Origin of the sequence: Streptomyces sp. NPDC053750 (assembly GCF_044544295.1) — a bacterium.
Lineage (GTDB): Bacteria > Actinomycetota > Actinomycetes > Streptomycetales > Streptomycetaceae > Streptomyces.
The window spans coordinates 170459-228129 of record NZ_JBITXB010000010.1; the positions used below are offsets into that span (position 1 = coordinate 170459).

Annotated in this window: 48 protein-coding genes and 1 tRNA gene (2 of these 49 running past the window's edge); 11 read left to right on the forward strand and 38 right to left on the reverse strand. The window is 72.3% G+C overall.

What is annotated here, in order from left to right:
- The 14 genes from ACIGO6_RS26725 to sucC form a co-directional block, all read right to left on the reverse strand.
- Window positions 1–52, reverse strand: the start of a protein-coding gene (locus ACIGO6_RS26725; protein ID WP_399880851.1) for an ABC transporter ATP-binding protein. It extends 1535 nt beyond the left edge of the window; only the first 52 of its 1587 coding nucleotides appear in the window; the start codon lies at window positions 50–52; the stop codon falls past the left edge of the window.
- 89 nt (window positions 53–141) lie between these two features.
- Complete coding sequence (locus ACIGO6_RS26730) at window positions 142–972, reverse strand: ABC transporter permease (protein ID WP_399880454.1); 831 nt, start codon at window positions 970–972, stop codon at window positions 142–144.
- On the reverse strand, window positions 969–1922 hold the full coding sequence (locus ACIGO6_RS26735; protein WP_399880457.1) for an ABC transporter permease: 954 nt from the start codon (window positions 1920–1922) through the stop codon (window positions 969–971). Before ACIGO6_RS26735 ends, ACIGO6_RS26730 begins: the two co-directional genes overlap by 4 nt.
- Window positions 1919–3493, reverse strand: coding sequence for an ABC transporter substrate-binding protein (locus tag ACIGO6_RS26740; protein ID WP_399880460.1), 1575 nt, complete (start codon window positions 3491–3493; stop codon window positions 1919–1921). The genes ACIGO6_RS26735 and ACIGO6_RS26740 overlap by 4 nt, the downstream gene beginning before the upstream one ends.
- Window positions 3494–3521: 28 nt before the next feature.
- On the reverse strand, window positions 3522–4370 hold the full coding sequence (locus ACIGO6_RS26745) for a class I SAM-dependent DNA methyltransferase (RefSeq protein WP_399880463.1): 849 nt from the start codon (window positions 4368–4370) through the stop codon (window positions 3522–3524).
- The gene (locus tag ACIGO6_RS26750; protein ID WP_399880854.1) at window positions 4367–5605 is read right to left on the reverse strand and encodes an MFS transporter; all 1239 of its coding nucleotides are present in this window, start codon (window positions 5603–5605) and stop codon (window positions 4367–4369) included. Before ACIGO6_RS26750 ends, ACIGO6_RS26745 begins: the two co-directional genes overlap by 4 nt.
- A gap of 47 nt (window positions 5606–5652) precedes the next feature.
- The gene (locus ACIGO6_RS26755) at window positions 5653–6690 is read right to left on the reverse strand and encodes a mandelate racemase/muconate lactonizing enzyme family protein (RefSeq protein ID WP_399880465.1); all 1038 of its coding nucleotides are present in this window, start codon (window positions 6688–6690) and stop codon (window positions 5653–5655) included.
- Entirely contained in the window at window positions 6687–7784 is a 1098-nt protein-coding gene (locus ACIGO6_RS26760) for a PLP-dependent cysteine synthase family protein (protein WP_399880468.1), read from the reverse strand. Before ACIGO6_RS26760 ends, ACIGO6_RS26755 begins: the two co-directional genes overlap by 4 nt.
- Complete coding sequence (locus tag ACIGO6_RS26765) at window positions 7781–8704, reverse strand: Rossmann-like domain-containing protein (protein ID WP_399880471.1); 924 nt, start codon at window positions 8702–8704, stop codon at window positions 7781–7783. The genes ACIGO6_RS26760 and ACIGO6_RS26765 overlap by 4 nt, the downstream gene beginning before the upstream one ends.
- Complete coding sequence (locus ACIGO6_RS26770) at window positions 8701–9966, reverse strand: ATP-grasp domain-containing protein (protein WP_399880473.1); 1266 nt, start codon at window positions 9964–9966, stop codon at window positions 8701–8703. The genes ACIGO6_RS26765 and ACIGO6_RS26770 overlap by 4 nt, the downstream gene beginning before the upstream one ends.
- A gap of 281 nt (window positions 9967–10247) precedes the next feature.
- Window positions 10248–10332, reverse strand: a tRNA-Leu gene (locus tag ACIGO6_RS26775).
- A gap of 197 nt (window positions 10333–10529) precedes the next feature.
- Window positions 10530–12071, reverse strand: a complete 1542-nt coding sequence (locus tag ACIGO6_RS26780) for an aldehyde dehydrogenase family protein (RefSeq protein ID WP_399880475.1) — start codon at window positions 12069–12071, stop codon at window positions 10530–10532.
- A complete protein-coding gene (gene sucD / locus ACIGO6_RS26785) occupies window positions 12068–12970 on the reverse strand; it encodes a succinate--CoA ligase subunit alpha (RefSeq protein ID WP_399880478.1) in 903 nt (300 codons plus the stop codon). Before sucD ends, ACIGO6_RS26780 begins: the two co-directional genes overlap by 4 nt.
- A gap of 14 nt (window positions 12971–12984) precedes the next feature.
- Entirely contained in the window at window positions 12985–14127 is a 1143-nt protein-coding gene (gene sucC / locus ACIGO6_RS26790) for an ADP-forming succinate--CoA ligase subunit beta (protein WP_399880480.1), read from the reverse strand.
- A 143-nt stretch (window positions 14128–14270) separates the two neighbouring features.
- On the opposite strand from sucC, the gene ACIGO6_RS26795 reads away from it, so the two are divergent.
- The 4 genes from ACIGO6_RS26795 (at window position 14271) to ACIGO6_RS26810 (ending at window position 20874) form a co-directional block, all read left to right on the forward strand.
- Window positions 14271–15953, forward strand: a complete 1683-nt coding sequence (locus ACIGO6_RS26795; protein WP_399880483.1) for a thiamine pyrophosphate-binding protein — start codon at window positions 14271–14273, stop codon at window positions 15951–15953.
- A gap of 29 nt (window positions 15954–15982) precedes the next feature.
- Window positions 15983–17215, forward strand: coding sequence for a formyl-CoA transferase (frc, locus tag ACIGO6_RS26800; protein ID WP_399880857.1), 1233 nt, complete (start codon window positions 15983–15985; stop codon window positions 17213–17215).
- Window position 17216: 1 nt separating this feature from the next.
- The gene (locus ACIGO6_RS26805; RefSeq protein WP_399880486.1) at window positions 17217–19373 is read left to right on the forward strand and encodes an acetate--CoA ligase family protein; all 2157 of its coding nucleotides are present in this window, start codon (window positions 17217–17219) and stop codon (window positions 19371–19373) included.
- 121 nt (window positions 19374–19494) lie between these two features.
- Window positions 19495–20874 (forward strand): OFA family MFS transporter, encoded by a 1380-nt coding sequence (locus ACIGO6_RS26810; protein WP_399880489.1) that lies wholly within the window; start codon window positions 19495–19497, stop codon window positions 20872–20874.
- A 79-nt stretch (window positions 20875–20953) separates the two neighbouring features.
- Here the strand turns inward: ACIGO6_RS26810 and ACIGO6_RS26815 are convergent, their stop codons facing one another.
- The 19 genes from ACIGO6_RS26815 to ACIGO6_RS26905 form a co-directional block, all read right to left on the reverse strand.
- Window positions 20954–22159, reverse strand: a complete 1206-nt coding sequence (locus ACIGO6_RS26815) for a sugar phosphate isomerase/epimerase family protein (protein WP_399880492.1) — start codon at window positions 22157–22159, stop codon at window positions 20954–20956.
- A gap of 126 nt (window positions 22160–22285) precedes the next feature.
- The gene (locus ACIGO6_RS26820; RefSeq protein WP_399880495.1) at window positions 22286–23701 is read right to left on the reverse strand and encodes a nucleotide pyrophosphatase/phosphodiesterase family protein; all 1416 of its coding nucleotides are present in this window, start codon (window positions 23699–23701) and stop codon (window positions 22286–22288) included.
- The gene (gene eboE, locus ACIGO6_RS26825; protein WP_399880498.1) at window positions 23698–24870 is read right to left on the reverse strand and encodes a metabolite traffic protein EboE; all 1173 of its coding nucleotides are present in this window, start codon (window positions 24868–24870) and stop codon (window positions 23698–23700) included. Before eboE ends, ACIGO6_RS26820 begins: the two co-directional genes overlap by 4 nt.
- A 3-nt stretch (window positions 24871–24873) precedes the next feature.
- On the reverse strand, window positions 24874–25722 hold the full coding sequence (locus ACIGO6_RS26830) for a TatD family hydrolase (RefSeq protein ID WP_399880500.1): 849 nt from the start codon (window positions 25720–25722) through the stop codon (window positions 24874–24876).
- A complete protein-coding gene (locus ACIGO6_RS26835) occupies window positions 25722–26450 on the reverse strand; it encodes an EboA domain-containing protein (RefSeq protein WP_399880503.1) in 729 nt (242 codons plus the stop codon). The genes ACIGO6_RS26830 and ACIGO6_RS26835 overlap by 1 nt, the downstream gene beginning before the upstream one ends.
- 14 nt (window positions 26451–26464) lie before the next feature.
- A complete protein-coding gene (locus ACIGO6_RS26840) occupies window positions 26465–27379 on the reverse strand; it encodes a sugar phosphate isomerase/epimerase family protein (RefSeq protein WP_399880505.1) in 915 nt (304 codons plus the stop codon).
- Window positions 27376–28533: an SCO3242 family prenyltransferase gene (locus ACIGO6_RS26845; RefSeq protein ID WP_399880859.1), complete on the reverse strand. Its 1158-nt coding sequence runs from the start codon at window positions 28531–28533 to the stop codon at window positions 27376–27378. The genes ACIGO6_RS26840 and ACIGO6_RS26845 overlap by 4 nt, the downstream gene beginning before the upstream one ends.
- Window positions 28534–28661: 128 nt before the next feature.
- A complete protein-coding gene (locus tag ACIGO6_RS26850) occupies window positions 28662–29960 on the reverse strand; it encodes an inositol-3-phosphate synthase (protein ID WP_399880508.1) in 1299 nt (432 codons plus the stop codon).
- A gap of 112 nt (window positions 29961–30072) precedes the next feature.
- A complete protein-coding gene (locus ACIGO6_RS26855; RefSeq protein ID WP_399880510.1) occupies window positions 30073–33786 on the reverse strand; it encodes a ThuA domain-containing protein in 3714 nt (1237 codons plus the stop codon).
- 299 nt (window positions 33787–34085) lie between these two features.
- Window positions 34086–35084 (reverse strand): sugar phosphate isomerase/epimerase family protein, encoded by a 999-nt coding sequence (locus ACIGO6_RS26860; RefSeq protein ID WP_399880513.1) that lies wholly within the window; start codon window positions 35082–35084, stop codon window positions 34086–34088.
- A gap of 16 nt (window positions 35085–35100) precedes the next feature.
- Window positions 35101–36390 (reverse strand): Gfo/Idh/MocA family protein, encoded by a 1290-nt coding sequence (locus ACIGO6_RS26865; protein ID WP_399880516.1) that lies wholly within the window; start codon window positions 36388–36390, stop codon window positions 35101–35103.
- A gap of 86 nt (window positions 36391–36476) precedes the next feature.
- Window positions 36477–37523: a substrate-binding domain-containing protein gene (locus ACIGO6_RS26870; RefSeq protein WP_399880519.1), complete on the reverse strand. Its 1047-nt coding sequence runs from the start codon at window positions 37521–37523 to the stop codon at window positions 36477–36479.
- Between the two features lie 17 nt (window positions 37524–37540).
- Window positions 37541–38560 carry an ABC transporter permease gene (locus ACIGO6_RS26875; RefSeq protein ID WP_399880522.1) on the reverse strand — a complete coding sequence of 340 codons (1020 nt, stop codon included), beginning with the start codon at window positions 38558–38560 and terminating at the stop codon, window positions 37541–37543.
- Window positions 38557–40074 carry a sugar ABC transporter ATP-binding protein gene (locus ACIGO6_RS26880; protein ID WP_399880525.1) on the reverse strand — a complete coding sequence of 506 codons (1518 nt, stop codon included), beginning with the start codon at window positions 40072–40074 and terminating at the stop codon, window positions 38557–38559. Before ACIGO6_RS26880 ends, ACIGO6_RS26875 begins: the two co-directional genes overlap by 4 nt.
- A gap of 185 nt (window positions 40075–40259) precedes the next feature.
- The gene (locus tag ACIGO6_RS26885) at window positions 40260–41441 is read right to left on the reverse strand and encodes an ROK family protein (protein WP_399880527.1); all 1182 of its coding nucleotides are present in this window, start codon (window positions 41439–41441) and stop codon (window positions 40260–40262) included.
- A gap of 227 nt (window positions 41442–41668) precedes the next feature.
- Complete coding sequence (locus ACIGO6_RS26890; RefSeq protein WP_399880530.1) at window positions 41669–42346, reverse strand: GntR family transcriptional regulator; 678 nt, start codon at window positions 42344–42346, stop codon at window positions 41669–41671.
- A gap of 109 nt (window positions 42347–42455) precedes the next feature.
- Window positions 42456–43403 carry a beta-ketoacyl-ACP synthase III gene (locus ACIGO6_RS26895; protein WP_399880532.1) on the reverse strand — a complete coding sequence of 316 codons (948 nt, stop codon included), beginning with the start codon at window positions 43401–43403 and terminating at the stop codon, window positions 42456–42458.
- 138 nt (window positions 43404–43541) lie between these two features.
- The gene (locus ACIGO6_RS26900; protein ID WP_167355245.1) at window positions 43542–43685 is read right to left on the reverse strand and encodes a hypothetical protein; all 144 of its coding nucleotides are present in this window, start codon (window positions 43683–43685) and stop codon (window positions 43542–43544) included.
- Window positions 43654–44994: an OFA family MFS transporter gene (locus ACIGO6_RS26905; RefSeq protein WP_399880535.1), complete on the reverse strand. Its 1341-nt coding sequence runs from the start codon at window positions 44992–44994 to the stop codon at window positions 43654–43656. The genes ACIGO6_RS26900 and ACIGO6_RS26905 overlap by 32 nt, the downstream gene beginning before the upstream one ends.
- Window positions 44995–45180: 186 nt before the next feature.
- Between ACIGO6_RS26905 and ACIGO6_RS26910 the strand changes: the two genes are divergently transcribed.
- The 7 genes from ACIGO6_RS26910 (at window position 45181) to ACIGO6_RS26940 (ending at window position 52415) form a co-directional block, all read left to right on the forward strand.
- Window positions 45181–46152 carry a 2-dehydropantoate 2-reductase gene (locus ACIGO6_RS26910; RefSeq protein ID WP_399880537.1) on the forward strand — a complete coding sequence of 324 codons (972 nt, stop codon included), beginning with the start codon at window positions 45181–45183 and terminating at the stop codon, window positions 46150–46152.
- Window positions 46149–48089 (forward strand): molybdopterin oxidoreductase family protein, encoded by a 1941-nt coding sequence (locus tag ACIGO6_RS26915; RefSeq protein WP_399880540.1) that lies wholly within the window; start codon window positions 46149–46151, stop codon window positions 48087–48089. The genes ACIGO6_RS26910 and ACIGO6_RS26915 overlap by 4 nt, the downstream gene beginning before the upstream one ends.
- Before the next feature lie 6 nt (window positions 48090–48095).
- Complete coding sequence (locus ACIGO6_RS26920; RefSeq protein ID WP_399880542.1) at window positions 48096–50024, forward strand: NAD(P)H-dependent oxidoreductase subunit E; 1929 nt, start codon at window positions 48096–48098, stop codon at window positions 50022–50024.
- Entirely contained in the window at window positions 50021–50881 is an 861-nt protein-coding gene (locus ACIGO6_RS26925; RefSeq protein WP_399880544.1) for a 2Fe-2S iron-sulfur cluster-binding protein, read from the forward strand. The genes ACIGO6_RS26920 and ACIGO6_RS26925 overlap by 4 nt, the downstream gene beginning before the upstream one ends.
- 6 nt (window positions 50882–50887) lie before the next feature.
- Window positions 50888–51736, forward strand: coding sequence for a formate dehydrogenase accessory sulfurtransferase FdhD (gene fdhD, locus ACIGO6_RS26930; protein WP_399880546.1), 849 nt, complete (start codon window positions 50888–50890; stop codon window positions 51734–51736).
- Between the two features lie 207 nt (window positions 51737–51943).
- Window positions 51944–52198 (forward strand): DUF6400 family protein, encoded by a 255-nt coding sequence (locus ACIGO6_RS26935; RefSeq protein WP_399880549.1) that lies wholly within the window; start codon window positions 51944–51946, stop codon window positions 52196–52198.
- A complete protein-coding gene (locus ACIGO6_RS26940; RefSeq protein ID WP_399880552.1) occupies window positions 52182–52415 on the forward strand; it encodes a hypothetical protein in 234 nt (77 codons plus the stop codon). Before ACIGO6_RS26935 ends, ACIGO6_RS26940 begins: the two co-directional genes overlap by 17 nt.
- Before the next feature lie 36 nt (window positions 52416–52451).
- Here ACIGO6_RS26940 and hypE read toward each other — a convergent pair whose 3' ends face one another.
- The 5 genes in view from hypE to hypB are tightly spaced (at most 39 nt apart) and all read right to left on the reverse strand, a layout consistent with a single transcriptional unit that may run on beyond the window.
- Window positions 52452–53519 (reverse strand): hydrogenase expression/formation protein HypE, encoded by a 1068-nt coding sequence (gene hypE, locus ACIGO6_RS26945; RefSeq protein WP_399880555.1) that lies wholly within the window; start codon window positions 53517–53519, stop codon window positions 52452–52454.
- Window positions 53512–54666: a hydrogenase formation protein HypD gene (gene hypD / locus ACIGO6_RS26950; protein ID WP_399880557.1), complete on the reverse strand. Its 1155-nt coding sequence runs from the start codon at window positions 54664–54666 to the stop codon at window positions 53512–53514. The genes hypE and hypD overlap by 8 nt, the downstream gene beginning before the upstream one ends.
- Window positions 54663–54995, reverse strand: a complete 333-nt coding sequence (locus ACIGO6_RS26955) for a HypC/HybG/HupF family hydrogenase formation chaperone (RefSeq protein ID WP_399880560.1) — start codon at window positions 54993–54995, stop codon at window positions 54663–54665. Before ACIGO6_RS26955 ends, hypD begins: the two co-directional genes overlap by 4 nt.
- 39 nt (window positions 54996–55034) lie before the next feature.
- Window positions 55035–57455, reverse strand: a complete 2421-nt coding sequence (gene hypF, locus ACIGO6_RS26960) for a carbamoyltransferase HypF (protein ID WP_399880563.1) — start codon at window positions 57453–57455, stop codon at window positions 55035–55037.
- On the reverse strand, window positions 57452–57671 hold the 3' end of the coding sequence (gene hypB, locus ACIGO6_RS26965; RefSeq protein WP_399880566.1) for a hydrogenase nickel incorporation protein HypB. It continues 476 nt past the right edge of the window; the window shows 220 of its 696 coding nt (coding positions 477–696); its start codon lies off the right edge, out of view; its stop codon occupies window positions 57452–57454. The genes hypF and hypB overlap by 4 nt, the downstream gene beginning before the upstream one ends.

Below are 57671 nucleotides of genomic sequence, written 5' to 3' on the forward strand. Positions count from 1 at the left end.
TGACTCCGTCGACGATCGCCCGGCCGTCGACCTCCACGCGCAGGTCGCGGATCTCGGCGACCGGTCCGACCGCCTCGTTCCGTACGACCGCCTCGTTCGCTTCGACCGCCTCGTTCCGTACGACGGCATCCTTGCGGGGGTTCACGGCCGTCCTCCCTTCCGTGGCTTCACCAGTGCGGCGTCGAAGAGCAGGTTGCCGCCGGTCGTCAGGGCCACGATCAGCAGCGCCGGGACCACCACGGCCCAGGGCTGTACGAACAGTCCGGTGCGGTTGCGGTCGACCATGACCGCCCAGTCGGCGGCGTCCGGTGTGACGCCGACCCCGAGGAAGGCGGCCGTCGAGACCAGGTACAGCACGCCGGTGAGGCGGACGCCCGCGTCGGCGGCCAGGGTGCGCAGGGCTGAGCGTCCGACGTAGCCGACGGCGATCCGCCACCACGTCTCGCCCTGCATGCGCAGCGCCTCGACCGCGGGCCGGGCCGCCGCCTCGGCCCCGGCGGCGCGTACGATCCGGGCCGCGTCGGGCACGTTGACCAGCGCCACCAGCAGCGCCAGCCCGACGGCGCCGGGCGAGAACACGGACGCCACCAGCAGGATCAGCAGCAGTGACGGCACGGCGAGCAGCACGTCCAGGGGGCGCATCAGCGCCTCCTCCAGCCACCGCGCGTGGGTCAGCGCGCCGGCGAGTCCCAGCGGCAGGGCGACCAGGTAGGCCAGGGCGGTGGCGGCGAGGGCGGTGACGACGACCGTACGGCCGCCGTGCAGCACCTGGTGCCACACGTCCCGGCCCACGAAGTCGGTGCCGAGCCAGTGTCCGTCGCCCAGGGTGAAGGAGGTCGCGCGTGGTCCGGGCTCGCCCGCGAACAGCGGTCCCAGGAGGGCGAGGAGGAGCGGTACGGCGACGACCGTCGCGCCGAGCGCGTAGCGGCGGATGCCCGGGCGGCGCCGCGCCGCCGGCTGCGTGGACGTCACGCGGCCACCCCCGCCCGGGGTGCGAAGCGGTGGGCGACGAGGTCGGCGCCGAGGTTGAGGACGACGGTCAGGGCGCCGAACACCACGGCGAGGCCCTGCACCACCGGTACGTCGCGTTCGGCGACGGCGTTCAGGAGGACGGTGCCGAGTCCGGGGATCACGAAGAGGGCCTCCACGACGATGACGCCGCACAGCAGCCAGTCGACGGTGCGGGCGAGTTGCTGTGCGGCCGGGGCCAGGGCGTTGGGCAGGGCGTGGGCGTAGCGGATGCGGGCGCCGGGGACGCCGTAGCGGCGGGCGTGGGCGGCGTACGGGGAGGCGAGGGCGTCGACCATGCCGGCCCGGACCAGGCGGGCCAGGGAGCAGACGGGCCGGGAGAGCAGGACCAGGACGGGCAGGACCAGGACCGCCGGATGGGCGAGGAGGTCGGTGCCGTGGCCGACGGCGGTCGGCGGCAGCCAGGCCAGTTGCAGGGCGAAGACGGTGACCAGCAGTACCCCGAGGGCGAATTCGGGGACCGCGTACACCGCGAGGGTGAGTGAGCTGACCACCCGGTCGACGAGCCGTCCCTCGTGGCGGGCGGCGAGCACGCCGAGGCCGAAGCCGACCGGGACGAGCAGGGCGAGGGTGAGCGCGGCGAGCAGCAGGGTCGGGCCGAGCGCGTCGGTGATGTACTGCGCGACGGGCCGGCCCGAGGCCAGCGAGGTGCCGAAGTCGCCGTGCGCCAGTCCTGCCGCCCAGTCGGCGAGCCGTTCGTGGGCGGGCCGGTCCAGCTCCATCGCCTCGCGGATGGCGGCGATGCGGGCCGGGTCGGGCTGGTCGCCGGCGAGGGCGACGGCGGCGTCGCCCGGCAGTGCCTCGGTGAGCGCGAAGACCAGCAGCACGACGGCCACGGTCTGCGCGGCGCCGAGGAGCAGCCGCCGGGCGACGAAGGAGCGTACTGCGCTCACGCGAGCCACACCCGGTCGAAGCGGGCCCAGTCGAGGGTGTTGGCGGGCGCCTCGCGCTCGACGCCCCGGACGCCCGGGGCGGTTCCGATGATCCAGTCGGCGAATCCCCACACCAGGAAGCCGCCCTCGGCGTACAGGCGGCGCTGCATGCGCTCGAAGAGGGCGGCGCGGCCTGCCTGGTCGCGGGTGGACTGGGCCTGCTGGTAGAGGGCGTCGAAGTCCTTGTGCTGCCACTTGGTGGCGTTGGTGGTGGAGTCGGTGAGCAGCCGCTGGGAGAGGTGCGCCTCGATCGGCATGGCGCCGGAGCGGTAGCAGCACAGGGTGCCGCCGTCGAGGATGTCGCTCCAGTACGAGTCCTTGCTGCCGACCTTGACGTCCACGGTGACGCCCGCCTTCGCGGCCTGGTCGCGGAAGATGCTCGCGGCCTCGGTGAACCCGGCGGCGACCGGTGAGGTGTCGAGGGTGACCTTCAGCTTCTCGGCGCCGGCCTGCTTGAGCAGGGCGCGGGCCCGGTCGAGGTCCTGGGCGCGCTGCGGGAGCCCGTCGGCGTAGTACTCGTAGCCCTTGCCGAACAGGTCGTTGCCGATCTGGCCGGCGCCGGAGAGGGCGCCGTCGATGAGTTCCTGCCGGTCGGCGATGAGGAAGAAGGCCTCGCGGACCCGCTTGTCGTCGAAGGGGGCACGGTCGGTCTTCATGGCGAAGGCCTGCATGGCGCTGCCCTTGAGCCGGACGATCTCGATCTGTCCCTTGCCCTCGTGGGCGCGGGCGGTGGTCGGGTTGAGTTCGTGGGCGTACTCGACCTGCGCGCCGAGGAGGGCGTTGACCCGTGCGGACTCCTCGTTGGCGACGACGAACTCGATCTCGTCGAGGTGCGGGGCGCCCTCCCAGTGGTCGTCGTAGCGGCGGAAGACGGCGGAGCGGCCGGGGGCGAAGGAGACGAAGCGGAAGGGTCCGGAGCCGATCGGCCGGTCGTCGAACCCGGTGGCCTTGTCGGGGACGATGTACGCGCCGAACGCGGCCAGGATGTTGGGGAATTCGGCGGTGGGCCGCTTGAGGACGAACTCGACGGTGCGTTCGCCGGTGGCGCGGCTGGCGTCGAGATCGATGGGTTCGAGGGAGGCCTTGGCACGGAACGCCTGCTTCGGGTCGGCGATGCGGCGGTAGCTGTAGAGGACGTCGGCGGCTGTGACCGGTTTTCCGTCGTGGAAGGTGGCCTCGCGCAGGGTGACCTGCCAGCGGTCGAGGGTCTTGTTGGGCTCCCACTGGGTGGCGAGGCGGGGCTGGGCGGACAGGTCGGCGCCGTAGTCGGCGAGTTTGTCGAAGAGTGCCTTCGCGCGGGCCACGTCGGCGAAGAGGTTGGCCAGATGCGGGTCGAGGGTCTCGCTCGCGCCGCCGCCGGCGAACGCGGCGCGCAGCCGGCCGCCGCGCTTGGGGGTGGCGCCCTTGTCGTCGGTTCCGGTTCCGGTGGGGTCGTCGGAGCCGCCGCAGCCCACGAGGGTGAGCGCGGCGACACCGGTGGTGGCGGCGAGGAAGCCGCGTCGGCGCAGGCCGGGGAAGGGGTCCTGGTGCATGGGGTGGCGTCTCTTCTTCTGGGAGTGGTCAGTCAGTGGTGTTCCGGCGCGCGACTACGTGCAGCCGGTCGGCGTCGGCATTCGCTCCGGGCAACAGGCCCTGCCGCCAGGGCGGTTCGGTGCGGGGCCCCGGCCCGTCGTGGAGTTCGAGGACCTCGAAGCCGTGTGCGGTGAGCAGGTGGCGCAGCTCCTGGGGGAACAGCAGCCGCCACGCGGAGTGCTGCTCGACGGGCGGGGACGCGACGTCGTCGGTGGTCCAGACCCGGGTACGGCGCAGGAGTTGGGCGGTACGGTCCACGGTGAGCGTGGTGACGGAGCGGTGGACGGTGCCCCGCCAGGTGAACGCGTCGGCCCTGGGCGTGTCGAGCAGGTCCGTACGGCCCAGGAAGTAGGCGCCGTTGCGCATCTCCGCGACCAGCAGGCCGCCCGGGGCGAGGGCGTGGCGGCAGGAGGTCAGGAATCCGTCGAGCGCGGCGCCGGTGTGGCAGTACAGCAGGGCGCTGTCGAGGCAGACCACCGCGTCGAAGACGCTCTGGCCCAGGTCGAATCCGCGCAGGTCGGCGTGGACGTAGTCCGGCCCCGGGTGGTGGGTGCGGGCGTGCGTGAGCATCGCCTCGGAGAGGTCGGCGCCGGTGACCCGTCGCCCGCCGGCGTGCAGGTGGGCGGCGTCGCGGCCGGTGCCGCAGCCCAGGTCCAGGACGCGGGGGCCCCCTTCGTGGCGGCGCAGGCAGTCCTCGGTCCAGCGGGCGGCGAGACGGTCCGGGTCGGGGAAGCGGGCCTCGTACAGCTCGGGGTGGTCGGTGAGCAGGTTCCCGGGTATCGGGCGGGCGCCGCCCTCCCCGGTCCCAGGGGTGGTCGTGCGGGTCACGCGGGTCATGCGGTGCTCCTCTCCCCCACGGGTGCGGTGGGGGCCGGGTGCTCGGGCAGGGCGCCGCGCCGGGACAGCCAGGCGGTTGCGCCCGCCGAGGCCAGACCGGCCAGGGCGCAGCACACCCAGGGCAGCCAGGCGGCCCCGCCGCGTTCGCCGGCGTCCATGGCCCAGCCGACGGCGGTGTTGCCGGCGGCTGCGGCGACGCCGGAGACGACGTAGAAGATCCCGAAGTAGGTGCCGGTCAGTTCGGGGCGGCCGAAGCGGGGGATCAGTTCCATCACGAAGGGCGAGGCGACCATCAGGCCGAGGTAGAGCAGCAGGGCGCCGAGCAGCGCCGGCACGGCGGCGAGCGGGCCGGTGGAGGTGCCGCCCGCGACCAGGGCCGGTGGCAGGAACGCCAGGGCCATCAGGGCGAGCCCGACGGCGATCCAGCCGGCTCTGCCGCCCCGGGTCTTGAGGGTGCGGGTGATACGGAGCTGGAGGGTCAGGTTGGCGAGGGTGCCGACGACGAAGACGAGGCCGGCGGCGCCGTCCCAGCCGGTGGCCTGCCGGGCTCCTTCGGGCAGCAGCAGGTAGAGCTGGCTCTCCAGGGTGAACATGCCGGTCATGGCGCAGGCGAACGCCAGGAAGGCGCGGTTGCCGACGACCTCGCGCCAGTCGCCGAGGACCGTGCCGCCGCTCGGGGTCGCCTTCCGGGCCGGCAGGACCAGTGCCTGCGCGACGGTGAGCACCGCGAAGATCCCGGCGGCGGTGAGCGCGGAGGTGCGGAAGTCGACCAGGAGCAGGACGCTGCCGAGCAGCGGACCGATCAGGGCGCCGGTGGTGGCGAAGACGTTGAACAGCGCGAACGCCTCGGCCTTGCGCTCCCCCGCCTCCTGCGTGAGGTAGGCCCGCACGGCCGGGTTGAACAGCGCCCCGGCGACGCCGCTGAGCACGGAGGCGGCGAGCAGCACGCCCAGGTTGTCACCGAGCGCGAACAGGGCGAACCCGGCGGTGCGCAGGGCGCATCCGGCGATGATGACGCCGCGTGCGCCGAGGCGGTCGGCGGCGGAACCCCCGATGAGGAACAGGCCCTGCTGGCTGAGGTTGCGCACGCCGAGGACGACGCCCACGACGGCCGCCGACAGGCCGAGGTTCTCGCCGAGGTGGGTGGCGAGGTAGGGGATGAGGAGGTAGAAGCCGGTGTTGACACCCAGTTGGTTGACGAGCAGGAGACGGACGGCCAGGGGGAAGCGGCGCATCTCGTGCCACATGTGCCACTTCTCGTGCCGGGTGGTGTGCGGCGTGCTCACGGCGCCACCTCGTCGACGCCGAGTCCGGGCCGCTCGCTCGCCCGGACGAACCCGTCCGCGCCGCCGATGCCGGTCCACGGGTCGTGGGCGAGCAGCAGGTGACCGTCGAGGTCGGTCCAGCGGGCGCGGTCGGCGAGGTGGACGGCGGGGGCGAGGCCGAGGGAGCTGGCGGTGAGGCAGCCGAGCATCAGCGCGGTGCCGCTGTCCTCGAGGGCCTCGGCGATGCGCAGGGCCGCGTGGACGCCGCCGCACTTGGCGAGTTTGACGTTGACGCCGTGCACGCGGCCGGCCAGGCGCCGGGCGTCCTCCAGGGTCACGGCGTCCTCGTCGGCGATCACGGGCAGCGGTGAGCGTGCGGCGAGGCGGGCCAGCGCCTCGATGTCGCCGGGGACCAGGGGCTGTTCGACGGCCTCGACGCCGAGTTCCGCGAACCGGGGCAGCAGGGCCTCGGCACGGGCGGTGGTCCAGGCGCCGTTGGGGTCGAGGAGCAGCCGGGCGTGCGGGGCGGCGTCGCGCACGACCCGTACGCGTTCCACGTCCTCCTCGGGGTCGTCGGCGCCCGCCTTGATCTTGAGCATCTGGAATCCGGCGGCGGTCAGGCGGCGGGCCTCGGCGGCGGCGTGTCGCGGGGCGGTGATGCCGATGGTGCGGGCGGTGGCGGCCACGGGGGCGGACGGGGCGCCGAGGAGGCGGTGGACGGGGGCTCCGGTGAGCCGGCCGGTGAGGTCGAGGAGCGCGGACTCGACGGCGGCGGTGACGGCGGGCGGGGTGTCCGCTCCGGCGAGCCTGCCGTCCCTCAGTGCCTCCAGGGCGTCGTCCGGGGTGGTGAAGGGGTCGAGGTCGACGGCGGTGAGGTGGCGGAGCAGCGCCGCCGTGTCCAGCCCGTGGTAGACGCTGGTGACGGCCTCGCCGTGGCCCTCCAGCCCGTCGTGGGTGACGGTCAGCCACACGGCGTCGCGTGCGGTCATGGTGGAGCGGGATATGCGCAGCGGCTCGGCGAGCGTGAGCCGTACGGTGCGCGTGGTGGCTTTCACGGGTTCTCTTTCACGGCAGGGGCGGGGGCGGGGACACGGAGGGGGTCGGTGACTCTCGTGCACCGGGTCCAGCCGGTGGCCTCGGCCGCGTACGGGTGCGGGATCTCGACCGGCCGGGTGGCGGCCGTGGCCGGGTCGAGGCCGTGGGCGGTGGTGAAGTCGTCGTCGTAGACCGTGGAGAGGTAGCGGTGCGGGCCGTCCGGGAAGACGGTGGCGACGACCGCGCCGGGGTGGACGCGGGCCGCCCAGGCGGCGACGCGGGCGACGGCGCCGGTGCTCCAGCCGCCGCTGACGAAGCTGCCCCGGGCCAGGCGCCGGCAGCCGTCGACGGCTTCCGCGGGGCCGATCCAGTGGACCTCGTCGAAGGCGTCGTAGGCCACGTTGCGCGGGTGGATGCTGCTGCCGAGGCCGCGCATCAGGCGGGGCCGGGCGGGCTGGCCGAAGATCGTGGAGCCGGTGGCGTCCACGCCGATCAGCCGCAGTGCGGGCCAGTGCCGGCGCAGCGGGCCGATGACGCCCGCGCTGTGTCCGCCGGTGCCGACGCTGCACACCAGGACGTCCAGGTGATCGAGCTGGACGGCGAGTTCGGCGGCCAGGGAAGCGTAGCCCGCGGTGTTGTCCGGGTTGTTGTACTGGTCGGGCCAGTAGGCGCCGGGCAGTTCGGTGAGCAGCTCGCGCAGTCGGGCGAGCCGGGCGCCCTGCCAGCCGCCCTCGGGGGCGGGTCGGTCGACGAGTTCCAGGCGCGCGCCGTGGGCGTGCAGCAACTGGCGCATGGAGGGTTCCAGTTCGCGGTCGCCGACGAGGACGACGGGGTGCCCCAGTGCCTGTCCCGCGAACGCCAGCCCGATGCCGAGAGTGCCGGAGGTGGACTCCACCACCGGGTCGCCGGGCAGCAGTTCGCCGCGCTCGCGGGCGCCGAGCAGCATCGACACGGCGGCCCGTGCCTTCATGCCGCCGGCGGCGAGCCCTTCGAGCTTGGCCCAGAAACCGGGGTGGGGTCCGGGCAGTGGGGCGGTGATGCGTACGGTCGGGGTGCGGCCGAGCAGGGTGAGCAGCTCGCGGCGGGCGGCGGGACGTACGGCGGTCGTGGTCATCGGGAGCCCCCGCCGGGGCCGGTGGGGCGGTGGCGGTACTGGTGGAGGGTGGTGGGCCCGCCGTCGAGCCAGAAGAAGGGGTACGGTTCCGCGCTCACGGCGCTGACCCCGTGGCCGAGGAGGCGGGGCAGTACGGCGCTGCCGGTCTGCGCGAACATCACCAGTTGCTTGTCATGGCGCAGCGCGTGCCGCCGCAGGGGCTCGAAGGTGCCGTTGCCGAGCGTCATGCCGGACACGAGCAGCGCGTCGCAGTGGTCGGCGGCGGTGAGCGCGTCGGCGCGGACGGGCTCGCCCCACTCGGTCGTGCCGCCCTTGAGGTCGCAGGGCACGTAGTCGAGTCCGCGTGCACGCAGCGCTTCGAGGAGGGAGTTGACGACGCCGACCACGAGTACGACCGACCCGGGCGGCAGGTCGAGCAGGTCGGCCACGGCCGCCGCCCGGGCCCGGGACTTCTCCAGGGACGACCCGGCGGGCAGGGGGTGGGGCAGCGCGCCGTGTTCGGGGGTGTGCGGGGTGACGTGCATCAGGTAGGCGTCGAGGGCGGCGAGGCGTACGGCGGCCAGCGGGTGGTCGAGCAGCCGGGCGACATCGGCGCCGACGCATGCGTGGAGCGCCTCGTCGGGGAGTGCGCCGGGTTCGACGGCGCAGCTGCCGAGGGCCGCGCCCAGGCGCAGGCTGAGCACCTCGTTGCGGTAACCGGTGCCGCGACCGGTGTGCCGGACAGCCTGCCGGGTGGTGAAGGCGACGGCGATCCGCTGCGTGGCCGGGTCGGGGCCGAGGGCGCCGGCGCGGACCTGGGCGACCAGGTCGTCGTACGGCGTGACGGCGACCGGACCGTCGTACGTCGGGACGTCGGGGACGGACGACGGGGCGGGGACCGCCGAGGAAGCGGCCGACGAGGTGGGGACGGTGGCGGTCATCGGATCACCAGACCCGCGCGCAGCCCCGCCAGCAGGGTCTCGGCACGCTCGCGGGCACCGAGGCCGTCCGGGTCGCCGGTCATGACGTGGCCGAGGTACTCGTTGTTGCTGCCGGCCGCCCTGACCGTCCGGCCGGGCTCGGGCAGCTGGACCTCCAGTACGTGCGGGGTGTCCGGCAGGTGCGGCGGCCGGTCGGCGTCGAGCGTCTGGAGGGTGCCCGTGGTCTCGGGCACCAGGAAGCCGATGGCGGCGCTGCGCAGTCCGGTGTCGGTGCGGCGCAGGTCGGGGGCGCGGCCCAGGGAGACGTCCACGAAGGCGGCGGCGAGGTCGATGCCGGTGACGTGGCGGACCAGCTCGGTGATGCGGTTTCCGGCGGGCCGGGGGTTGACCTCGACGACGCGGGGACCGGCGGAGGTCAGTTTGATCTCGGTGTGCGCCACGACGCCGTCGGTGAGGCCGAGCGCCTTCAGGGCGTGCAGGGCGGTCTGCTCGGCGGCCTCGGTGTCGGCGGGGGTCAGGGCGGCGGGGAACATGTGGCCGGTCTCGACGAAGGCCGGGGCGCCGCCGACGCTCTTGTCGGTGACGCCGACGACCTGGACCGCACCCGCGTGGGAGACGGTCTCGACGCTGACCTCGGGCCCGTCGAGCAGCTCTTCCAGCAGCACCGCGGGCGCCCTGCGCTGTCCGCGCGCGTTGACGGGGAAGTCGGCCAGGGCGCGTACGGCGGCGGCGAGTTCCGCCTCGTCGTCCACGCGTCGTACGAACATGCCCGCGCAGAGGTCGACCGGCTTGGCGACCAGCGGGTATCCGATCTCGGCGGCGGCCCTGGTGAGGTCGGCCCACTCCTCGTGGACGGCGAAGCGCGGGCCGGGCACCGCGGCGGCGGCGAGGACGCGGCGCGTGGCGTCCTTGCGGCAGGCGTGCTCCACGGCCTCCGCTCCCGGGCCGGGCAGGCCCAGGTGGGCGGCGATCCGTGCCACCGCCGGCAGGTAGTAGTCGCAGGAGGTCAGCACGCCGTCGAAGGCCAGCAGACCGTGCAACCGCTCGACGTACGGCAGCAGCGTCTCGATGTCGTTCGTGTCGGCGGTGAGCACGTTGCGGGCGCCGAGCAGTGGGTGCGCGGTCCCCTCCGGGGCGGACCGCAGGTAGTGGTGCAGGTCGCGGGTGAGGAAGGTGAACTCGTGCCCCGCCTCCCGCAGCGCTCGTGGCAGCAGCCGGCTCATCGACCCGACCCAGCTCTCAACGACCAGCAGATGAGCCACAACTCCCCTTTTCCCGTGGTGTGGTCAGACGTCGGGGCAGCCCGACACACCCTCGTGAAGGAGGGGCGGGCCACCGCCTGGACACGCTATCGATAATCATTTTCATTGTCACGTGTTCGCGGTCACGCCGGGAAGGACGGAGCAGGAAAGGACAGAGCCGGAAGGGGCGGAGGAGGAGAGGGCAGAGGTTGAGGGGGCGGAGGAGGACGGACACGCCCGCCGGACAACGCGAAATGCCGGCCGGGATTTCTCCCGACCGGCATTTCCACTGCCTGATCTTGTGTCCGAGGGGGGACTTGAACCCCCACGCCCGATAAAGGGCACTAGCACCTCAAGCTAGCGCGTCTGCCATTCCGCCACCCGGACCAGGTGTCTGCCGCCTTGCCGGGGTGTTCCCCGCGGCGACATGGACAACCATACCAAGGTTTCGCAGTGCCTTTCACCTGCGTTTCCTTCCCCTGAGTGGCGGTCCCGGGACCGCGGCGACGCACCGCACAGGCTCGCACCATGAGTGACCGGCCGGTCACCCACGGCTCGCCGCCGCGCTCGCGGGTCCTGGGCCCCTACGGCATGAGGTGCCGGCCCGGGAAGTTGCCGGGCAGCCGCTCCCCCGCCGGTCCCTGCGTGACGGCGCGCACCAGCAGCTCGCCGCCGACGAAGGCCCCGCGCCAGGACGCCCCGTGTCCGCCGAACAGCTCGTCGCGGTCGCCGCGCGAGCGGGGGACGCCGTGCCCGACCTTGAACGCGCGGATCTGCGGCGCCAGCCTGTCGTACGTCGTCCGGTCGTCCGTGGACAGCGTGGCGACCAGCGCGCCGTTCGAGGCGTTCATGGCGGCGAGCAGCTCGGCCTCGGTGTCGACCAGGACGACGGTGTCGACCGGGCCGAACGGCTCCGCGTGGTGCAGCGGTGAGGACCGGGGCGGGTTCAGGAGAGTCACCGGCTGCACGTAGGCGGAGGTGTCCTGGCCGGGCAGGAACCGCGCGTCGGCCGCGCTGCCGCGGTGCAGCGGTACGGCACCGCGGTCGACGGCCTCGGCGACCTGGTCCCGCAGCTCCTTCGCCTTGGCCGCGTTGATCACCGGCCCGAAGTCCAGAACCGGGTAGGGGTCGTCCGGTGTCTCGACGGCGAGCGGGTGGCCGACGCGCAGCGTGCGGACCGCCGGGAGATACGCCGCGAGGAACGCGTCGAACAGCTGCCGCTGGACGACGAAGCGCGGGTAGGCGGTGCAGCGCTGCTTGCCGTAGTCGAAGAGCCTCGGGATCACCGCCGTGAGCGCGTCCCAGTCCGTGAAGTTCCAGATGCCCCAGGTGTTGAGTCCCTCCTGTTCGAGGATGTGCCGCTTGCCGAGGTCGGCGACGGCCGTGGCGACGGCGGCGCCGGTGTCGCGCCCGCCGACGAAGGAGACGCAGCCGATCTCGGGCGCCCGCACCAGCGCCCGGGACAGCTCGCCCCCGCTGCCGCTGACGAGGGTGACGGGAAGTCCCTCGCGGGCGGCGAGTGCGCAGGCCAGGGTCAGACAGGCGACGCCGCCGTCGGTCGGGGTCTTGGCGATGACCGCGTTGCCCGCCAGTACCTGTACCAGCAATGCGTGAACGAGCACGCTCATCGGGTAGTTCCAGCTCGCGATGTTGGACACCGGACCGTCCAGCGGGGCCCGGCCCTCGGTCATCTCCTCGATGCCGTCGACGTACCAGCGCACGCCGTCCACGGCCCGGTCGACGTCGGCCTGCGCCAGTCGCCAGGGTTTGCCGATCTCCCACACGAGCAGCAGCGCCAGCAGTTCGCGGTGCTGGGCGAGGGCGTCGAGGGTCGCCGCGACGCGGGCGTGGCGTTCGGGCAGGGGGACGTGGCGCCAGGCGCGGTGCTGGTCGAGCGAGGCACGTACGGCTCGCTGGGCCGTAGTGCCGTCCAGCCGGGGCGGGCCGGTGATCGGGGTGCCGTCGACGGGGCTGGTGGCGGGCAGCACACGGCCGTCCGCCTGCCAGCCGGCGTTCCAGAGGTTGAGGACGCGGTCGTCCCGGAAGGCCTCGGGGGCGACGGCGAGGCAGCGCTGCCAGGCGTCGGACCAGGAGGTGCCGGGCTTGAGGGTGAGGGTGGGTGTCATGCGGGGGCTCCGTCCCGTGCTTCGCCCGCGCGTACGGCGACGACGAGCCGCGCGGTCTCGGTGGGGGTGCTTCCGACCCGCACGCCGACCGCCTCCAGCGCCTCCTGCTTCGCCCGTGCCGTGCCCGACGAGCCGGACACGATCGCGCCGGCGTGGCCCATGGTCCGGCCCTCGGGCGCGGTGAAACCGGCGATGTAGCCGACGACGGGCTTGGTGACGTGGTCGCGGATGTAGGCCGCCGCGCGTTCCTCCGCGTCGCCGCCGATCTCGCCGATGAGGACGATCAGTTCGGTGTCGGGGTCGTCCTCGAAGGCGGCGAGGCAGTCGATGTGGCTGGTGCCGACGACGGGGTCGCCGCCGATGCCGACGCAGGTCGAGAAGCCGGTGTCGCGCAGCTCGTACATGAGCTGGTAGGTGAGCGTGCCCGACTTGGAGACCAGGCCGACGGGGCCCGGTTTGGTGATGTCGGGCGGGATGATGCCCGCGTTGGACTGGCCGGGTGTGATCAGGCCGGGGCAGTTGGGGCCGACGATCCGGGTGCCCCTGGTCCTGGCGTACGCGGTGAAGGCGACGGAGTCGTGGACGGGGATGCCCTCGGTGATGACGACGGCGAGGCCGATGCCGGCGTCGGCGGCCTCGACGACCGCGGCCTTGGCGAAGGCGGGCGGTACGAAGACGACGGTGACGTCGGCGCCGGTGCGCTCGACGCCCTCGCGCACCGACCCGAAGACCGGCACGGCACACCCGTCGAAGTCGACGGTGCGGCCCGCCTTGCGCGGGTTGACGCCGCCGACCACGTCGGTGCCTGCGGCCAGCATGCGGCGGGTGTGCTTCATGCCCTCGGCGCCGGTCATGCCCTGGACGAGGACCCTGCTCTCCTTGGTGAGGTAGATCGCCATGTCGTCCTGTCTCCTTATCCGGCGGTGGACGCCGCGGTGGCGAGTCGGGCGGCACGGCGGGCGGCGCCGTCCATGGTGGTTGCCTGTTCGACGAGCGGGTGCGCGCGTGCGTCGAGCAGGGCCCGGCCCCGGGCGGCGTTGTTGCCGTCGAGGCGTACGACGAGGGGCTTGGTCGGCCGGACCTCGTCCAGGGCCCGGACGATGCCGTCGGCGACCGCGTCGCAGGCGGTGATGCCGCCGAAGACGTTGACGAGGACCGATTTCACGGCGGGGTCGGAGAGGACGACCGACAGGCCGTCGGCCATGACCCGGGCGGAGGCGCCGCCGCCGATGTCGAGGAAGTTGGCGGGGCGGGCGCCGCAGCCGGCGACCACGTCGAGGGTCGACATGACCAGTCCGGCGCCGTTGCCGATGACGCCGACCTCGCCGTCGAGCTTGACGTAGTTGAGGCCCCTGGCCGCGGCCCGCGCCTCCAGCGGGTCGGCGGACGTCGACTGCTCGCCTGCCCAACGGGACTGGCGGAAGAGGGCGTTGTCGTCGAGGGTGACCTTGCCGTCGAGGGCCACGATCCTGCCGTCGACCGTCCTGACCAGCGGGTTGACCTCCACAAGGAGGGCGTCCTCGTGGACGAGTACCTTCCAGAGCCGCACGAGCGTGTCGACGGTCTGCGGGGGCAGGCCGGCGGCGTCCGCGATGCGTACCGCCGTGGCCGTGTGCACGCCCACGGCCGGGTCGACGGGGATGCGGGCCACGGCCTCGGGCCGCTCGGCCGCGACCTCCTCGATCTCCATGCCCCCTTCCGCCGAGGCGATCGCGAGGAAGCGGCCGGCCGTGCGGTCGAGGACGTAGGAGACGTAGAACTCCCGGTCGATGTCGACCGGTTCGGCGAGCATCACCGTGCCGACCGTGTGGCCCTTGATGTCCATGCCGAGGATGTGGCGCGCCGCTTCTTCGGCGGCGGCCGGGTCGGCCGCGAGCCGCACTCCGCCCGCCTTGCCGCGCCCGCCGGTCTTCACCTGCGCCTTGACGACGACGCGCCCGCCGAGCCGGCGGGCGATCTCGCGGGCCCGCTCGGGCGAGTCGGTGACCTCGGCCCTCGGTACCACGATGCCGTGTTCTGCGAAGAGTTCCCTTGCCTGGTGTTCGTACAGGTCCATTTCGGCTCCTGACTGAAAGTGCCGCACGCCCCCTGGACACCACCCACCGGATGCGGGATAACAAGCTTCATACAGTATTCGTCGACTGTATGCAATGTACCGCGAGAGCGCCCCAACCCCTCGTGAAGGGACAGGACTTCGCCATGCCCGACGACACCCAGGACGTCATTTCCGGCGGTCACCTCGTCGCCAAGGCCCTCAAGGCCGAGGGGGTCGACCGCATCTACACCCTGTGCGGCGGCCACATCATCGACATCTACGACGGTTGCGTCGACGAGGGCATCGAGGTCGTCGACGTACGCCACGAGCAGGTGGCGGCGCACGCCGCCGACGGTTACGCCCGCATCACCGGAAAGCCCGGCTGTGCGGTGGTCACCGCCGGGCCGGGTACGACCGACGCCGTCACCGGTGTCGCCAACGCCTTCCGCGCCGAGTCCCCGATGCTGCTGATCGGCGGACAGGGCGCGCACACGCAGCACAAGATGGGGTCCCTCCAGGACCTGCCGCACGTCGACATGATGACGCCGATCACCAAGTTCGCGGCGACCGTGCCGGACACCGCGCGGGCCGCGGACATGGTGTCGATGGCGTTCCGCGAGTGCTACCACGGGGCGCCCGGACCCTCCTTCCTGGAGATCCCGCGCGACGTGCTGGACGCCAAGGTGCCGAGCGAGAAGGCACGCGTCCCCCAGGCCGGGGCCTATCGTGCCTCGACCCGTTCACCCGGCGATCCGGAGGCCGTCGAGAAGCTCGCCGACCTGCTGGTCCACGCGGAGAAGCCGGCCATTCTGCTCGGCAGCCAGGTGTGGACGACGCGGGCGACCGAGGCGGCCGTCGAACTGGTCCGCACGCTGAACGTCCCGGCGTACATGAACGGCGCCGGACGCGGCACCCTGCCCCCCGGCGACCCGCACCACTTCCAGCTCTCGCGCCGGTACGCCTTCTCCAACGCCGACGTGATCGTCATCGTCGGCACGCCCTTCGACTTCCGCATGGGCTACGGCAAGCGGCTCTCCCCGGACGCGACCGTCGTCCAGATCGACCTCGACTACCGCACCGTCGGCAAGAACCGCGACATCGACCTCGGGATCGTCGGCGACGCGGGGCTCGTCCTGAAGTCGGTGACCGAGGCGGCGACCGGGCGGGTCAACGGGGGTGCGTCCAGGCGCAAGGAGTGGCTCGACGAGCTGCGCGCGGCCGAGCAGACCGCGTTGGACAAGCGGCTGCCGCAGCTCCGCTCGGACGCCTCCCCCATCCACCCCTACCGCCTGGTCAGCGAGATCAACGACTTCCTCACCGAGGACTCCGTCTACATCGGCGACGGCGGCGACATCGTCACCTTCTCCGGTCAGGTCGTGCAGCCCAAGTCACCGGGCCACTGGATGGACCCGGGACCGCTGGGCACGCTCGGCGTCGGTGTCCCCTTCGTGCTGGCCGCCAAGCAGGCCCGGCCGGACAAGGAGGTCGTCGCCCTCTTCGGCGACGGCGCCTTCTCCCTCACCGGCTGGGACTTCGAGACCCTCGTCCGCTACGACCTCCCCTTCGTCGGCATCGTCGGCAACAACTCCTCCATGAACCAGATCCGCTACGGCCAGGCCGCCAAGTACGGCAAGGAACGCGAGCGGGTCGGCAACACCCTCGGCGACGTCCCCTACGACCAGTTCGCCCGGATGCTGGGCGGTCACGGCGAGGAGGTCCGCGACCCGGCCGACATCGGCCCGGCTCTCAGGCGCGCCCGGGAGTCCGGCAAGCCGTCCCTGATCAACGTCTGGGTGGACCCGGACGCGTACGCCCCCGGAACCATGAACCAGACGATGTACAAGTGAGGTGAACCCCCATGACCAGCACTACTGGACTGCCGGCCAAGGCACTTGACGGCATCCGCGTCCTGGACATGACGCATGTGCAGTCCGGGCCCTCGGCGACCCAGCTGCTCGCCTGGCTCGGCGCGGACGTCGTGAAGCTGGAGGCGCCGAGCGGTGACATCACACGCAAGCAGCTGCGCGACCTGCCGGACGTCGACTCCCTCTACTTCACGATGCTCAACTGCAACAAGCGGAGTATCACCCTCAACACCAAGACCGAGCGCGGCAAGGAACTCCTCACCGAGCTGATCCGGCGCTCGGACGTCATGGTCGAGAACTTCGGACCGGGCGCGGTCGACCGGATGGGGTTCACCTGGGACCGCATCAGGGAGATCAATCCACGGATCGTCTATGCCTCCGTCAAGGGGTTCGGCGAGGGCCCGTACACCGCCTTCAAGGCGTACGAGGTCGTCGCGCAGGCCATGGGCGGATCGATGTCCACCACCGGTTTCGAGGACGGGCCACCGCTGGCTACGGGGGCCCAGATCGGGGACTCGGGCACGGGCGTCCACGTCGTGGCGGGCATCCTCGCAGCGCTGTACCAGCGGGAGCGCACCGGACGTGGTCAGCGGGTGAACGTGGCCATGCAGCACGCGGTGCTCAACCTCTGCCGGGTGAAGCTGCGCGACCAGCAGCGCCTGACCCATGGTCCACTCGCCGAATATCCCAACGAGGACTTCGGCGACGAGGTTCCCAGGTCCGGGAACGCGTCCGGCGGCGGGCAGCCCGGCTGGGCGGTCAAGTGCGCGCCGGGCGGCCCGAACGACTACGTGTACGTCATCGTCCAGCCGGTCGGCTGGCAACCGCTGAGCGAGCTGATCGGCCGGCCCGAGCTGGCCGAGGACCCCGAGTGGGCGACGCCGCAGGCCCGGCTGCCGAAGCTGAACAAGATGTTCCAGCTGATCGAGGAGTGGTCGTCCACCCTGCCCAAGTGGGAGGTGCTGGAGCGGCTGAACGCGCACAACATCCCGTGCGGGCCCATCCTGTCCACCAAGGAGATCATCGAGGACGCCTCGCTGGCCGCCAACGGGATGGTCGTCACCGTTCCCCATCCCGAGCGCGGCGAGTTCGTGACCGTCGGCAGCCCGCTCAAGCTCTCCGACTCCCCCGTGGAGGTGAGCAGTTCACCGCTGCTCGGCGAGCACAACGAAGAGGTCTACGTCGGCGAGCTCGGCCTCGGCGACGAGGAGCTGCGCCTGCTCAAGTCGAACGGGGTGATCTGACGTGACGGCCGAGGACCGGGTGGCCCGGGTGGCGCAGGTGCGCCGGCTCCTGGACTCCGTACGCGCCCAGGGGCGCACGGCGCTGACCGCTCCCGAGGGCAAGGTGCTCGCCGACGCCTACGGGATCGCCGTACCGGGTGAGGAGCTGGCACGGGACGTCGACGAGGCGGTGGCGTGCGCGGCGCGCTTCGGCGGGCCGGTCGTGATGAAGATCGTGTCGCCGGACATCCTGCACAAGACCGACGCCGGCGGTGTGGTCGTCGGGGTGGAGGGCGCGGCGGACGTCCGGGCCGCGTTCTGCCGGATCGTGGCCAACGCGCGCGCGTACGACGTGTCGGCGCGCATCGAGGGTGTGCAGGTCCAGGAGATGCTGCCGCCGGGCCAGGAGGTCATCGTCGGGGCGGTGACCGATCCGACGTTCGGGAAGGTGGTGGCGTTCGGGCTCGGCGGGGTGCTCGTCGAGGTGCTCAAGGACGTCACCTTCCGGCTCGCACCCGTGTCCGCCGACGAGGCACTGTCCATGCTGGACTCGATCCGGGCGGCTCAGGTGTTGCGCGGGGTGCGCGGGCAGGCCGGCGTGGACCGGTGGGCGGTGGCCGAACAGATCCGCCGGGTCTCCGAACTCGTCGCGGACTTCCCGGAGATCGCCGAAGTGGACCTCAACCCGGTGATCGCCACGCCCGAAGGCGCGGTCGCCGCCGACATCCGGGTGATCCTCGCGACCGACACGCCCAAGGAACGACGCCGGTACACGCGCGAGGAGATGCTCACCTCGATGCGCCGCCTGATGCAGCCCTCGTCGGTCGCGGTGATCGGCGCGTCGGGCGAGCCGGGCAAGATCGGCAACTCGGTGATGCGCAACCTCGTCGACGGGGGCTTCGCGGGCGAGATACACCCGGTGAACCCCAAGGCCGATGACATCTTGGGCCGCAAGGCGTACAAGAGTGTCACCGACGTACCCGGTGAGGTGGATGTGGCGGTCTTCGCGATCCCCGCGAGGTTCGTTGCCGCGGCGCTGGAGGAGGTGGGACGCAAGGGCATCCCCAACGCCGTACTGATCCCCTCCGGATTCGCCGAGACCGGCGAGCACGCCCTCCAGGACGAGATCGTGGCGGTCGCCGAGCGGCACGGCATCCGGCTGCTCGGACCGAACATCTACGGCTACTACTCGACCTGGCAGGACCTGTGCGCCACCTTCTGCACACCGTACGACGTCAAGGGCGGCGTCGCGCTGACCTCGCAGTCGGGCGGCATCGGGATGGCGATACTGGGGTTCGCGCGGACCACGAAGACGGGCGTGTCGGCGATCGTCGGCCTGGGGAACAAGTCGGACCTGGACGAGGACGACCTGCTGACCTGGTTCGGGGAGGACCCGCACACCGAGTGCATCGCGATGCATTTGGAGGACCTCAAGGACGGGCGTGCCTTCGTGGAGGCCGCGCGGGCGACCGTACCGAAGAAGCCGGTCGTGGTGCTCAAGGCGGGGCGGACGGCGGCGGGCGCGAAGGCCGCCGGATCGCACACCGGGGCGCTCGCCGGGGACGACGCCGTGTACGACGACATCCTCCGGCAGGCCGGGGTCATCCGTGCCCCGGGCCTCAACGAGATGCTGGAGTACGCGCGCGCGTTGCCGGTGCTTCCCGCCCCCGCGGGAGACAACGTGGTGATCATCACCGGGGCCGGCGGCAGCGGGGTGCTGCTCTCGGACGCGGTGACGGACAACGGACTGTCGCTGATGGAGATACCGCCGGACCTGGACGCCGCGTTCCGCGCGTTCATCCCGCCGTTCGGGGCGGCGGGCAACCCGGTGGACATCACCGGGGGCGAGCCTCCGTCGACGTACGAGGCGACGATCCGGCTGGGTCTCGAGGACCCGCGCATCCACGCGCTGGTCCTCGGCTACTGGCACACCATCGTCACGCCTCCCATGGTGTTCGCCGAGCTCACCGCGCGCGTGGTGGCCGAGTTCCGCGAGCGGGGCGTCGAGAAGCCGGTGGTGGCCTCTCTCGCCGGCGACGTGGAGGTGGAGGAGGCGTGCCAGTACCTCTTCGAGCGCGGGGTCGTGGCGTACCCGTACACGACCGAGAAGCCGGTCGCGGTGCTGGGCGCCAAGTACCGCTGGGCGCGGGCCGCGGGGTTGCTGGGGGGCGGTTCATGAGCTGAGGCAGCGAGGGGCCGGCCGACGGGTGCGCGTCGGCCGGCCCGGGACCCGCGCGCGCACGAAAGGCATTGGACAGGGGGCGCTGGCCAGAGCTTTCGACGCAAGGGGTGCAAACGACATGACAACCACCGACGTCACACGGGTCGCCGAATACCAGGAGGTGACCGACAGGAACGGACGCGTCTATCGCGTGGGCGAGTCCGACATCGACATCATGGGGCGCAAACGCAAGTGGATGGTGATCCTGCCCTGGATCGGCATGATGGGCATCTCCTCCGCCGAGTACGCGTTCGCGTCCGCCGAGGACACGCTCCACGAAGCCCACCACTGGTCCAGCAACAGCATCTACTGGATGATGACCGCCTGGGTGTTCTGCCAGGCCGCGGTCGCCTTTCCGGCGGGGCGGCTGCGTGAGAGCGGCAAGCTGCCGGCGCGTTGGGCGATGATGATCGGGTCGGCCGGCACGCTGCTCGGCTATCTGTCGCTGGCGTTCGCGCCGCACGTCGCGCTCGCCTTCATCGGGTTCGGTGTGTTCAGCGGCATGGGTGCCGGCATGGTGTACGCGACCTGCGTCAACATGGTCGGCAAGTGGTACCCGGAGCGCAGGGGCGGGAAGACCGGCTTCGTCAACGGCGGTTTCGCCTACGGTTCGGTGCCGTTCGTCTTCATCTTCCACGGCTACATGGACGGCTCCAACTTCCGCTGGGTGCTGGTCTCGGCCGGTGTCTTCCTCGCCGCGACGGTGGCGATCGCCGGCTTCTACTTCCGGGACCCGCCGAAGAACTGGTGGCCGGCCGCCGTCGACCCGCTGAACCCGCCGGACGACCCGCGGGCCCGGCGTTCGCTGGAGAAGAACCCCCCGGCCGTCAAGCAGTACTCCCCCATGGAGGCCTGGCGGACCGGCCGGGTGGCGCTGATGTGGTTCTGTCTCGCCTGCACCTCCGGCGTGAACATCTTCGGCATCGCCTTCCAGGTCGACATCGGCGAGGACGCGGGCTTCGCGGCCGGGATCGTGGCCACCGCGATGTCGCTGAAGGCGATCGTCAACGGCACCGGGCGCGGCGTCATCGGCTGGCTCTCCGACCTCTACGGCCGCAAGCAGTGCCTGCTCTACGTGTGCGCGATCCTGGGCCTCGCCCAGTTCGGCATCATCTGGTCGGCCGAGATCAAGAACCTGCCGCTGTTCCTGATCTTCTCCGCCGTCTCCGGTTTCGGCGGCGGTGCCATCTTCCCGATGTTCGCGGCACTGACGGCGGACTACTTCGGCGAGAACAACAACGCCACCAACTACGGGATGGTCTACAGCTCCAAGCTCGTCTCCGGTCTGGGAGCGGGCATGGGTGCCGTGGTCGTCGGCGCCTGGGGCTACAACGGCGCCTTCACCCTGGCGGGCTGCATCTCGATCTTCGCCGGATTCGTGGCGTTGTTCCTGCAACCACCGGGACGCTCGAAGGGCAAGCGCGTCACGCCCAACCCCCGGCCACTCGGCGAGGGATGACCTGACGGAGTCTTCCTCGCACGGACCGGGCGGCCCCTCCCCCAGCACGCGGGAGGGGCCGCCCGGTCCGTGTTCCGGGTCAGTGGCGGCGCTTGCGCAGGGCCGCCATGTTGTCGTAGCTGATCTTGGCCTCGCGCAGCGACTGCGCGGGGTCGGTGGCGCTCGGGGAGTTGTCGTCCTCGACCATCGGGTTGTGGTAGTTCCGCTGTCCAACGCGGGAGAAGAACGTCGTGTAGTCGATGACGCCGGTTCCGAAGGGCACCATGTCGTAGCCCATGCCGTTGGTCGTGCTGACCACGCCGTCCTTGGCGTGGAACAGCGGGTAGCGCTTGTTGTTGCGGGCGACCAGACCGGCCGGGTCGAAGACGTTCTTCCGGGTGGAGCCGTCGTGGGCGGTGTAGGTGTGGAACTTGTACTGGGCGACGTGGGCCCAGAAGATGTCCATCTCCAGCCAGACGAGCCTCGGGTCGGTGACCTTGAGGAAGTACTCCAGCTTCCGGATGCCCGAGCTGCGGGTCGGCCGGCCCTGGTCGTCCAGCGGGCCGCCGTCGAGCAGGAAGCCGTAGGCGCTGTCGTGGTTGTGGGTGTAGAGCTTGATGCCCTCGCGGCGGGCTGTCTCGCCCAGGGCGTTCCACTTGTCGGCGGCCACGTCCCAGTCGGCGCGGTAGGAGCTGCCGGTGGGGTCGCCGCCGGTGCCCATGTGGTCCATGCCGAGGATGTTGGCGATCTCCAGGTTCTGCTTGAAGGTGTCCTTGTCCGCCGTGGTCAGCGGCCAGGACGGCGGGATGAAGCCGTGGTTGCCCTGGGCGCGCAGGCCGTAGTCGTCGAGCCAGCCGCGCAGCAGCTTGGCGCCCGCGACGGTCCCCAGGTCGGCGCCGCCGGGTGCGTTGGCGTGCTGGCGGTAGCCCGCGAACTCCACCTGGCGGTAGCCGTGCCGGGCGAGCTGCTTGAACACCTCGCGGAAGCCGGAGGGCAGGTCGGAGGCGAGGGGGTCGCGGCCGGTGGCGTCACGGACGGTGTAGAGGATGATGCCCCGCTTGTGCGCCGGGACGAGGACCTGCCCGCCGCGTCCGTGGTCGTGGTCGTGGTCTCTGTCCCGGTCCTGGGCCAGGGCGGGGGCGGCGCCGAAGACGGGGGCCGCGACGGCTCCGGCGGCCACGGCGGTGCACGTGCTGAGGAAGCGGCGCCGGTCCACGCCGAGGGTGCGGCGCAGGCTTTCGCCCGGGCCGTCGACGGCCGAGTCCGTGGCGGCGTCGGTGCGGGAGGGGTCGGAGAACAGGGTCACGTGTGCCTGCCTTCTGGGTCGTGGCCTGCCCTGATGCGGCTCGGGCGGGCCGTTGTCAGTGCCGTTGTCAGTGCCGTGTGTTTCACTCTCAGTAGCTGGATCTCGGGGGCTTGGCCTGGTGGCGCGTCAGCCGAGTCCGGCGAGCTGGAGCAGGAGTTGTTTCACATCGGTGGCCGCGACGCGGTCTCCGACAGCGCGGGGGGTGGAGCAGATGAGGAGCGGACCGTCGTCGTCGCTCGCGGGGAGGCGGCCGTGGCTGCCTCGAATAGGTGAGGGGTCCAGGGGCACGACCGCCATGCGGTAGCGCATGCCGAGCTTCTTGCGGGCCAGGGCGGTGGCCGCCTTGACCTTGACGTAGGGGTCGAGCGGATCCATGAACAGCTCGACCGGGTCGTAGCCGGGTTTGCGGTGGATCTCGACGAGCTGCGCGAAGTCGGGCGCGTGGTCGTCGTCGAGCCAGTAGTAGTACGTGAACCAGGCGTCCGGCTCCGCGACGGCGACGAGTTCGCCGGCGCGCGGGTGGTCGAGGTGGTGCTGCTTCTTGCCCTCGTCGTCGAGGAGTTGCTCGATACCGGGCAGTCCGTCCAGGGCGGCGCGGGTGGCGTCGAGGTCTTCGGGGCGGCGGACGTAGACGTGGGCGATCTGGTGGTCGGCCACAGCGAAGGCGCGGGAGGCCATCGGGTCGAGGTATTCCATGCCGTCCTGGGTGTGGACCTCGAGGAGTCCTGCGCGGCGCAGGGCGCGGTTGATGTCGACGGGCCGGCTGACGGGGGTGATGCCGTACTCGGACAGCGCGACGACGGTGCGTCCCTCGGCGCGGGCGTCGTCGAGGAGCGGGGCCAGCGCCGCGTCCAGGTCGGTGGCGGCCTTCAGGGAGCGCGGGTCGTCGGGGCCGAAGCGCTGCAGGTCGTAGTCGAGATGAGGGAGGTAGCAGAGCGTCAGGTCGGGGTGGCGGGTGCGGATGACGTGCCGGGTGGCGTCGATGATCCACTGGCTGGAGACCAGGTCGGCGCCGGGTCCCCAGAAGTGGAAGAGGGGGAAGGTGCCGAGTGTGGCGGTCAGTTCGTCGTGCAGGGCCGGGGGGCGGGTGTAGCAATCGGGTTCCTTGCGGCCGTCGGCGTAGTAGACGGGGCGTGGGGTGACGGTGATGTCGGTGTCGGCGCCCATGGCGTACCACCAGCAGATGTTGGCGACGGTGTAGCCGGGGTGGGCGCGGCGGGCGGCGTCCCAGAGCTTGTCGCCGGCGACCAGACCGTTGTGCTGGCGCCACAGCAGGACGTCGCCGAGCTCGCGGAAGTACCAGCCGTTGCCGACGATGCCGTGCTCCGACGGGTGAGTGCCGGTGAGGAAGGTGGACTGGGCGGCGCAGGTGACGGCGGGCAGGACGGTGCCGAGCGGCGCGCGGGAGCCGGACTGGCCGAGCTGCTTGAGGTGGGGCATGTGGTCGAGGAGACGGGGGGTGAGGCCGACGACGTCCAGGACGAGGAGGGGCGTCGGTTGCGCGGAGGGGGCTGGTGCGTCGGACGGGCTGCGTCGGGTCATGGCAGTTCCTTCAGGCCGAGGTCGGTCAGCAGGTCGCGGGCGAGGGTGAGCTCGGCGGCGATGCCGTCGGCGAGCTGGGCACGGGTTGCCGGACGCAGCTCGGGCGGGAGGGCCTGCCAGGTGTAGGTCTCGACCTCCAGGTGGTGGGTGAGGGGGTGCGGGTCGCCGACGAGGCGGGTCAGCGCGGCCTTGAGCACGGGGAGTGTGGAGGTGAGGGGCGCGGCGGGGGCCGCGTGCAGGGGCACGTGGAAGTGGGCGCGCCAGGGCGCGGTGTCGGGCAGCACGTCGCCGGCGAGGGCCTCGTCGAGGTCGTCGGTGGCGTGCAGGCCGCCGGCCTCGGTGGTGGTGCGGGTCTGGTGCAGGAAGCGGGGCTCGGCGAAGGCGGCGAGCGCCTCGCGGACGGCGGGTTCACAGGGGCGTTCGGCGTGCAGGGCCGCGGAGAGCTGGGACTTGACGACGGGGACGCGGGCGGCGGTGAGGGCGTCCAGGGCGGTGTGCGGGTCTTCGAAGGAGGTGGCGAGGTGACAGGTGTCGACGCAGATGCCGATGCGGTCGTGACCGATCGCGGTGAGGGGGGCGATGGCGTCGTGTGTCGTTTCGACGACGCAGCCGGGTTCGGGTTCCAGGCCGACGCGGATGGAGCGGCCGGTGAGCTCTTCCAGGGCGTCGAGGCGTTCGGCGAGGGTGACCAGGGCGGAGCGGGCCTTGTCGGCACGGGCGTCGTCGTACGCGGTGCGCCAGGCCAGCGGCAGCGTGGAGATGCTGCCCTGGCTCACGTCGTCGGGCAGCAGTCCGGCCAGGAGCCGGGCCAGCGAAGTGGTGTGCTCCAGGCGCTCTGGGTCGGCCCAGTCGGGCTTGTAGACCCGGTACTTGACCTCCTCGGCGCCGAAGCCCTCGTACGGGAAGCCGTTGAGGGTGACGACTTCCAGGCCGCGCCGGTCGAGCTCACCGCGCAGCCCTCGCAGCGCCGCCGGGTCGGTGACGAGGGCGTGGGCGGCGTCCCGGGCCAGCCACAGCCCGATGCCGAGACGGTCGCGCCCCAGGCGCCGGCGCACCGGCTCGCAGTGGTCGCGCAGTTGAGCGAGGACACCGTCGAGGGTCTCGGCGGGGTGGACGTTGGTGCAGTAGGCGAGGTGGACGGTGGAGCCGTCGGGGTGCCGGAAGCGCATGGCTCACTCCCCGCCGCGCAGGATGGAGTTGCCCTCGTGCGTGGCGTCGGACGAGGGCACGTCGAGGGCCAGCCGCCCGCTGAGCCCGTAGAAGGCGACGGGGTTGCGCCACAGCACCAGGTCCACGTCGTCCTCGGTGAAGCCCTCGGCGAGCATCAGGTCGCCGACCTTGCGGGTCTTCAACGGGTCGCTCTTGCCCCAGTCGGCGGCGGAGTTCACCAGGACCTGTTCCGGGCCGTACTCGCGCAGCAGGGCGACCATGCGGGCCTCGTCCATCTTGGTGTCCGGATAGACGGAGAAGCCGAGCCAGGCGCCGCTGTCCTTGGCCTCCTTGACGGTGGTCTCGTTGAGGTGGTCGACCAGGACGCGCTCGGTCGGCAGCGCGGACTCGCGGACCACGTCCAGGGTGCGGCGCAGCCCGGCCAGCTTGTCGCGGTGCGGGGTGTGCACGAGGGCGGGCAGGGCGTGGTCGGCGGCGAGCTGGAGCTGGGTGGCGAGGGCGGTGTCCTCGGCGGGTGTCATCGAGTCGTAGCCGATCTCACCGACGGCCACGACCCGGTCCTTGACGAGATAGCGGGGCAGTTCGTCGAGGACGGGGAGGCACCGGGGGTCGTTCGCCTCCTTGGGGTTGAGGGCGATCGTGCAGTGGTGGGCGATGCCGTACTGGGCGGCGCGGAAGGGCTCCCAGCCGAGCAGGGCGTCGAAGTAGTCGCGGAAGGAGGCGGGAGAGGTGCGGGGCTGACCGAGCCAGAAGGAGGGTTCGACGAGGGCACGGACACCGGCGGCGTACATGGCCTCGTAGTCGTCGGTGGTCCGGGAGGTCATGTGGATGTGGGGGTCGAAGATGCGCATCAGGACTCCTTGCCGTGGGGGTCGGCCGTGCCGGGCGCGGCAGGCCCGGACTCGGTCAGGGCCAGGACGCGGTGCAGGTCTTCGGGGACGGTGCGGCCCGCGGCGGTGCGTTCGGCGGCGTAGTCGGCGAGCATCCGGGCGAGTTCGGCGTCCGCGCGGGCCCGCCGGTCCAGGTCCGCCACGTGGTCGAGGGGGACGCCGGTGAACAGGCACTTGAGTACGGCGTGCCGCCATTGGTGGGCGTCGAGGTGCCGGGCGGCGTACGGGCCGAGGGCGGCGCCGACCAGCCGGGTGTCGTTGGTGCGCAGGGCGTCCTCGACGAGCGGGAGGGCGTCGGGGCCGGGCACGAGGTGGGGCAGCGCGTGCAGGACGGCGCGGCGTTCGTCGGCGGTGCCCTGGGAGTAGACCCGGTTCAGGGCTTCCGTGTCGGCGCGGGCCGCGTGCAGGACGAGGACGCGGGCCGCGTCGACGTGGGCGGGACCGCAGCGGCGGCCGGCCTCGGCGAGGCGCAGCTCCCACACCGAGATGGGGCCGTGGGTGCCGGGGTGGGCGGCGGCCTCGTCCAGGGCCTGGTCCAGCCAGGCGCGGGCCGCTCCGCCGAGCTCGGCGGTGAGGGCGGCGCGCAGGTCTGCGGGCGGGAGGTGGGCGGGGGTGGTGCCCTGGGGGTCCTGCCCGGCGGGGGTGCCATCCGCGCCCTGGGTGACGGGGGTGGCGTGTGGCTGCTTCATGGGGGTGGCTCCCTTCAGTGGGTGGCGGAGGGCTCGCCCGAGCGGTTCGAGAGGGGGGACGCCGCGGCGGCCCGGCGGAGGAAGGGGAGGGAGCGTTCGGCGAAGTGGGGGCCCGCGTGGGAGTGGCGGGGCAGTTCGACCACGGTCAGGCCCTGGTAGCCGGTGGCGGCGAGGGCCTCGAGGACGGGCGGGAAGTCGATCTCGCCGTCACCGAAGGGGAGGTGTTCGTGGACGCCGCGGCACATGTCCTCGATCTGCACGTGGCGCAGCCAGGGGGCGGCGGCGCGTACGCAGTCGGCGGGAGGGAGGGGTTCGAGGCACTGGCAGTGGCCGATGTCCAGGGTGAGGCCGAGGTGCTCGGGGTCGCCGAGGGCGCGGCGCAGGGTGTGGAAGTCGGCGAGGGTGGCGAGGAGGTGGCCCGGTTCGGGTTCGACGGCCAGGGGGACGCCGGCGGTGGCGGCGGCGTCCAGAACCGGGGCGAGGGACTCGGTGAGCCGTTTCCACGCCGTGTCCTCGTCCGTGCCCGCCGGGGTGATGCCGCTGAAGCAGTGCACGGCGTGGGCGCCCAGGTCGGCGGCGACCCGTACGGCTCGCAGGAGGAGGTCGGTGCGGCGGGCGCGGTCGTCCGGGTCGGGGTCGAGGAGGGAGGGGCCGTGCTTGCGGCGCGGGTCGAGCACATAGCGGGCGCCCGTCTCCACCGTGACGCCCAGGCCGAGCGCGTCCAGCCGGTGCGCGATCCGGCGGGTGCGGGCGGCCAGGTCGTCGGCGAGCGGGTCGACGTGCATGTGGTCGAGGGTCAGGCCGACGCCGTCGTAGCCGAGATCGGCGAGGAGGGCGAGGGCGTCGTCGAGGCGGAGGTCGGCGAGGCCGTTGGTGCCGTAGCCGAAGCGGAGGGGGGTGCGGGCAGAGGCGGAGGACTCCGGCGTCACGTGATGCTCACCTTCCTCGCGAACCTGCGGCCCAGCGGAGCGAGGGCCGCTATCAGCAGGGCGGTGGCCGGACCGCCGGCGCGGGCGGTGAGCGCGGCCTGGAGGGGAATCGTGGCGCGGATGCCGCCGCCGACGGCGCGTTGGGTGAGCGGAGGTGAGGGGTTGAGGGCGGCGTGGAAGTAGGGGCGGGCCGCGGTGGCCGCGTAGACGGCGGCGAGGGAGGTGGTGAGCGCCGCGGTGACCTGGGCGGCGGACAGGCCGGACACGTCGCGGTGACCCGGACGTCCGGCGGTCGGGCCGGGCAGGCCGCGCCGGTCTGCACCCCCGGCCGTCGGACCGGACAGGCCGCGCCGGTCTGCACCCCCGGCCGTCGGACCGGACAGGCCGCGCCGGTCTGCACCCCCGGCCGTCGGACCGGACAGGCCGCCTCGGTCTGCACCTCCGCCCGCCGGGCCGGACAGGCCGCCTCGGTCTGGACGTCCGGTGGTCGGACCCGGCAGGTCGGGGGCGGCTGCTGCCCGTCGGCCTGCCGGGAGTCGGATGGGGCGGCCGGCCACCAGCCGGGCCAGGAGGCCGGTGGTGGCGAGGGCCGCCAAGGGAGCCAGGGAGGAGCCGCCCCGGGTTTCCCCGCGGGAGACCGCCGTGACCGCGAGGGTGTGCGTGCCGAGCAGGGCGGCGGACGGCACCGCCGGGCGGAGGTCGCCGCCGGTCGCCGCCGCGCCCAACAGCAGGTCGAGGCCACGGGCGGTGGCCATGGCCAGGGGCCCGGCGGGGGTGTGCTTCAGGGCGAGGTCGTACGCCCAGACGGTCGCCGCGAGCGGCACCGCGACGGCCACGGCGGGTCGGCCGGCGCGGGCGGCGAGGGCCAGGCCGGTCGCGGTCAGCCCGCAGGCCGCCGTGAGCGCGGCGGCCGGGCGGATCCTGCCGGACGGCAGGGGCCGGTGGGGGCGTTCGGCGGCGTCCTCCTCGTGGTCCGCCCAGTCGTTGAGGGCCATGCCGGCCTCGTACAGGCAGAGGGAGGAACCGATGGCGAGCAGGGTGCGGGTGTCGGACCGGGCACCGGTGGCCGCGGCGCCGGCGAGTACGTCACCGGGGACGGTGAACAGGGCCGGAAGGCGGAGGAGTTCGGTCCAGGCCTCGACGCGGCTGCGGATGGAGGCCGGGCGGCGGCCCGCCGCGCCCTCGCCGTGCCGGGCCGTGTCGTCGGCGCCGGGCGGCAGGGCCGCAGGCGCCGTCACCGACGGCGACTGCGGCGCCGGACGAGCCGCCTCCGCCGTGCCGCTCACCGCTGCTCCCCGAGCCCGGAGGCGCCGGCACCGGCATCGGCGTCCCCGTCCGTATCCCCAGCCGCACGGGCAGCGGCACCAACACCAGCACCAGCACCAGCACCAGCACCAGCACCAGCACCACGATGTCCGTGCCCCGGCTCCCCCTCCGCCCGGCCCCCCGGGTCGGCATCCCGCAGCTCCGCCGCGAACCGGGTCAGCTCGGCGTACTGTTCCGCGAGGCCCGCCGGGCCCTCGCCCACCGGGTCCTTGAAGTAGAAGCCCAGCTCGGCGAGCGGACCGGACCGGCCCGACTCGTGGGCGCGGGCGGTCAGGCGGGCCAGGTCGAGGACGAGGGGCGCCGCGAGGGCGGAGTCGCAGCCCTGCCAGGTGGTCTGCAGGACCATGCGCGCGCCGAGGAAGCCGTCGAAGGCGATGTGGTCCCAGGCCGTCTTCCAGTCACCCAGCGCGGGGACGTCGTCGATGTGCACCGCGCCCTCGACGGAGGCGCCGAGGGTGTCGGCGAGGACGCGTTCCTTGCCGGCGTTCTTCGCCGCCGCGGCGGCCGGGTCGGCCAGGGCCGCGCCGTCGCCGCCGCCGAGGAGGTTGGTGCCGGACCAGGCACGGACCGTGAGCGCCCGCTGGGCGAACATCGGGCCCAGCACCGAGCGCAGCAGGGTCTGGCCGGTCTTGCCGTCGCGGCCCGCGTACGGCAGGCCGCTCGCCGCGGCCTCGGCGTCCAGGGCAGGGTGGTGCAGGCCGGTCGACGGGGTGAAGTTGACGTACGGGCAGCCGGCGCGCAGCGCCGCGGCCGCGTACAGCGAGCTGGCCGGAAGGCCCCGGCCGGTGGGCGCGGGCTCGGTGGAGGCCACGTTCACCACCACCGCCCGCTCCGCTCCCGAGCGCCGCACGAAGTCGGTGATGTCCGCGGCGAAGGCGGCGATCAGCTCCTCCTCGTCGCGGGTGTCGCCGGGCAGCGGGCCGCCGGGGCGGATCTCGCGGTCGGCGGCGGCCAGTTCCGCAGCGACGGCGGAGGGCAGGCCGGGCGGCAGCACGCCTCCGGCGGCCAGGGCCTCCGCCCTCTTGGGCAGGGGGCAGTCCACGGTGTCGTGGCCGCCGAAGACCAGGGACGACAGCGCGGGCAGGCCGGCGTCGGCGAAGTCGGGGGTCTCGGTGACCATGCCGGTCGGCGGGTGCAGCCCCGCGGTCACGGCGGCGCAGCCCGCCACCACGGTGGTGGCGACGGAGCCACGGGCTCCGATCAGCCAGACGCCGATACGGGAGCCACGGGAGGAACCAGAGGGGGACGCGGACATGGGCAGCCTCCTTGTCGAGCGCGTCGAACACACACGAGCGGTGGTACGGCCGGCGGTGGTGCACGCGTGGTGACGGCGGGCGGAGGTCCGGCGTCCTCCGCCCGCCGCCGTTCTAGTCGCCCGAGGTGGGCAGTTCCTTGAGCTGGATGTTGCGGAAGGAGACCTGGTCGGCGGCGCCGTGGTTCTGGAGACCGATGTAGCCGTCGGTCAGGCTCCGCTCGGGGTCCGTGTTGGTGAAGTCGTTGATCTTGACTCCGTTGAGGAACACCTGGAGGCGTTCGCCCTGGACCTTGATCTCGTAGGAGTTCCACTGGCCGGGCGGCCGCAGGACCTGGTCACGGGCCTTGATGTTCGCCGACTTGAACGAGTAGACGGAGCCCGTGGTGCGGTCGGGCGCGTCCGTGGCGTCGATCTGGATCTCGTAGCCCTTGTTCACCGCGGACCAGGGGTCGTCGGAGGCCGGGAAGCCCACGAAGATGCCGGAGTTGTCGTCGCCCTGCATCTTCCAGTCGAGCTTGAGAGAGTACGACGTCAACTCCTTGGCCTGGTACCAGAGCAGGCCCATGCCGCCCTCGGACTCCAGAGCCCCGTCCTTGACGTTGAACTTTCCGGGGCCGGCCTGCTTCCAGCCGTCCAGGGTCTCGCCGTTGAAGATGTCCCGGTAGCCCTTGCTCGGCTTGCAGTCCGCCTTGACCTGGCCGGTGGCGTACTGCAGGCCGCCGAGCAGATGGGCGCGGAAGGCCTCGTCAGCGTAGGACTCCTTGGTGTGGCCGCCTCCGGTGTAGAAGGAGCGGCCGCCGCCGTAGTTCTGGCACCAGGCGATCGGGTGGTCGCCCTTCATGTTCCCGCCGTCGTAGGTGGTCTCGTCGAGGGTGGCGAGGACCTTGGCCTGCTCACGGGGGTTGGTGCGGTAGTTGTACCACTCGTCGGTGCGCTCCCAGGTGTCGCCGAGGTGCGCGGTGGAAGGGTGGTCGTGGTCGTGGACACGCACGGTGGCCTTCTGGATGGCCGGGTGCGAGTCGAAGTAGGCGCCGACGAGGCCGCCGTAGAACTCCCAGTCGTACTCGGTGTCGGCGGCGGCGTGGATGCCCATGTAGCCGCCGCCGTTCTTGACGTAGTTCTCGAACGCCTTCTGCTGGTCCGCGTTGAGGACGTCACCGGTGGTGGACAGGAAGGCCACCGCGTCGTACTTGGCGAGGTTGGCCGTCGTGAACTGTCCGGCCTCCTCGGTCGCGGTGACCGAGATGCCGGCCGGGGTGCCGAGCTCCTTCAGGGCGGCGATGCCCTCCGGGATGGAGTCGTGGCGGAAGCCGGCCGTCTTGGAGAAGACCAGGACCTTCTTGCCGGCCTTGAACGGCTCCTTGGAGAACTCGAAGTCGTCCACGTCGTACAGCGCGCCGTCGCCGCCCCGGAAGACCAGGTAGATCTCGGTGGTGCGCTTCGGGAGCGACCGCAGCGGCACGTCGACGTTCTGGAACGTCTCCCAGCTGCCCGTCGGCGGGATGTACGCCGAACCGTGCAGCGGACCGTCGGGCGAGCCGGTACGCAGCTCGACGAAGCCGCCCGACCCGCCGGAGGAGGCCCGCACGGTCAGCTTCTTCTGCCCGTCGAACCGGTACGGAGTGAAGGAGATCCAGTCGCCGTCGTTGATGTCGCCGACGGTCTTGCCGCCGTTGGCGGTGGCCTTGTCGTACGTCTTGATGCCCGACTGGGTGGCGAAGTGCTCGGCCTGGCGGTGCGGGGGCTGGATCACGGTGCGCGCGGTGCCGGTCAGGGCCTCCTGACCGTTGGCCCCGCCGTCGGTGTAGCTCGCGCCGACGACGCCGTAGATGTTGGCGTTGGGGTCGTGGCCGCCGTCGCCGGGCGGCGGGTTGAGGGTGCCCTCACAGCCCATCTCGCTGGTCAGCTCGTGGGCGTGGGAGTCGTGGCCGAGGCTGTAGGCGACCTTGACCCTGGAGCAGTCGATCGTCTCCTCGGGGTCGGTGACCTTCACCGTGAAGGGGATCGGCTCCCCCATGGGCAGCAGGGTGCCGTTGCCGGGGACCTCGATCGTCACCTTGGGCTCGGTGTTGCCGACGACGATCCGGACGCTGGCGTTGCCGGTGTTGCCCTCGGAGTCCTTGGCGGTGAAGGTCGCGGTGTAGGTGCCGACCTTCTTGTACTTGTGGGTGGGGGCCAGGCCCTCGCCCTTGGTGCCGTCGCCGAAGTCCCAGCTGTAGGTGAGGTCCGGGGAGTCGGCGTCCTTGGCGGAGGCGGTGAACTTCACCTTCAGGCCGGCCGCGCCGGACGTCTTGTCGGCGCTGACCTCGGCGATCGGGGAGAAGCCGTCCTCGGCGTTCTCGATCCGGTACAGCGCGGAGTTCTCGTCGCCCTGGAACCAGGAGACGCCGTAGTCCAGGACGTAGAGGGCGCCGTCGGGGCCGAACTCCATGTCCATGATCTGGGTGCCGGTCCACGGGAAGTCGTTGATCTTCGCGACCGTTCCGTCGGCGTTCTGCTCGATCCGCTTGATCCAGCGGCGGCCGAACTCGCCCGCGAAGAAGTCGCCGTCGAACTCCTCGGGGAACTTCACGGAGGAGTCGAGCTCGGGGTCGTAGCGGTAGACCGGGCCGGCCATCGGGGACTCGGAGCCGCTGCCGAACTCGGGCACGCTGCCGCCGTCGTACGGGATCCAGGCGGCCTGCGCGGGCGGCAGGTCGACGAGGCCCGTGTTGTGCGGGGAGGTGTTCTTCGGGGCGTCGCAGTCGAACTTCTCGCCGGAGGTCTTGGTGGCGAAGTCGTAGTCGACGTACGCGTCGTTGGCGCCGGTGCAGAACGGCCAGCCGAAGTTGGCGGGCTTGGTGACCTTGGCGAACTCGACCTGGCCGGCCGGGCCGCGTGTCGCCGAGGCGGCGCCCGCGTCGGGACCGTAGTCACCCACGTACACGGTGCCGGTCTTGTCGTCGACGCTCATGCGGAACGGGTTGCGGAAGCCCATCGCGTAGATCTCGGGACGGGTCTTCTCGGTGCCGGGGGCGAAGAGGTTCCCCTCCGGGACGGTGTACGAGCCGTCCTCGGCGACCTTGATGCGCAGGATCTTGCCGCGCAGGTCGTTGGTGTTGCCGGAGCTGCGGCGGGCGTCGAAGGCCGGGTTGCGGCCGGGACGCTCGTCGATCGGCGTGTAGCCGTCGGAGGCGAAGGGGTTGGTGTCGTCGCCGGTGGACAGGTAGAGGTTGCCCTCGGCGTCGAAGTCGATGTCGCCGCCGACGTGGCAGCAGGTGCCGCGGGAGGCCGCGACGTCCAGGACCTTCTTCTCGCTGGCCAGGTCGAGCGTGCCGTTGGGGTTGAGGACGAAGCGGGAGAGGCGGTTGACGCCGTCGAACTTCTTGAAGTCCTCGGCGGTGCCGGTCTCCGGGGCGTCCCCCGCGGGCGTGTCGAGCGGCGGGGCGTAGTACAGGTAGATCGCCCGGTTGTTCTTGAAGTCCGGGTCGATGCCGACGCCCTGCAGGCCTTCCTCGTCATGGCTGTAGACGTCGAGCTTGCCGGCGATCTTGGTGACGCCGCCCTGGTCGGTGAGGCGCAGCGTGCCGTCGCGCGAGGTGTGCAGGACGCTGCGGTCCGGGAGTACGGCGAGCGACATCGGCTCGCCCGTCTCGGGTTCGCCCTTGGCGAGCGGCACCTGCTGGAACTGCCCTTCGGCGGCGGCCGGCTCGTCGGCCGCCGACTGGGCGCCGGCGACGGTCGCCGGGGTGCCCACGGCCAGCATCAGGCCGGTGAACAGGGCGAGGGTGGTGCGAAGTCTGGGACGCCTCGTGGATCTGGTGCTCGTGTGTCTGCTTCTGTGCACGAAGTCCCTCCGGGAACGGGATGGGCCGTACGGGATGGGTGCGAAGACGTGCGGTGCGGGCGCCGGGGTGCGCCGTCACCCCGGAGGCGTGTGTGTCCTGAACACTTCAGGGACGGTAACCCCGTTCGTCCGGGGCGAACACCCCTTGAAACGGGGCTGGTTGAACTTTTGCCCATCACAGGACAAAGCGGGGCGCGGGCAGGCCGGACCGAGGGCCGGCACCGGCGGAAATACCGGCCCCCGGCCCCCGGCCCCGATCCCTGGCCGCTGGTGTCCCGACCTGCCGTCGGGCGGGCGGATCAGCTGTTGAACGCGGCGTCGAAGGACGCGCTGGGCGGCTCGAAGTCGAACGCCTTGAGCCGGGTGAGGGCCTCGGGGGCGCCCTGCAGCCGGTCCATGCCGGCGTCCTCCCACTCCACCGACACCGGTCCCTGGTAGTCGATGGAGCGCAGCATGCGGAAGACGTCCTCCCAGGGGACGTCGCCGTGGCCGGCGGACACGAAGTCCCAGCCGCGGCGCGGGTCGCCCCAGGGCAGGTGGGAGCCGAGCCGGCCGTTGCGGCCGTCGAGGCGCCTGCGGGCCTCCTTGCAGTCGACGTGGTAGATCCGGTCGCGGAAGTCCCACAGGAAGCCGACCGGGTCGAGGTCCTGCCACACGAAGTGGGAGGGGTCGAAGTTGAGACCGAAGGCCGGCCGGTGGTCGACCGCCTCCAGGGCGCGCTGCGTGGTCCAGTAGTCGTAGGCGATCTCGCTGGGGTGGACCTCGTGCGCGAACCGCACGCCCTCGGCGTCGAAGACGTCGAGGATCGGGTTCCAGCGGTCCGCGAAGTCCTGGTAGCCGCGGTCGATCATCGACTCGGGGGCGGGCGGGAACATGGCGACCAGGTGCCAGATGGCCGACCCGGTGAAGCCGATGACGGTGTCGACGCCGAACCGGGCCGCGGCCCGTGCGGTGTCCCTGATCTCGGCCGCGGCGCGCTGCCGGACGCCCTCCGCGTCGCCGTCGCCCCAGATGCGGGCGGGCAGGATGGCCTGGTGGCGTTCGTCGATGATGGCGTCGCAGACCGCCTGGCCTACCAGGTGGTTGGAGATCGCCCAGCACTTCAGCCCGTACTTGTCGAGCAACTGGTGCCGGGAGTCCACGTAGGAGGGGTCCGCGAGGGCCTTGTCGACCTCGAAGTGGTCGCCCCAGCAGGCGAGTTCCAGGCCGTCGTAGCCGAAGTCGCGGGCGAGGCGGCAGACCTCCTCCAGGGGCAGGTCCGCCCACTGACCGGTGAAGAGCGTGAAGTTGCGCGGCATGTCGCTGCCAGCCTCCTCAGGGGGCGATCGGGGTGTAGACGGAGTTCTTCTCGGCGCTCTCCTCCACCGCCGCCAGCACGCGCTGGACCTGCAGCCCGTCGGCGAAGGAGGGGTCGGGGCGGCGGCCCTCGGCGACGGCGTGGACGAGGTCGCGTGCCTGGTGCACGAAGGTGTGCTCGTAGCCGAGTCCGTGGCCCGGCGGCCACCAGGCGTCCAGGTAGGGGTGCTCGGGTTCGGTGACGAGAATGCGGCGGAAGCCGGCGTGCTCCCCCGGCTCCGTACCGTCGTGGTACGACAGCTCGTTGAGGCGCTCCAGGTCGAAGGCCAGCGATCCGCGCTCGCCGTTGAGTTCGATGCGCAGGGCGTTCTTGCGGCCGGTGGCGTACCGGGTGGCCTCGAAGGAGGCCAGGGCACCGGAGGTGAGGCGGGCGGTGAACACGGCGGCGTCGTCCACGGTGACCTCGCCCGTGACACCGTCCGCCGAGCCCGCGGACAGGCCCCGGGCGGCGCCGTCGGGCAGCGGGCGCTCCCGCACGAAGGTCTCGGTGACGGCGGATACGCCCGCGATGCGCTCCCCCGTCAGGTACTGCGCGAGGTCGACGATGTGCGCGCCCAGGTCGCCGAGGGCTCCCGACCCGGCCAGCTCCTTGCGCAGCCGCCAGGTCAGCGGTGCCTTCGGGTCGACCAGCCAGTCCTGGAGGTACGTCACCCGCAGGTGCCGCAGCCGGCCGATGCGGCCCTCGGCGACCATGCGCCGGGCCAGCGCGGTGGCCGGTACCCGGCGGTAGTTGAAGCCGACCATCGCCAACCGGCCGCGGGCGCCCGCCTCCTCGGCGGCCCGGGTCATCGCCTCCGCCTCCTCGACGGTGTTGGCCAGCGGCTTCTCGCACAGGACGTGCTTGCCGGCGGCGAGCGCGGCCAGCGCGATCTCGGCGTGGCTGTCGCCGGGGGTGCAGATGTCGACGAGGTCGATGTCGTCCCGTTCCACCAGGGTTCGCCAGTCGGTCTCGGTACTCGCCCAGCCGTGCCGGTCGGCCGCTTCGCGGACGGCGTCGGCGTCCCGCCCGCAGACGGCGGCCAGGACCGGGTTCAGCGGCAGGTCGAAGACGCGGCCGGCGGTGCGCCAGCCCTGGGAGTGGGCGGCGCCCATGAAGGCGTAGCCGACCATGCCGACGCGCAGGGGCGGTCTCGTCGCGGACGCCCCCGTCGCCCCGGTCCCGGTCCCGGTCCCGGTCCCGCTGTCGGTCCCGGTCCCGGTGGCTGCTTCCTCGGCCCCGGCCCCCTCGGGCTGCTGCGGCTGTCCCATGCGGATGTCCTCCTCGTCGTGGTGGCGCGGTGGGGGGTGGGCCCCGCCCCGGGCGGCTGGTCAGGCCGCCGCCGGGGCGGGACTCCTCACTTGAAGCCCGTGGACATGTACTGGTCCACGTTCTCTTTGTCGACGACGGCCGAGTAGCAGGTCACGGTCGAGGGGATCTCGAACTCCGCGAGGCCGCTGATGCCCTTGCCCTGGCCGAGGGCGCGGGCCAGGTCGATGGCGGAGGCGGCCATGGTCGGCGGGTAGAGCACGGTCGCCTTCAGTACGCCGCGGTCCGCCTTGATGGCCTCGAAGGCGGAGAGCGCGCCCGCGCCGCCGACCATCAGGAAGTCGTCGCGTCCGGCCTGCTCGATGGCGCGCAGCGCGCCCACGCCCTGGTCGTCGTCGTGGTTCCACAGGGCGTCGAACTGGGACTGGGCCTGGAGCAGCTGGGCCATCTTGGACTGTCCCGACTCGACCGTGAACTCGGCGGCCTGGCGGGCCACCTTCTGGATGTTCGGGTAGTTCTTCAGGCCGTCGTCGAAGCCCTTGGTGCGCTGCTGGGTCAGCTCCAGGTTGTCCAGGCCGGCCAGCTCGATGACCTTGGCGTTCGGCTTGTCCTTGAGCTTCTCGCCGATGTAGTGGGCGGCGTTGAGGCCCATGCCGTAGTTGTCGCCACCGACCCAGCAGCGGTAGGCCTGCGGGCTGTTGAAGATGCGGTCGAGGTTGACGACCGGGATGCCGGCGCGCATGGCCTTGAGGCCGACCTGGGTGAGCGCCTTGCCGTCGGCCGGCAGCACCACCAGGACGTCGACCTTCTTGTTGATGAGGGTCTCGATCTGGCCGATCTGCTGCGCGGTGTCGTTGGAGCCCTCGGTCACCTCCAGGGTGACGTCCGAGTACTTCTCGGCGCGCTTCTGGGCCTGGTCGTTGACGGCGTTGAGCCAGCCGTGGTCGGCCAGCGGGCCGGCGTAGCCGATGGTGACCTGCTTGCCCGGCTTGTCGTCGGCGGCCGGCTGCTCGTTCGCGGACGCCTTGTCGCCGCCGTCGTCGGGGTCGTTGCTGGTGCACCCGGTGAGGACGGCACCGGCGGACACGGCGGCGGCTCCGAAGAGCAGTCCTCTGCGACTCGTGAGTTGCGTCATGACGGTGAACCCTTTCCTCAGTGCGTGCTTGCGGTACGGCGCTGGACCAGCACGGCGGCGACGATGATCGCGCCCTTGGCGATCTGCTGGACGGCGGTCTCGAGGTTGTTCAGGGCGAAGATGTTGGTGATCGTGGTGAAGATCAGGACCCCGAGCACGGAGCCGACGATGGTGCCCCGGCCGCCGCTGAGCAGGGTGCCGCCGATGATCGCGGCGGCGATGGCGTCGAGTTCGTAGAGGTTGCCGTTGGTGTTCTGGCCGGAGCCGGCCAGGACGATCAGGAGGAAGGCGGCGATGCCGCAGCACAGCCCGGACAGCAGGTAGAGGTAGAGCCGCTGGCGGCGGACGTCGATGCCGGCGAGCCGGGCGGCCTCCGCGTTGCCGCCGACGGCGACGGTGCGGCGGCCGAAGGTGGTCCGGTTGAGCACCAGCCAGCCGATGACGGTGACGGCGGCGAACACCAGGACCAGGGGCGGGATGCCGAGGATGTAGGCGTCGCGCTCGCCGAGGTCCAGGACGCTGGGCACCGTGACGACCTGGGTGCGGCCGTCGGTGATCTGGAGCGCGAGGCCTCGGGCCGAGGCCAGCATGGCGAGGGTGGCGATGAACGGGACCATCTGGCCGAAGGCGATGAGCACGCCGTTGACCAGTCCGCAGCCCACGCCCACCACGATCGCCGTAAAGAGGATGCCGAAGAAGCCGAACTCCTGGGTGGCGACGGTGGTCGCCCACACCGACGACAGGGCCACGATGGCGCCCACGGACAGGTCGATGCCGCCGGAGACGATCACGAAGGTCATGCCGACGGTGACGACGCCGATCACGGACGCCTGGGTGAGCACCAGCTGGAGGTTGCGGGTGTCGAGGAACGCGTCGGGCTGGGTGATGCCGCCGATGAGGACCAGGACGGCGAGCACACCGAGCAGGCTGAGGGTGCGGAGGTCGGCGCGGGCCGTGAGGCTCCGCCAGGCGGGCGGACCGTCCACCGGTGCCGCCTTGCCGGTGCCGCCGCGTGGCGGGGACACGTGCTGCGTCATGACGCCGGACTTCCTTCCATGACGAGGTCGAGTACGCGGTGTTCGTCGAGTTCGCGGGCGGGGGCCTCGTGCACGACCCGGCCCTCGCGCAGCACCAGCACGCGGTCGGCGAGGCCGAGCACCTCGGGCACCTCGCTGGAGACCAGCAGGACGGCGAGGCCCTCGTCGGCGAGACGGCGGATGACCGCGTACAGCTCGGCGCGGGCGCCGACGTCGACGCCGCGGGTGGGTTCGTCGAGCAGCAGGACCTTGCAGCCGCGCAGCAGCCAGCGGGCGAGGACCGCCTTCTGCTGGTTGCCGCCGGACAGGGTGCGCACGGGCGCGGTGGGGTTGTCGGGCCGCAGGGACAGCTCGCGGGTGGCGGCGCGGGCCGCGTTCAGTTCGGCGCCGCGGTCGATCCAGCCGGCGCGCGAGAAGCGGGACATGGCGGAGACCGACACGTTGCGGGTGACGGACTCCAGCATCAGCAGGGCCTGCGCCTTGCGTTCCTCCGGGGCGAGTCCGAGCCCGGCGCGGACGGCGGCGCGCACGCTGCCCGGCCGCAGGGGGCGGCCGTCGACGAGGACCTGGCCGGCGCTCGCCCTGCGGGCCCCGTAGACCGTCTCCAGGATCTCGGAGCGGCCGGAGCCGACGAGTCCGGCGAGGCCGACGATCTCCCCGGGGCGGACCTCCAGGTCGAGCGGGGCGAACTCGCCGTCCCGGGCCAGTCCCCGCACGCTCAGCACGGGTTCCCCCGCGGGCGGCGTGGCCGGCCGGTCAGGGAAGACGTACTCGACGTTGCGTCCCGTCATCAGCGCCACCACCTCGCGGGTCGGCGTCGACTCGGCGGGCAGCCCGCCGGCGACGGCCCGGCCGTCCTTGAGGACGGTGACCCGGTCGCCGATGCGGCGGATCTCCTCCAGGCGGTGCGAGATGTAGACGACGGCGACACCGTCGGCGGTGAGGTCGGCGACGATCCGGAAGAGGTTGTCGACCTCGTCCGGGTCGAGCGCGGCGGACGGCTCGTCCATCACGATCAGCCGTACGTCGTGCGAGAGCGCGCGTGCCATGGACACGATCTGCTGCTGCGCCGCCGAGAGCTCCCCGACCAACCGTCCCGGATCGACCTCCGGGTGTCCAAGTCGCTTGAGGAGCTGGGCCGTTGACTCCTTGGCCGCCTTTCCCCGCACGACGAAGCCGGCGGCCGTCGGCTCGTGGCCGAGGTGGACGTTCTCGGCGACCGACAGGTGCTCCACCAGGTCGAGTTCCTGGTAGATGGTGGCGATGCCGAGGCGCATGGCCGCGATGGGCGAGCGCAGGGTGACCTCCTCGCCGCGCCAGCGGATGGTGCCGGTGTCGGGCTGGTGGGCGCCGGCCAGCACCTTGATGAGGGTGGACTTCCCGGCGCCGTTCTGGCCGAGCAGGCAGTGCACCTCGCCGGCCTGGACGTCGAGGTCGACGCCGTCCAGGGCCCGGACTCCGGGGAACGACTTGGTGATGCCGGACATGCTGAGCAGCGGTGGTTCTGGTGCCATGTGTGGTCCCCTCGGCGGGCATGCGGGCCGGTGTCAGGGCAGAGCGGAGCAGGGCAGGACGGTGCAGAGCGCTGTGCTGAAGGAGCTCGGTGAGCTAAGGGTGCCTACGCGGGTGACAGGTGGTGTTATGTGCCTACGCGGGTGACAGATGGTGCCTACGTGCCTACGCGGGTGAAACGTGGTGCCTACGCGGGTGAGAACAGGTGGTCGCTGATCAGCCGGGCCGCGCCGATGACTCCGGCGGTGGGTCCCAACTCACCCAGGACGATGGGCAGGTTGCCGGTCGCCAGCGGCAGCGACTGGCGGTAGACCTGGGTGCGGATCGCGGCGAGCAGGTTGTGGCCGAGGCCGGTCACCCCGCCGCCGATCACCACGAGCCCCGGGTTGAAGAAGCTGACCAGACCGGCGATGACCTGACCGGTGCTCCGGCCGCCCTCCCGGATCAGGTCGAGCGCGGTGGCGTCCCCCGCGGCGGCCGCGGCGGCGACGTCGGCGGCGCTGAGGCCCCCGTTCGCCTCCAGCCGGTTCGCGAGTTCGGCCGACAGGCCCTGCTGGGCGGCCTCCGTGGCGTCGCGGGCCAGGGCCGCGCCGCTGAAGTGGGCCTCCAGGCAGCCCCGGTTGCCACAGGCGCACGGGCGCCCGTCGGGCACGGCCTGGATGTGCCCGATGTCGCCCGCGCTGCCCGTCGTCCCGCGGTAGACCTCACCGCCGACGACGATGCCGCAGCCGATGCCGGTACCGATCTTGACGACGAGGAAGTCGTGCACGGTGCGGGCGACGCCTGCGTGCTGCTCCCCCAGCGCCATCAGGTTCACGTCGTTGTCGACCATGACCGGGCAGCCGAGTTCCTGGCTGAGCGCCTCCCGCACGGGGAAGCCGTCCCAGCCCGGCATGATCGGCGGAGCCACCGGTACACCCTCGGGGAAGCGGACCGGTCCCGGGACGCCGATACCGGCGCCGTCGAAACCCTCCGCGAGACCCGAGGCCCGCAACTTGGCTGCCATGGCCAGCACTTGCTCGAAGACCGCGACCGGTCCCTCGCGGACGTCCAGGGGCTGGTTGATGTGCCCGAGGATCTCCAGCTCGGCGTTGGTGACGGCGACGTCGACCGAGGTCGCGCCGATGTCGACGCCGAGGAAGCGCAGTCCGGGGTTGAGGCGGACGTTGTGGCTGCGGCGCCCGCCGCGCGAGGCGGCGAGTCCGTCGGCCACCACCAGCCCCGTCTCCAGCAACCGGTCCACCTCCACGGCCAGCTTGGACCGGGAGAGGTCCACCTGGTCGCCGAGCTGGGCACGGGAGTTGGGTCCACCGTCGCGCAACAGCTGGAGCAGTCGGGCTTGGTGGGCGTTCGCGGGTCGTGCCGTCATGCGTCTCACGAGCCCCTCCCCGCCTCAATGGCTTGAGCGCGCCGGTTTCCGGTCACGTCCGTGGCTTGCTTTCGGAGGGAACGTAGCAGCGGGCGTCGGGTGTGGGAAGAAGTCGCGCACGAATTGCTGCGAACTTTCTCCACTGAGAGGACAAAGGACGCCGAGCCTTGCCCGGGCGAGGTGGACGTGGATCGGATCAAAGCAGGACGAACCCGCTCAGAGCGCCGTCACGAGGTGGAACGCGCGTGGTACGAGGCGCGTGTGTGCTCCGTGTGCTCGCGCATCAGCCGCGTCGCCGTCTGCTCGTCCCGGTCGGTGATGGCGGCGATCAGACCGCGGTGCTCGATCCAGGACTGCCGGCCGCGCTGCCGCGCGATCGGCGTGTAGTACCAGCGCACCCGGCGGTCCACCTGCGCGGCGAGTTCGGCGAGGACGGCGTTGCCGGCCAGCTCCATGATCTTCGCGTGGAAGCGGGCGTTGAAGGCGACGGCCGCGTCCACGTCGTCGGCGGCGACGGCCCGCTCCCCCTCCTCGCACAGCTCCTCCAGGGCGGTCACGCCCGCGCGGCTCGCGTTGGCGGCGGCGAGCCGGGCGGCCTCGGCCTCCAGGAGCGTACGCACCGTGAGGAGTTGATCGGCCTCCTCCTCCGTCGGCTCGTGCACGAACGCGCCCTGCGCGGGGCGCAGATCGACCCACCCCTCCGTGTTGAGCCGCTGCAGGGCCTCGCGCACCGGCTGTCTCGACACCCCGAGGTGACCGGCGAGTTCGCTCTCCACGAGGTGCTGGCCGGGCTGGAGGGCGCGCGTGGTGATCAGTTCGAGCAGCGCCTCGTAGACACGGTCGCGCAGCGGCCCCGGCCGTTCCAGCCTGGGCACCGCGCCCTGCGGCAGTCCTGCGGACAACATCGGTCCCCCTCTGAAGCAGCACACCACGTACGCCGAGTATTGATTGTCTTTCGTCTACAGTCTACGGCGCACAGCGTCCGGGGGCCGTCCGGAGCACCCCCGGGGCCCCTCACGGGCAGCGGACGACCTGCCCGGCATAGGAGAGGTTGCCGCCGAAGCCGAAGAGCAGCACCGGGTCCCCGCTGGTGATCTCGCCCCGCTCCACCAGCTTGGCGAGGGCGAGCGGGATGCTCGCCGCCGACGTGTTGCCGGACTCGACGACATCGCGGGCGACGACGGCGTTGACGGCGCCGATCTTCGCGGCGAGGGGCTCGATGATGCGCAGGTTCGCCTGGTGCAGCACGACCGCGGCGAGGTCGGCCGGTTCCAGTCCGGACCGCTCGCAGGCCTGGCGCGCGATGGCGGGCAGCCGCGTGGTGGCCCAGCGGTAGACGCTCTGCCCCTCCTGCGCGAACCGCGGAGGCGTGCCCTCGATACGGACGGCGTTGCCCATCTCGGGCACCGACCCCCACAGCACGGGGCCGATCCCCGCCTCCTCGCCCGGGGCGCAGGCCTCCACGACGGCGGCCCCCGCCCCGTCGCCGACGAGCACGCAGGTGGTGCGGTCGGTCCAGTCGGTGACCTCGGACATCTTGTCCGCGCCGATGACGAGGGCCCGGCTCGACGATCCGGCCCGGACGGCGTGGTCGGCGGTGGCTAGGGCGTGGGTGAAGCCGGCGCACACGACGTTGACGTCCAGCGCGGCGGGCCCGGGGATGCCGAGGCGGGCCGCGACGCGTGCGGCGGTGTTCGGGGAGCGGTCGATCGCGGTGGAGGTGGCGACCAGCACCAGGTCCACGTCGGCCGGGGTGAGCCCGGCCGAGGCGAGGGCCTTGGCGGCGGCGTGGGCGGCCAGCTCGTCGACCGGCTCGTCGGGCCCGGCGATACGGCGGGACCGGATGCCCACCCGGCTCCTGATCCACTCGTCGCTGGTGTCGACCATGCCCGCCAGGTCCTCGTTGGTGAGGACCCGGGCGGGCTGGTAGTGGCCGACGGCGGTGATGCGGGAGCCGAGCATGGGTGGAATCCTCGCTGCCTCGGGGACGGGATCCACCAGTGTGATCAGTGACCGACGGGTACGACGGCACGTGAAGCGACAGGAAACGGTCGCCCGCCTTGTCGGCTTCGGTCAGCACCCGGAAGGCACTTTGCGGCGTCAGCCGGTGAAGAGCTGGGTCGCCTTCCGGACGAGTTCGTACAGCCCGTAGGCGAGCGGCGCGCCCACCCAGAGCCAGGTGAAGGCGATCAGGGGCCGCCGGTCGGGCAGGTCAGGCGGACTCTGGCTGCTGTCGTCGGACATCGCCGGCCTCCTTCGGCTCGGGGGTGGCGGACACGTGGTGGCGGGGGTGGACCGGCCGCACCAGTTCGTTGGCGACGAAGCCGACGACCAGCAGCCCGATCATGATGACGAACGACAGCCCGTAGAGCGACGAGCCGTGCCGTCCGGCCTCCTCCTGCCGGTCGGCGATCCAGTTCACGATCAGCGGGCCGAGGACGCCGGCCGTGGACCAGGCGGTGAGCAGCCGTCCGTGGATCGCTCCCACCTGGTAGGTGCCGAAGAGGTCCTTGAGGTAGGCGGGGGCCGTGGCGAAGCCGCCGCCGTAGAAGGAGAGGACGACGAGGGCGCACAGGACGAACAGCGGCTTGGAGGAGTCGCCGAACAGGGCGATCAGCGCGTACATCAGGGCGCCGACGCCGAGGTAGACGCGGTAGATGTTCTTGCGTCCGATCAGGTCGGAGGTCGAGGACCAGCCGATCCGCCCCGCCATGTTGGCCGCCGAGAGCAGGGCCACGAACCCGGCGGCGGCGGTCACCGACACCGGCGTGGACGTGTCGGCGAAGAAGTCGGTGATCATCGGCGCGGCCTTCTCGAGGATGCCGATGCCGGCGGTGACGTTCGTGCAGAGCACGATCCACAGCAGCCAGAACTGCGGGGTGCGCATCGCACCGCGCGCCGACACCTGGACGCCCTCGAGTGCGGCGGGCCCGCCGTCCGCCCGCTGTTTCGGGCGCGGCACCCGTACCAGCAGTACGCCCAGCAGCATGAAGACGGCGTACGTCAGTCCGTGCACGAGGAAGGCCAGGGCGATCCCCGCGTTGTCGGTGCCGAAGGAGTCCAGCATCTGCGCCGACCAGGGCGAGGCGATGAGCGCGCCGCCGCCGAAGCCCATGATGGCGATCCCGGTGGCCATGCCGGGGCGGTCCGGGAACCACTTGATCAGCGTGGAGACGGGCGAGATGTAACCGATGCCCAGGCCGATCCCGCCGACGAAGCCGTAGCCGAGGACGATCAGCCAGTACTGCTCGACCGCCGCGCCCAGCGCGGAGAGCAGGAAGCCGGACGAGAAGCAGACCAGGGCGACGGTCATCGCCCAGCGGGGCCCGTGGCGCTCCACAAGCGTGCCGCCGAACGCGGCCGACAGCCCGAGCATGACGATGCCGAGTTGGAAGGGCAGCGCGCTCTGCGTGCCGCTGAGGCCGAGCGCGGACTCGAGAGGCGGCTTGAACACGGACCAGGCGTACGCCTGGCCGATGGACAGGTGGACCGAGAGCGCGGCGGGCGGAACGAGCCAGCGGCTCCAGCCCGGCGGTGCGACGGGGGGACTCATGGGTCCCCAACCGTAGGCAGAGGTGAGGTGGTTGAGAAGACGGTTGAGCAGACAACCACTGTCCTTGCACAAAGCCTTGCTGGGCCAACCTCCATACTGTAGACAATATTTCGTCGACAGAGCAGCGGAATCGGAGTTCGGTCGGCAGTTCCGCGGTATCCCTCGACCGAACGGAGCTCCCTCGCCATGAAAGTCGCAGTCCTCGGCGCCGGGGCGATCGGCGCCTACGTCGGCGCCGCGCTCCACCGTGCGGGCGCCGACGTTCATCTCATCGCCCGTGGACCGCACTTGGCGGCCATGCGGCGGCACGGAGTACGGGTGCGCAGCCCGCGCGGAGACTTCACCGCGCACCCCCACGCCACCGACGACCCGGCCGAAGTCGGCCCGGCCGATTACGTGTTCCTGGGCCTGAAGGCCCACTCGTACGCGGCGTGCGGGCCGCTGATCGAGCCCCTGCTGCACGACACCACGGCGGTCGTGGCCGCCCAGAACGGCATCCCCTGGTGGTACTTCCACCGGCACGGCGGCCCCTACGACGGGCGCCGTCTGGAGAGCGTGGATCCGGCCGGCGCGGTCAGTGCGGTGCTCGCGCCCGAACGGGCCGTCGGCTGCGTCGTCTACGCGGCCACCGAACTCGAAGCGCCGGGCGTGGTCCGGCACGTGGAAGGCACCCGGTTCTCGATCGGTGAGCCCGACCGGAGCGTCTCCGCCCGGTGCCTGGCGCTCGGCGAGGCGATGCGCGCCGGTGGCCTGAAGTGCCCGGTCGAACCGGAGCTGCGGGGCGACATCTGGCTGAAGCTGCTGGGCAACATCTCGTTCAACCCGATCAGCGCCCTGGCCCGCGCCACCATGCGCCAGATGTGCCGGCACGGCGGCACCCGCCAGGTCATCGAGACCATGATGACCGAGACGCTCGCGGTCGCCGGGGCCCTCGGCTGCGAGGTCGGCGTCTCCATCGAACGCCGCCTGGCCGGCGCCGAGAAGGTCGGCGACCACCGCACCTCCACGCTCCAGGACCTGGAGCGCGGCAAGCCGCTCGAACTCGACGTGCTCCTGGCGGCCGTCGTCGAACTGGCAGAGATCACCGGCGTGGAGGTGCCCACCCTGCGCACCGTGCACGCCCTCTCGGACCTGCTCGCGCTGAGGAGCGCCGCATGAGCGAACGCGACCGAAACCGACCCGACCGCACCGGGCGCGACCGGGGCCCGAAGACCTACACCCGCCTCACCCACCCCCTCGTCCGGGACGCGCGGGACGCGCCCCTGCGCCGGGCCACCTGGGACGAGGCCCTGGACCGGACCGCGCGGGGCCTGGCGGCGGCGCGCGGCGCCTTCGGGATGTTCTCCTGCGCGCGGGCGACCAACGAGATGAACTACGTGGCGCAGAAGTTCGCCCGGGTCGTGATGGGCACCCACAACGTCGACTCCTGCAACCGCACCTGCCACGCGCCGAGCGTCGCGGGCCTGTCGGCCGCCTTCGGCTCCGGCGGCGGGACGTCGTCGTACGAGGAGATCGAGCACACCGACGTGATCGTGATGTGGGGCTCCAACGCCCGCTTCGCCCACCCGATCTTCTTCCAGCACGTGCTGAAGGGCATCCACCACGGCGCCCGGATGTACGCGGTCGACCCGCGCCGCACCTCCACCGCCGAGTGGGCGGAGAGCTGGCTCGGTCCGAACGTCGGCACCGACATCCCGCTGGCGCACGCGGTCGGCCGCGAGATCATCCACGCGGGGCTGGCCAACGAGGCGTTCATCGAGCGGGCGACCACCGGCTACGAGGAGTACAAGGCGCTCGTCGAGCCGTGGACGCTCTCCCTCGCCGAGAAGGTGACGGGCGTACCGGCCGCCGCCGTCCGCGACCTGGCGCACGCCTACGCCCGCGCCGAGCGCGCCCAGCTGTGCTGGACCCTCGGCATCACCGAGCACCACAACGGCACCGACAACGTCCGCGCCCTGATCAACCTCTCCCTCCTCACCGGCCACGTCGGCCGCTACGGCTCCGGGCTCCAGCCCCTGCGCGGCCAGAACAACGTGCAGGGCGGCGGCGACATGGGCGCGATCCCCAATCGGCTGCCCGGCTTCCAGGACGTCCTCGACCCGGACGTCCGGCTGAAGTTCGAGTCGGCCTGGGACACCGTGCTGCAGCCGCACCACGGGCTGACCCTGACGGACATGTTCGAGGCCATGGAGGACGGCATCCTGCGCGCGGTCTACTGCATCGGCGAGAACCCGGCCCAGTCGGAGGCGGACGCCGAGCAGGCGGTACGCCGGCTGCGCGCGCTGGACTTCCTCGTCGTCCAGGACATCTTCCTCACGAAGACCGCCGAACTGGCCGACGTGGTCCTGCCGGCGACGGCCGGCTGGGCGGAGACCGAGGGCACCACCACCAACAGCGAGCGGCGTGTCCAGCGCGTCCGCAGGGCCGTCACCCCGCCCGGCGAGGCCCGCGAGGACATCGACATCCTCTGCGACCTGGCGACCCGCCTCGGCCACGACTGGAAGTACCCGGACGCGGAGGCGGTCTGGAACGAGCTGCGTTCCCTGTCGCCGGACCACCACGGGATGACGTACGCGCGCCTGGAGGAGCACCAGGGCATCCAGTGGCCCTGCCCGAGCACCGAGGAACTCGAACCGACCTACCTGCACGGCCGGTTGTGGGAGACCGACCCGTCCCGACGGGGCCCGCGCGCGCCCTTCGGGATCGTCCGGCACGACCCGCCGGTGGACCTCACCGACGAGGAGTACCCGATCCGGCTGACCACGGGCCGACGGCTCGACTCCTACAACACCGGCGTGCAGAGCGGCGGTTACTCGTCCCCGCTGAGGCGCGGCGAGTCGGTCGAGCTGTGCCCGGAGGACGCCGAGCGGTACGGGGTGGTGGTCGGCGAGGAGGTACGGGTGACCTCGCGACGCGGGTCGGTGGTCGCGCCGGTGTGGGTCGACACCGCGCTGCGCCCGGGGCTCGCCTTCATGAGCTTCCACTTTCCCGACGAGGTGGACACCAACCAGCTGACCATCGAGGCCAACTGCCCGATCGCGGGGACGGCGGAGTTCAAGGCCTCGGCGATCCGGATCGAGAAGGTGGGAAGGTGAGCACCGGTGGACCTGCGCTTCGGTGACAGCAAGCCGACCGACGAGGAACGCGCGGCCGTGGACGCCCTGCTCGGTCCGCCCGAGTCGTCCTGGGAGGGCGCCGACCGCTCCGACGCCGACCTGCGCTGGGCGCGCGGCGGACGCGAGGCCCGGGACCGCCGCGACCTGCTGCTGCCGGGACTGCACGCGATCAACGACCGGGTCGGCTGGATCAGCGAGGGCGCCCTGGACTACCTGTGCAGGCGCCTGACGGTCCCACCGGCCGAGGCGTACGGGGTCGCCACCTTCTACGCCATGTTCTCGCTCCGCCCGCGCCCCGCGACGGTGCTGCACGTCTGCACCGACCTGGCGTGCACGGCGGCGGGGGCGGGTGAGCTGTGCGCGGCGGTGGAGGCACGCCTGGGCCCGGAGAGCGGGGTACGGATCGAGCGCAGTCCGTGCCTCGGGCTGTGCGAGCGTGCCCCGGCAGCACTGGTGATCCGCGCGGGCATTCCAGCCCGTCCGGCGTGTGAGGACGAGGCCGTTCAGGCCGAAGGGGGGTCCGGGGGCGCAGCCCCCGGGGTCGGGATCGGGAAGGGGCGGCGGGGGCGAAACACCCTCCACGCCACCGCCGTATGCGCGCCCGCGACCCCGGCCACCGCCGCCCACGCGGCCACCGCCCCCGAATCCGCCCCCACCGAACCCGCCCCCGCCCTCGCGGTCCCCCAGGCCGGCACCCCCACCCTCACCCTCCTCCAACGCATCGGCACCACCGACCCCACCTCCCTCGACGACTACCGCGCCCACGGCGGCTACACCGCCCTGCGCCGCGCCTTCGCGCTCGGCCCCGCCGCCGTCATCCGCGAGGTCACCGACGCCGGCCTCGTCGGCCGAGGCGGCGCCGCCTTCCCCACCGGCCGCAAGTGGCAGGCCACGGCCGCCCAGCCCGACCACCCGCACTACCTCGTCTGCAACGCCGACGAATCCGAACCGGGCACCTTCAAGGACCGCGTCCTCATGGAGGGCGACCCGTACGCGCTCGTCGAGGCGATGACCATCGCGGCGTACGCCACCGGCGCGCACCACGGCTACCTCTACCTCCGCGGCGAGTACCCCCGCGCGCTGGCCCGCCTCACCCACGCGATCGCCCAGGCCCGCACCCGCGGCCTGCTCGGCGACGACATCCTCGGGCAGGGCTACGCCTTCGACATCGAGATCCGGCGCGGCGCCGGCGCGTACATCTGCGGCGAGGAGACGGCCCTGTTCAACTCCATCGAGGGCTACCGCGGCGAGCCCCGCTCCAAGCCGCCGTTCCCCGTCGAGAAGGGCCTGTTCGGCAAACCCACGGTCGAGAACAACGTCGAGACGCTGGTCAACGTCCTCCCCGTCCTGACGATGGGCGCCGAGGCGTACGCCGCGATCGGCACCCCGACGTCCACCGGCCCGAAGCTGTACTGCGTGTCGGGCAGCGTGGCCCGCCCCGGCGTCTACGAACTCCCCTTCGGTGCGACGCTCGGCGAGCTGCTCACGCTCGCCGGGGTCCGCGACAACCTCCGCGCGGTCCTGCTCGGCGGCGCCGCCGGCGGCTTCGTACGCCCCGACGAACTGGACATCCCGCTCACCTTCGAAGGCACCCGCGAGGCCGGCACGACCCTCGGCTCCGGAGTCGTCATGGCCTTCGACGACACCGTCCCGCTCCCCCGCCTGCTGCTGCGCATCGCCGAGTTCTTCCGGGACGAGTCGTGCGGGCAGTGCGTGCCGTGCCGGGTCGGGACCGTGCGCCAGGAGGAGGCGCTGCACCGGATCGTGGAGCGCACGGGTGCGGCCGCCGCCGACGACATCGCGCTGCTCAGGGAGGTCGGCCGGGCGATGCGGGACGCCTCGATCTGCGGTCTGGGGCAGACCGCGTGGAACGCCGTGGAATCCGCCATCGACCGTCTGGGGGCGTACGAATGACCGCGATACCGCTCGGAGTGCCGCGTCGCCTGGTGGAGTTCACCCTCGACGGGCAGGAGGCCCGGGTCCCCGAGGGGTCCACGATCCTCGACGCCTGCCGGGCCGCGGGGAAGGACGTCCCGACCCTGTGCGAGGGCGACACGCTCACCCCGAAGAACGCCTGCCGGGTCTGCGTGGTGGACGTCGAGGGCGCCAGGACCCTCGCGCCCGCCTGCTCGCGCAAGGCGGAGCCGGGCATGGTGGTGCGCACGGACACCGAGCGCGCCCGGCACAGCCGCAAGGTCGTCCTCGAGCTCCTCGCCTCCTCGGTGGACCTGTCCACCACCCCGGCCGTCGCCGGCTGGATGAAGCAGTACGAGGCGAAACCCGAGCGCTTCGGCCCGGACGCGGCCCGGGTCGACGAGGAGCCCCGGGTCGACAACGACCTGTACGTCCGGGACTACGGCAAGTGCATCCTCTGCTACAAGTGCGTGGACGCCTGCGGCGACCAGTGGCAGAACACCTTCGCGATCTCCGTCTCCGGGCGCGGTTTCGACGCCCGGATCTCCGTCGAGCACGACGCCCCGCTGACCGACTCGGCCTGCGTCTACTGCGGCAACTGCATCGAGGTCTGCCCCACCGGGGCGCTGTCCTTCAAGTCGGAGTTCGACATGCGCGCGGCCGGCACCTGGGACGAGGAGCGGCAGACGGAGACGACCACCGTGTGCGCGTACTGCGGTGTGGGCTGCAACCTGACCCTCCACGTGCAGGACAATGAGATCGTGAAGGTCACCTCCCCGCACGACAACCCGGTGACCCACGGCAACCTCTGCATCAAGGGCCGCTTCGGCTACCAGCACGTACAGAACCGGGACTGAACACACATGGGACGAGTCACGGAACGACGCAAGGTCATCCGCATCAGGGACGGGGCGGTCTCCACCCGCCCGGACACGCTCGTCGCCGAGGAACCGCTGGAGATCCGGCTGAACGGCAAGCCCCTCGCCATCACGATGCGCACGCCGGGCGACGACTTCGCGCTGGCGGCCGGTTTCCTGGTGAGCGAGGGGGTCCTCGCCGACCAGGGCGACCTGCAGAACATCGTCTACTGCGCGGGCGCGACCGCCGACGGCTCGAACACGTACAACGTGGTGGACGTGCGGACCGCCGCACACGTGCCGGTCCCGGACATCACCCTGGAGCGGAACGTCTACACGACCTCGTCCTGCGGCCTGTGCGGCAAGGCCAGCCTGGACGCGGTCCGTACGACGGCCCGCTGGCCGATCGCCGACACTCCCCCGGTCCGCGTCACCCCGGAGCTGCTCGCGGGCCTGCCCGACCGGCTGCGCGCCGCCCAGCGGGTCTTCGACCGGACCGGTGGCCTGCACGCGGCGGCCCTGTTCACCGAGGACGGCGAGCCGGCGGACGTACGGGAGGACGTGGGGCGGCACAACGCGGTCGACAAGCTGGTCGGCCGCGCCCTGCAGAACGGCGACCTGCCGCTGTCCCGGTCGGTGCTGCTGGTGTCCGGCCGGGCCTCCTTCGAGCTGGCGCAGAAGGCGGTGATGGCCGGCATCCCGGTGTTGGCCGCGGTGTCGGCGCCGTCCTCGCTGGCGGTGGACCTGGCCGCCGAGACGGGGCTGACGCTGGTGGGCTTCCTGCGCGGCGGCTCCATGAACGTGTACGCGGGCGAGGACCGCGTCGCCCTGCGAGCCGCGGCCGCCCAGGGCTGACCCGGTCCACCGCGGCACGGCGGCGGGGCCCCGACCGGCGGGGAGCGCCCCCTGCGCCGCAGGGGCCCCGCCTCGATACCGCTTCGGGCCGCGCGGGCCGGGGCACCGTCCCCGGTGATGGCATCGGTCACACCGGCTTTCCCCGCGGCCCGAAGCTGTGGTACGAGTGGCCGAACCGATACGTTTCCCCCGCGAAAGACCCGCTCCATGCATGCCGGCCCCACACCGCAAGACCTTCCCGACTTCGCACTGGACCTCTCCCTGGACGAGGCCCGACGGCGTGCGGAGGTGGTGGCGGCGCTCGGTCCCGACTGGGACCCCGTCGCCGCGCTGCGCTCGGAGCAGGAGGCGCACGCCCTGCTCTACTCCGGGCTGGACGCGGAGCAGGAGCGGACGTACGCCGTGCTCGTGGCGGCCGGGGTGCTGCCGGAGCGGAACGCGAGCGATGCGTCTTCCCGTTGACCCGCACGCGGACCGGGCCCGCCGGGCCTGGGTCCCCTGCCCCGGCTGCGACGACGCGCGCGACTGCGCGACGTGCGCCGGGCGAAGGAACTGCCCGGCGCACTGGCGCTACCTCATAGGGAACGAGGGCCCACGCGTCCACCTCCAGTGCCCGAGCTGCACCCACACCTGGACCCTGGACACCCGCCCCGGCAGGCGCGGCCCGGCCACCGGCTGACCGGCGGGGCAGCGCGGTCGCGTGCCGCCGGCCCGGTCAGCAGATCCGCGGCAGTTGCTCCCCGAGCGGCATGTCCACCACCCGCGTGCCGCCGAGTCCGGTCCGCGCGACGACCATTCCCGGGTGGTCCGCGACCACCTCACCGACGACGGCCGCCTCGGCCCCCAGTGGGTGGGCCCGCATCGCTGCGAGAACAGCGTCGGCGTGCTCCCGGGGGGCGAAGGCGACGAGCTTTCCCTCGTTGGCCACGTACATCGGGTCCAGGCCCAGCATGGCGCACGCCCCTGCCACGGGCTCCGGCACCGGGACCGCGCTCTCCTGTACGGCGATCCCGCATCCCGAGGCCGTGGCGATCTCGTTGAGCGAGGCGGCCAGTCCGCCACGGGTCGGATCCCGCAGCGCGTGCAGGTCCGGACAGACGGCCAGCATCGCGTCGACGAGCCCGCCGAGCGCCGCGCAGTCGCTTTCGACGTCCGTCTCGAACCGCAGGTTCTCCCGCTCGCTCATGATGGCCACGCCGTGGACGCCGATGGCACCGCTGACCAGGACCACGTCGCCGGGCACCACGCGCCGCGGGTGCAGTTCGACACCCTCGGGTACGAGGCCGATCCCCGAGGTGTTGACGTAGACGCCGTCGCCGTGCCCCGCCTCCACGACCTTGGTGTCGCCTGTGACCACCCGTACACCGGCGGCGCGGGCGGCCGCCCCGATCGCCTCGGCCACCCTGGCGACGGTGTCGATCCCGACGCCCTCCTCCAGGATCAGTCCGCAGGAGAGGTAGGCCGCGCGGGCACCGCTCATGGCGAGGTCGTTGACCGTGCCGTTGACGGCGAGGTCGCCGATGCTGCCGCCGGGGAAGAACAGCGGCCGGACCACGAACGAGTCGGTGGAGAAGGCCAGGCGCGCCCCGCCGAGCTCGACCACCGCCGAGTCGGTCAGCGGCGCCGGTTCGGGACCGCCGAGCGCCGGGACGACGACCCCTTCGATCAGCTCGGCGGACAGGGCGCCGCCACCTCCGTGCCCCATCACCACAAGCGGTCCGTCGCGCAGGGGCGCCGGGCAGGTCCAGGAGAGCACGTCCGGTGCTGCTGTGGTGTCAGACAACGGCGCTGCCCTCCATGCTCGCGGCGGGCACGGCCGGCACGGCCTCCGGACGGGCCGGCAGTTCCAGCCGCCGGTACAGGTAGTACGCGGCGCACGCGCCCTCGCTGGAGACCATGGTGGCTCCGAGCGGTGTGCGCGGGGTGCACGTCGTCCCGAAGGCCTCGCACTCGTGGGGCTTGAGCAGCCCCTGGAGGACCTCTCCACTGCGGCACTCGGCGGGCTCACGGGTGGCGATGTCTCCCACCTGGAAGCGGTGTTCGGCGTCGTGGTCCCGGTAGCGGTCGGACAGCCGCCAGCCGCTGGCCGGGATGACCCCGATGCCGCGCCACGCACGGTCGGTGACCTCGAAGACGTCGTTCAGCATCGCCCGCGCGGCCGGGTTGCCCTCGGGCCGGACCGCACGCGGGTAGGCGTTGTCGACCGTGTGCTCGCCCCGTTCCAGCTGACGCACGGTCCGTCGCACACCCTCCAGGATGTCGAGCGGCTCGAAGCCGGTCACCACGATGGGTACCCCGAACCGTTCGGCGAGCGCCGGGTACTCCTCGGTGCCCATGACGCTGCACACGTGTCCGGCGGCGAGGAAGCCCTGTACACGGCAGTCCGGTGACCGCATGACCGCCTCGATCGCGGGCGGGACCCGCACATGGGAAACCAGCAGACTGAAGTTTCGGATGCCACGCCTGCGCGCCTGGTGGACCGTCATGGCGTTGGGCGGGGCCGTCGTCTCGAAGCCGATCCCGAAGAAGACGACCTCCCGGTCCGGATTCTCCTGCGCGATCCGCAGCGCGTCGAGCGGGGAGTAGACGACACGGACGTCACCTCCCGCACTCCGGACCTGGAACAGGTCACGGCCCGTGCCCGGAACGCGGAGCATGTCGCCGAAGGAGCAGAAGATCACCCCGGGACGCGAGGCGATCTCCAGTGCCTTGTCGATGACCTCCAGCGGCGTCACGCACACCGGACAACCCGGCCCATGGATCAACTCGACCTCTTCGGGCAGCAGTTGGTCGATCCCGTGCCGGATGATGGTGTGCGTCTGGCCGCCGCACACCTCCATGAGGGCCCACGGCCTGGTCACCGTGGCCCTGATGTCGTCGAGGAGCCGGGCCGCCAGCTCCGGGTCCTGGAATTCGTCGATGTACTTCACCGCCGTACCTCCTCGGCGGGTTCGTCGCCGCCGTCCGCCCGCGCGGCCTGCTCGGCCTGCTCGGCCTGCTCGGCCTGCTCCCACGGGTCACCGAACTCCTCCTGGAGCATGCCGAGGTTCTCGAACAACTCCAGTGTCTTGCGGGCCGACTCCTCGTCGAGCCGCTGCAGGGCAAAACCGACGTGGACGATGGTGTACTCGCCGACCCGCAGGTCCGGCAGGTACTCCAGGCAGACTTCCTTGACCACACCGCCGAAGTCGACGGTGGCCATCCGGATGCCGTCCCTGTCCTCGACGCCCAGCACTCTGCCAGGTACCGCCAGGCACATGTTGTGTCTCCTCACTGATCGAGCGGCCGGCCCGCGCCGTCATCCGCTCATGACGGCCGCGCGAGCGGCCACGACGAGCTGCCCCAGGGCCAGTCCGCCGTCGTTGGGCGGAATCTCCCGATGGCGCAGCACGGTGAAGCCGTCCGCGCGCAGGCCGCGGGCGCTGGCGGAGGAAAGCACCGTGTTGGCGAAGACACCGCCGGTCAGGGCCACCGTCCGCAGGCCGGTCTCCTCACGGGCCGCGGCGCACACCGTTCGCACCAGCCGGGCGACGGCGTGGTGGAACCGGGCTGCGACGACGGCCACGGTGACCCCCCGCCGTACGTCCTCCATGACGGCGCCCAGCAGGGGCGCGGGGTCGGCGAGCAGCGGCGTGCCGTCCGAACGCCGCCGGCCGGCCGCCAAGCGGAAGGTGTAGCGGGGGTCGGCGTCCACGTCGTCACCGGCGGCCACCGCCGCGCCCTCCAGCTCGATCGCGGCCTGCGCCTCGTAGCCGGCGTGGTGGCAGACGCCCGCCAACGACGAGACGGCGTCGAAGAGCCGGCCCATGCTGGAGGTCGGTACGCAGTTCAGTCCGCTCGCCAACTGCCGTTCGAGAAGGCTCAGCTCCACGGGTGGGCAGGCGGCGGTGCACGGCAGGTCGGGCCCGGGAGCGAGGCCCGCCGCGTGCAGGTGCGCCAGTGCCATGCGGTACGGCCGCCGCACCGCCGCGTCGCCCCCGGGCAGCGGCACGGGGGCCAGGTGCGCGAAACGGCGGAAGCCGTCGTACCCCGCGATCAGGAACTCGCCGCCCCACACGGTGCCGTCGTCCCCGTGACCGGTGCCGTCGAAGGCGACGCCGATCACCCGGCCGCCGTCCGGCACACCGTGCTCGGCCAGCACCGAGGCGATGTGCGCGTGGTGGTGCTGGACCCGGCGCACCGGGCGGCCTCCCGCGTGCCGCCGCGCCCAGGACGCCGACCGGTACGCCGGATGCGTGTCGGTCACCAGCACCTCGGGGTGGACACCGGTGACCGACTCCAGCTGTCGTGCGGCACGGGCGAGCGCCCGTTGCGTGGACAGGTCGTCCATGTCCCCGATGTGGGCGGACAGCCAGGCCCGGTCTCCCTGCCCCAGGCAGAAGACGTTCTTCAGGTCACCGCCGACCGCGAGCGCCGGGGCCACCGGGACGGGCAGCGTCACCGGCAGCGGGGCGTAGCCCCGGGACCGGCGCAGGACCAGCGGCTCGCCGTCGCAGACGCGGACGACGGAGTCGTCGCACGGCACATGGATCGCGCGGTCGTGGGTGAGCCAGGCGTCGGCCAGTCCGGCCAGCCGCTCCAGGGCCTCGTCGTCGTCGGTGACGATGGGTTCTCCGGAGAGGTTGCCGCTCGTCATCACCAGCAGCCGCGGCGCCGCCCCCCGGGTGTCCGGGCCGACCGTACCGAGCAGCAGGTGGTGCACGGGCGTGTACGGCAGCATGACGCCGAGGTCGGGGCTGCCCGGGGCGACGCCGTCGGCGGGCAGCACAGCGCCGGGCACCGGACGGACACCCGTACGCCGCCGCATCAGGACGACGGGCCGTACCCGCCCGGTGAGCAACTCCCGTTCCACCGGGCCGAGGTGTACGAGGTGTTCGATGTCCGGGACGTCCCGGGCCATCACCGCGAACGGCTTGGCCCCCCGGGCCTTGCGGCGGCGCAGCTCGGCGACCGCCTCCGGGCGGGTGGCGTCGCAGGCGAGGTGGTAGCCGCCGATGCCCTTCACCGCCACAACGGCGCCCGCGGCGAGCAGAAAACGTGCTCCGGCGACGGGGTCGCCGTGTGCCGCGCCGTTCGTGGCGACGACGTCCTTCCCGTCCGCCGTGACGAGCCGCAGCCGAGGTCCGCACGCCGGGCAGGCGACGGGCTGCGCGTGGAAGCGGCGGTCGGCGGGATCCCGGTACTCGCGGGCGCAGTCGGCGCACAGGGGGAAACCCGCCATCGTCGTGTGCGCGCGGTCGTAGGGCAGGCCGGTGACGATGGTGAAGCGCGGTCCGCAGTGCGTACAGGTGATGAAGGGGTGGTGGTGGCGCCGGTCGGTGGGGTCCGCGAGTTCGGTCAGGCAGTCGCGGCAGGTCGCGGTGTCGGGGGCCACGAGTGTGCGGACCCGGTCGCCGTCGCGGGACGGGAGGATGCTGAAGCCGCTTTCCTCGGTTGCGGGTACCTCGGTCTCCTCCACCGACTCGACCACCGCGAGAGGCGGCGCGTCGGGCGCGAGACTCGCGCAGAACCGGTCGACGGCTACCGCCGGCCCCTCGACCTCCACCACGACGCCGTCGCCGGTGTTGGTCACGTGCCCGGCGAGCCGCAGGTCCGTGGCGAGCCCGTACACGAACGGGCGGAAGCCCACGCCCTGCACCACGCCGCGCACGACGACACGGGCGCGCCGTGCCGGCTGGTCGTCCCGCGGTGGTGCGCCGGTGTCCGGGGTGGTGCTCACACCCGGGCCCGCGCCATCACCGGAGCGTGCACCGCGTCTCCCCCGGCGGCCGCGAGCGCCCGGTCGACCAGCTCGCCGGCGCCCTCGCCGGTGCGCACGGAGCTGAGCACGACGTCGACGCCCGGGTTGACCTGCTGCACGTGGGCACGGAAGGCGGTCTCGTCGAACTCGGCCGGGTCCGCCAGGTCGGACTTGGTGACGATCACGAGCTGGGCG

Excerpts from the sequence above, each read along its gene's own strand:
- ACIGO6_RS26830 (WP_399880500.1), bottom strand. The coding sequence starts at position 25,722 with ATGCGCATCTTCGACCCCCACATCCACATGACCTCCCGGACCACCGAC.
- ACIGO6_RS26740 (WP_399880460.1), bottom strand. The coding sequence starts at position 3,493 with ATGCACCAGGACCCCTTCCCCGGCCTGCGCCGACGCGGCTTCCTCGCC.
- ACIGO6_RS26810 (WP_399880489.1), top strand. The coding sequence starts at position 19,495 with ATGACAACCACCGACGTCACACGGGTCGCCGAATACCAGGAGGTGACC.
- ACIGO6_RS26935 (WP_399880549.1), top strand. The coding sequence starts at position 51,944 with ATGCATGCCGGCCCCACACCGCAAGACCTTCCCGACTTCGCACTGGAC.
- fdhD (WP_399880546.1), top strand. The coding sequence starts at position 50,888 with ATGGGACGAGTCACGGAACGACGCAAGGTCATCCGCATCAGGGACGGG.
- ACIGO6_RS26915 (WP_399880540.1), top strand. The coding sequence starts at position 46,149 with ATGAGCGAACGCGACCGAAACCGACCCGACCGCACCGGGCGCGACCGG.
- eboE (WP_399880498.1), bottom strand. The coding sequence starts at position 24,870 with ATGCGCTTCCGGCACCCCGACGGCTCCACCGTCCACCTCGCCTACTGC.
- ACIGO6_RS26890 (WP_399880530.1), bottom strand. The coding sequence starts at position 42,346 with ATGTTGTCCGCAGGACTGCCGCAGGGCGCGGTGCCCAGGCTGGAACGG.
- ACIGO6_RS26880 (WP_399880525.1), bottom strand. The coding sequence starts at position 40,074 with ATGGCACCAGAACCACCGCTGCTCAGCATGTCCGGCATCACCAAGTCG.
- sucC (WP_399880480.1), bottom strand. The coding sequence starts at position 14,127 with ATGGACCTGTACGAACACCAGGCAAGGGAACTCTTCGCAGAACACGGC.
- ACIGO6_RS26905 (WP_399880535.1), bottom strand. The coding sequence starts at position 44,994 with ATGAGTCCCCCCGTCGCACCGCCGGGCTGGAGCCGCTGGCTCGTTCCG.
- ACIGO6_RS26865 (WP_399880516.1), bottom strand. The coding sequence starts at position 36,390 with ATGGGACAGCCGCAGCAGCCCGAGGGGGCCGGGGCCGAGGAAGCAGCC.
- ACIGO6_RS26955 (WP_399880560.1), bottom strand. The coding sequence starts at position 54,995 with ATGTGCCTGGCGGTACCTGGCAGAGTGCTGGGCGTCGAGGACAGGGAC.
- ACIGO6_RS26925 (WP_399880544.1), top strand. The coding sequence starts at position 50,021 with ATGACCGCGATACCGCTCGGAGTGCCGCGTCGCCTGGTGGAGTTCACC.
- ACIGO6_RS26765 (WP_399880471.1), bottom strand. The coding sequence starts at position 8,704 with ATGACCGCCACCGTCCCCACCTCGTCGGCCGCTTCCTCGGCGGTCCCC.
- ACIGO6_RS26745 (WP_399880463.1), bottom strand. The coding sequence starts at position 4,370 with ATGACCCGCGTGACCCGCACGACCACCCCTGGGACCGGGGAGGGCGGC.
- ACIGO6_RS26760 (WP_399880468.1), bottom strand. The coding sequence starts at position 7,784 with ATGACCACGACCGCCGTACGTCCCGCCGCCCGCCGCGAGCTGCTCACC.
- ACIGO6_RS26910 (WP_399880537.1), top strand. The coding sequence starts at position 45,181 with ATGAAAGTCGCAGTCCTCGGCGCCGGGGCGATCGGCGCCTACGTCGGC.
- ACIGO6_RS26850 (WP_399880508.1), bottom strand. The coding sequence starts at position 29,960 with ATGTCCGCGTCCCCCTCTGGTTCCTCCCGTGGCTCCCGTATCGGCGTC.
- ACIGO6_RS26780 (WP_399880475.1), bottom strand. The coding sequence starts at position 12,071 with ATGACACCCACCCTCACCCTCAAGCCCGGCACCTCCTGGTCCGACGCC.
- sucD (WP_399880478.1), bottom strand. The coding sequence starts at position 12,970 with ATGGCGATCTACCTCACCAAGGAGAGCAGGGTCCTCGTCCAGGGCATG.
- ACIGO6_RS26795 (WP_399880483.1), top strand. The coding sequence starts at position 14,271 with ATGCCCGACGACACCCAGGACGTCATTTCCGGCGGTCACCTCGTCGCC.
- ACIGO6_RS26885 (WP_399880527.1), bottom strand. The coding sequence starts at position 41,441 with ATGACGGCACGACCCGCGAACGCCCACCAAGCCCGACTGCTCCAGCTG.
- ACIGO6_RS26900 (WP_167355245.1), bottom strand. The coding sequence starts at position 43,685 with ATGTCCGACGACAGCAGCCAGAGTCCGCCTGACCTGCCCGACCGGCGG.
- ACIGO6_RS26820 (WP_399880495.1), bottom strand. The coding sequence starts at position 23,701 with ATGACCCGACGCAGCCCGTCCGACGCACCAGCCCCCTCCGCGCAACCG.
- ACIGO6_RS26860 (WP_399880513.1), bottom strand. The coding sequence starts at position 35,084 with ATGCCGCGCAACTTCACGCTCTTCACCGGTCAGTGGGCGGACCTGCCC.
- ACIGO6_RS26870 (WP_399880519.1), bottom strand. The coding sequence starts at position 37,523 with ATGACGCAACTCACGAGTCGCAGAGGACTGCTCTTCGGAGCCGCCGCC.
- ACIGO6_RS26875 (WP_399880522.1), bottom strand. The coding sequence starts at position 38,560 with ATGACGCAGCACGTGTCCCCGCCACGCGGCGGCACCGGCAAGGCGGCA.
- ACIGO6_RS26835 (WP_399880503.1), bottom strand. The coding sequence starts at position 26,450 with ATGAAGCAGCCACACGCCACCCCCGTCACCCAGGGCGCGGATGGCACC.
- ACIGO6_RS26750 (WP_399880854.1), bottom strand. The coding sequence starts at position 5,605 with ATGCGCCGCTTCCCCCTGGCCGTCCGTCTCCTGCTCGTCAACCAACTG.
- ACIGO6_RS26895 (WP_399880532.1), bottom strand. The coding sequence starts at position 43,403 with ATGCTCGGCTCCCGCATCACCGCCGTCGGCCACTACCAGCCCGCCCGG.
- ACIGO6_RS26940 (WP_399880552.1), top strand. The coding sequence starts at position 52,182 with ATGCGTCTTCCCGTTGACCCGCACGCGGACCGGGCCCGCCGGGCCTGG.